The sequence below is a fragment of the Serratia sp. Z4 genome, assembly GCF_009900725.1.
In the GTDB taxonomy this organism is placed as follows: domain Bacteria; phylum Pseudomonadota; class Gammaproteobacteria; order Enterobacterales; family Enterobacteriaceae; genus Serratia; species Serratia nematodiphila.
In genome coordinates, this window is the sequence record NZ_JAAABD010000005.1 from 1 (window position 1) to 57,671 (window position 57,671).

Annotated in this window: 51 protein-coding genes and 2 pseudogenes (1 of these 53 running past the window's edge); 10 read left to right on the forward strand and 43 right to left on the reverse strand. The window is 58.3% G+C overall.

Annotated elements, in window-relative coordinates; genetic code table 11:
* Positions 1-205 precede the first annotated feature (205 nt).
* The 5 genes from hemG to GT753_RS17730 all read right to left on the reverse strand — a co-directional run bounded on the left by hemG (position 206) and on the right by GT753_RS17730 (position 5,502).
* Positions 206-739: a menaquinone-dependent protoporphyrinogen IX dehydrogenase gene (hemG, locus tag GT753_RS17710; protein ID WP_004934493.1), complete on the reverse strand. Its 534-nt coding sequence runs from the start codon at positions 737-739 to the stop codon at positions 206-208.
* A gap of 21 nt (positions 740-760) precedes the next feature.
* Positions 761-2,212, reverse strand: a complete 1,452-nt coding sequence (gene trkH, locus GT753_RS17715) for a Trk system potassium transporter TrkH (protein WP_004934492.1) — start codon at positions 2,210-2,212, stop codon at positions 761-763.
* Between the two features lie 35 nt (positions 2,213-2,247).
* Positions 2,248-2,862 carry an IMPACT family protein gene (locus GT753_RS17720; RefSeq protein WP_004934489.1) on the reverse strand — a complete coding sequence of 205 codons (615 nt, stop codon included), beginning with the start codon at positions 2,860-2,862 and terminating at the stop codon, positions 2,248-2,250.
* The gene (gene pepQ / locus GT753_RS17725; RefSeq protein WP_004934485.1) at positions 2,862-4,193 is read right to left on the reverse strand and encodes a Xaa-Pro dipeptidase; all 1,332 of its coding nucleotides are present in this window, start codon (positions 4,191-4,193) and stop codon (positions 2,862-2,864) included. The genes GT753_RS17720 and pepQ overlap by 1 nt, the downstream gene beginning before the upstream one ends.
* Positions 4,194-4,305: 112 nt before the next feature.
* Complete coding sequence (locus GT753_RS17730; protein ID WP_174242153.1) at positions 4,306-5,502, reverse strand: MFS transporter; 1,197 nt, start codon at positions 5,500-5,502, stop codon at positions 4,306-4,308.
* Positions 5,503-5,735: 233 nt separating this feature from the next.
* On the opposite strand from GT753_RS17730, the gene fadB reads away from it, so the two are divergent.
* Together fadB and fadA are read left to right on the forward strand one after the other, a co-directional pair.
* Positions 5,736-7,925, forward strand: a complete 2,190-nt coding sequence (gene fadB / locus GT753_RS17735; protein WP_160125808.1) for a fatty acid oxidation complex subunit alpha FadB — start codon at positions 5,736-5,738, stop codon at positions 7,923-7,925.
* 10 nt (positions 7,926-7,935) lie between these two features.
* Complete coding sequence (gene fadA, locus GT753_RS17740) at positions 7,936-9,099, forward strand: acetyl-CoA C-acyltransferase FadA (RefSeq protein WP_004934476.1); 1,164 nt, start codon at positions 7,936-7,938, stop codon at positions 9,097-9,099.
* Between the two features lie 172 nt (positions 9,100-9,271).
* Here fadA and fre read toward each other — a convergent pair whose 3' ends face one another.
* From fre to pepE, 3 genes are all read right to left on the reverse strand, one after another.
* Positions 9,272-9,973, reverse strand: a complete 702-nt coding sequence (gene fre, locus GT753_RS17745; RefSeq protein ID WP_004934474.1) for an NAD(P)H-flavin reductase — start codon at positions 9,971-9,973, stop codon at positions 9,272-9,274.
* Positions 9,974-10,023: 50 nt separating this feature from the next.
* Positions 10,024-11,544: a 4-hydroxy-3-polyprenylbenzoate decarboxylase gene (gene ubiD / locus GT753_RS17750; protein WP_015376309.1), complete on the reverse strand. Its 1,521-nt coding sequence runs from the start codon at positions 11,542-11,544 to the stop codon at positions 10,024-10,026.
* A 62-nt stretch (positions 11,545-11,606) separates the two neighbouring features.
* The gene (gene pepE / locus GT753_RS17755) at positions 11,607-12,332 is read right to left on the reverse strand and encodes a dipeptidase PepE (protein WP_015376308.1); all 726 of its coding nucleotides are present in this window, start codon (positions 12,330-12,332) and stop codon (positions 11,607-11,609) included.
* 244 nt (positions 12,333-12,576) lie between these two features.
* Here pepE and rfaH point away from each other — a divergent pair, with 244 nt between their 5' ends.
* A complete protein-coding gene (gene rfaH, locus GT753_RS17760; protein WP_015376307.1) occupies positions 12,577-13,065 on the forward strand; it encodes a transcription/translation regulatory transformer protein RfaH in 489 nt (162 codons plus the stop codon).
* Between the two features lie 150 nt (positions 13,066-13,215).
* Here rfaH and GT753_RS17765 read toward each other — a convergent pair whose 3' ends face one another.
* From GT753_RS17765 to GT753_RS17785, 5 genes and pseudogenes are all read right to left on the reverse strand, one after another.
* Complete coding sequence (locus GT753_RS17765) at positions 13,216-13,890, reverse strand: hypothetical protein (RefSeq protein WP_160125809.1); 675 nt, start codon at positions 13,888-13,890, stop codon at positions 13,216-13,218.
* Complete coding sequence (locus tag GT753_RS17770) at positions 13,877-14,503, reverse strand: hypothetical protein (RefSeq protein WP_160125810.1); 627 nt, start codon at positions 14,501-14,503, stop codon at positions 13,877-13,879. The genes GT753_RS17765 and GT753_RS17770 overlap by 14 nt, the downstream gene beginning before the upstream one ends.
* The gene (locus tag GT753_RS17775) at positions 14,504-16,780 is read right to left on the reverse strand and encodes an ATP-binding protein (RefSeq protein ID WP_160125811.1); all 2,277 of its coding nucleotides are present in this window, start codon (positions 16,778-16,780) and stop codon (positions 14,504-14,506) included.
* Positions 16,781-16,783: 3 nt separating this feature from the next.
* Entirely contained in the window at positions 16,784-18,049 is a 1,266-nt protein-coding gene (locus GT753_RS17780) for an N-6 DNA methylase (protein ID WP_160125812.1), read from the reverse strand.
* Between the two features lie 256 nt (positions 18,050-18,305).
* Positions 18,306-19,416, reverse strand: a pseudogene (locus GT753_RS17785) (IS3 family transposase).
* Between the two features lie 81 nt (positions 19,417-19,497).
* Between GT753_RS17785 and GT753_RS17790 the strand changes: the two are divergent.
* Positions 19,498-20,127: pseudogene (locus tag GT753_RS17790) on the forward strand (tyrosine-type recombinase/integrase); the annotation flags it as partial.
* Between the two features lie 95 nt (positions 20,128-20,222).
* On the opposite strand, the gene hemB reads toward GT753_RS17790, so the two are convergent.
* From hemB to udp, 12 genes are all read right to left on the reverse strand, one after another.
* Complete coding sequence (gene hemB / locus GT753_RS17795; protein WP_004934463.1) at positions 20,223-21,245, reverse strand: porphobilinogen synthase; 1,023 nt, start codon at positions 21,243-21,245, stop codon at positions 20,223-20,225.
* 14 nt (positions 21,246-21,259) lie between these two features.
* Positions 21,260-22,042 carry a 3'-5' ssDNA/RNA exonuclease TatD gene (tatD, locus tag GT753_RS17800; RefSeq protein WP_031300084.1) on the reverse strand — a complete coding sequence of 261 codons (783 nt, stop codon included), beginning with the start codon at positions 22,040-22,042 and terminating at the stop codon, positions 21,260-21,262.
* Positions 22,043-22,095: 53 nt separating this feature from the next.
* Positions 22,096-22,866: a Sec-independent protein translocase subunit TatC gene (gene tatC, locus GT753_RS17805; protein WP_004934456.1), complete on the reverse strand. Its 771-nt coding sequence runs from the start codon at positions 22,864-22,866 to the stop codon at positions 22,096-22,098.
* 3 nt (positions 22,867-22,869) lie between these two features.
* Complete coding sequence (gene tatB / locus GT753_RS17810; RefSeq protein WP_004934455.1) at positions 22,870-23,439, reverse strand: Sec-independent protein translocase protein TatB; 570 nt, start codon at positions 23,437-23,439, stop codon at positions 22,870-22,872.
* 3 nt (positions 23,440-23,442) lie between these two features.
* A complete protein-coding gene (gene tatA / locus GT753_RS17815) occupies positions 23,443-23,706 on the reverse strand; it encodes a Sec-independent protein translocase subunit TatA (protein ID WP_004934452.1) in 264 nt (87 codons plus the stop codon).
* An 80-nt stretch (positions 23,707-23,786) separates the two neighbouring features.
* Positions 23,787-25,418, reverse strand: coding sequence for a ubiquinone biosynthesis regulatory protein kinase UbiB (gene ubiB / locus GT753_RS17820; RefSeq protein ID WP_004934451.1), 1,632 nt, complete (start codon positions 25,416-25,418; stop codon positions 23,787-23,789).
* A complete protein-coding gene (locus GT753_RS17825) occupies positions 25,415-26,023 on the reverse strand; it encodes an SCP2 domain-containing protein (protein ID WP_015376304.1) in 609 nt (202 codons plus the stop codon). The genes ubiB and GT753_RS17825 overlap by 4 nt, the downstream gene beginning before the upstream one ends.
* Positions 26,024-26,036: 13 nt before the next feature.
* On the reverse strand, positions 26,037-26,792 hold the full coding sequence (ubiE, locus tag GT753_RS17830; protein ID WP_004934443.1) for a bifunctional demethylmenaquinone methyltransferase/2-methoxy-6-polyprenyl-1,4-benzoquinol methylase UbiE: 756 nt from the start codon (positions 26,790-26,792) through the stop codon (positions 26,037-26,039).
* Between the two features lie 78 nt (positions 26,793-26,870).
* Complete coding sequence (rmuC, locus tag GT753_RS17835; RefSeq protein ID WP_015376303.1) at positions 26,871-28,418, reverse strand: DNA recombination protein RmuC; 1,548 nt, start codon at positions 28,416-28,418, stop codon at positions 26,871-26,873.
* A gap of 140 nt (positions 28,419-28,558) precedes the next feature.
* Positions 28,559-29,089 carry a DedA family protein gene (locus GT753_RS17840; protein WP_004934438.1) on the reverse strand — a complete coding sequence of 177 codons (531 nt, stop codon included), beginning with the start codon at positions 29,087-29,089 and terminating at the stop codon, positions 28,559-28,561.
* Positions 29,090-29,168: 79 nt separating this feature from the next.
* A complete protein-coding gene (locus tag GT753_RS17845; RefSeq protein ID WP_015376302.1) occupies positions 29,169-29,951 on the reverse strand; it encodes a tyrosine-protein phosphatase in 783 nt (260 codons plus the stop codon).
* A 129-nt stretch (positions 29,952-30,080) separates the two neighbouring features.
* Positions 30,081-30,842, reverse strand: coding sequence for a uridine phosphorylase (udp, locus tag GT753_RS17850; RefSeq protein ID WP_004934432.1), 762 nt, complete (start codon positions 30,840-30,842; stop codon positions 30,081-30,083).
* Positions 30,843-31,335: 493 nt separating this feature from the next.
* Here udp and GT753_RS17855 point away from each other — a divergent pair, with 493 nt between their 5' ends.
* Positions 31,336-32,163: a dienelactone hydrolase family protein gene (locus GT753_RS17855; protein WP_015376301.1), complete on the forward strand. Its 828-nt coding sequence runs from the start codon at positions 31,336-31,338 to the stop codon at positions 32,161-32,163.
* An 86-nt stretch (positions 32,164-32,249) separates the two neighbouring features.
* Here GT753_RS17855 and metE read toward each other — a convergent pair whose 3' ends face one another.
* Positions 32,250-34,538 (reverse strand): 5-methyltetrahydropteroyltriglutamate--homocysteine S-methyltransferase, encoded by a 2,289-nt coding sequence (metE, locus tag GT753_RS17860; RefSeq protein ID WP_174242154.1) that lies wholly within the window; start codon positions 34,536-34,538, stop codon positions 32,250-32,252.
* 90 nt (positions 34,539-34,628) lie between these two features.
* On the opposite strand from metE, the gene metR reads away from it, so the two are divergent.
* Positions 34,629-35,573, forward strand: coding sequence for an HTH-type transcriptional regulator MetR (gene metR / locus GT753_RS17865; RefSeq protein WP_015376299.1), 945 nt, complete (start codon positions 34,629-34,631; stop codon positions 35,571-35,573).
* A 16-nt stretch (positions 35,574-35,589) separates the two neighbouring features.
* Here metR and GT753_RS17870 read toward each other — a convergent pair whose 3' ends face one another.
* The gene (locus GT753_RS17870; protein WP_015376298.1) at positions 35,590-36,450 is read right to left on the reverse strand and encodes a carboxylate/amino acid/amine transporter; all 861 of its coding nucleotides are present in this window, start codon (positions 36,448-36,450) and stop codon (positions 35,590-35,592) included.
* Between the two features lie 151 nt (positions 36,451-36,601).
* Here GT753_RS17870 and GT753_RS17875 point away from each other — a divergent pair, with 151 nt between their 5' ends.
* Positions 36,602-36,931, forward strand: coding sequence for a hypothetical protein (locus tag GT753_RS17875; protein WP_016929457.1), 330 nt, complete (start codon positions 36,602-36,604; stop codon positions 36,929-36,931).
* Here GT753_RS17875 and GT753_RS17880 read toward each other — a convergent pair.
* The 12 genes from GT753_RS17880 to GT753_RS17935 all read right to left on the reverse strand — a co-directional run bounded on the left by GT753_RS17880 (position 36,912) and on the right by GT753_RS17935 (position 49,198).
* Complete coding sequence (locus tag GT753_RS17880; RefSeq protein ID WP_015376296.1) at positions 36,912-37,868, reverse strand: AEC family transporter; 957 nt, start codon at positions 37,866-37,868, stop codon at positions 36,912-36,914. The two genes, GT753_RS17875 and GT753_RS17880, sit on opposite strands and share 20 nt — an antisense overlap.
* A 60-nt stretch (positions 37,869-37,928) precedes the next feature.
* Positions 37,929-38,666 carry a glycerophosphodiester phosphodiesterase gene (gene ugpQ, locus GT753_RS17885; RefSeq protein ID WP_015376295.1) on the reverse strand — a complete coding sequence of 246 codons (738 nt, stop codon included), beginning with the start codon at positions 38,664-38,666 and terminating at the stop codon, positions 37,929-37,931.
* Positions 38,666-39,736: a sn-glycerol-3-phosphate import ATP-binding protein UgpC gene (locus GT753_RS17890; RefSeq protein ID WP_015376294.1), complete on the reverse strand. Its 1,071-nt coding sequence runs from the start codon at positions 39,734-39,736 to the stop codon at positions 38,666-38,668. Before GT753_RS17890 ends, ugpQ begins: the two co-directional genes overlap by 1 nt.
* Before the next feature lie 5 nt (positions 39,737-39,741).
* Positions 39,742-40,587: a sn-glycerol-3-phosphate ABC transporter permease UgpE gene (ugpE, locus tag GT753_RS17895; RefSeq protein WP_160125814.1), complete on the reverse strand. Its 846-nt coding sequence runs from the start codon at positions 40,585-40,587 to the stop codon at positions 39,742-39,744.
* On the reverse strand, positions 40,584-41,471 hold the full coding sequence (ugpA, locus tag GT753_RS17900) for a sn-glycerol-3-phosphate ABC transporter permease UgpA (RefSeq protein WP_015376293.1): 888 nt from the start codon (positions 41,469-41,471) through the stop codon (positions 40,584-40,586). The genes ugpE and ugpA overlap by 4 nt, the downstream gene beginning before the upstream one ends.
* Before the next feature lie 78 nt (positions 41,472-41,549).
* Positions 41,550-42,869 carry a sn-glycerol-3-phosphate ABC transporter substrate-binding protein UgpB gene (gene ugpB / locus GT753_RS17905; protein WP_004934396.1) on the reverse strand — a complete coding sequence of 440 codons (1,320 nt, stop codon included), beginning with the start codon at positions 42,867-42,869 and terminating at the stop codon, positions 41,550-41,552.
* A 187-nt stretch (positions 42,870-43,056) separates the two neighbouring features.
* The gene (locus GT753_RS17910; RefSeq protein WP_004934394.1) at positions 43,057-44,244 is read right to left on the reverse strand and encodes a PLP-dependent aminotransferase family protein; all 1,188 of its coding nucleotides are present in this window, start codon (positions 44,242-44,244) and stop codon (positions 43,057-43,059) included.
* Between the two features lie 44 nt (positions 44,245-44,288).
* Entirely contained in the window at positions 44,289-44,990 is a 702-nt protein-coding gene (livF, locus tag GT753_RS17915; RefSeq protein WP_015376292.1) for a high-affinity branched-chain amino acid ABC transporter ATP-binding protein LivF, read from the reverse strand.
* A gap of 1 nt (position 44,991) precedes the next feature.
* A complete protein-coding gene (livG, locus tag GT753_RS17920) occupies positions 44,992-45,762 on the reverse strand; it encodes a high-affinity branched-chain amino acid ABC transporter ATP-binding protein LivG (protein WP_015376291.1) in 771 nt (256 codons plus the stop codon).
* On the reverse strand, positions 45,759-47,042 hold the full coding sequence (locus tag GT753_RS17925) for a high-affinity branched-chain amino acid ABC transporter permease LivM (RefSeq protein ID WP_004934385.1): 1,284 nt from the start codon (positions 47,040-47,042) through the stop codon (positions 45,759-45,761). Before GT753_RS17925 ends, livG begins: the two co-directional genes overlap by 4 nt.
* Positions 47,039-47,965, reverse strand: a complete 927-nt coding sequence (gene livH / locus GT753_RS17930; protein ID WP_015376290.1) for a high-affinity branched-chain amino acid ABC transporter permease LivH — start codon at positions 47,963-47,965, stop codon at positions 47,039-47,041. Before livH ends, GT753_RS17925 begins: the two co-directional genes overlap by 4 nt.
* 117 nt (positions 47,966-48,082) lie before the next feature.
* Positions 48,083-49,198 carry a branched-chain amino acid ABC transporter substrate-binding protein gene (locus GT753_RS17935; protein ID WP_015376289.1) on the reverse strand — a complete coding sequence of 372 codons (1,116 nt, stop codon included), beginning with the start codon at positions 49,196-49,198 and terminating at the stop codon, positions 48,083-48,085.
* Positions 49,199-49,603: 405 nt separating this feature from the next.
* Here GT753_RS17935 and panM point away from each other — a divergent pair, with 405 nt between their 5' ends.
* Genes panM through GT753_RS17950 form a run of 3 tightly spaced genes read left to right on the forward strand, consistent with a single transcriptional unit; the run spans position 49,604 to position 53,266 of the window.
* Positions 49,604-49,996 carry an aspartate 1-decarboxylase autocleavage activator PanM gene (panM, locus tag GT753_RS17940; protein ID WP_015376288.1) on the forward strand — a complete coding sequence of 131 codons (393 nt, stop codon included), beginning with the start codon at positions 49,604-49,606 and terminating at the stop codon, positions 49,994-49,996.
* The gene (locus tag GT753_RS17945) at positions 49,993-51,210 is read left to right on the forward strand and encodes a DUF3142 domain-containing protein (protein ID WP_160125815.1); all 1,218 of its coding nucleotides are present in this window, start codon (positions 49,993-49,995) and stop codon (positions 51,208-51,210) included. Before panM ends, GT753_RS17945 begins: the two co-directional genes overlap by 4 nt.
* 43 nt (positions 51,211-51,253) lie before the next feature.
* On the forward strand, positions 51,254-53,266 hold the full coding sequence (locus GT753_RS17950) for a hypothetical protein (RefSeq protein WP_371732177.1): 2,013 nt from the start codon (positions 51,254-51,256) through the stop codon (positions 53,264-53,266).
* A 64-nt stretch (positions 53,267-53,330) separates the two neighbouring features.
* Here GT753_RS17950 and rpoH read toward each other — a convergent pair whose 3' ends face one another.
* The 4 genes from rpoH to ftsY all read right to left on the reverse strand — a co-directional run.
* Positions 53,331-54,188 carry an RNA polymerase sigma factor RpoH gene (gene rpoH, locus GT753_RS17955; protein WP_004934345.1) on the reverse strand — a complete coding sequence of 286 codons (858 nt, stop codon included), beginning with the start codon at positions 54,186-54,188 and terminating at the stop codon, positions 53,331-53,333.
* A 316-nt stretch (positions 54,189-54,504) separates the two neighbouring features.
* On the reverse strand, positions 54,505-55,458 hold the full coding sequence (ftsX, locus tag GT753_RS17960) for a permease-like cell division protein FtsX (RefSeq protein WP_004934340.1): 954 nt from the start codon (positions 55,456-55,458) through the stop codon (positions 54,505-54,507).
* A complete protein-coding gene (ftsE, locus tag GT753_RS17965) occupies positions 55,448-56,119 on the reverse strand; it encodes a cell division ATP-binding protein FtsE (RefSeq protein ID WP_004934337.1) in 672 nt (223 codons plus the stop codon). Before ftsE ends, ftsX begins: the two co-directional genes overlap by 11 nt.
* A 5-nt stretch (positions 56,120-56,124) precedes the next feature.
* A protein-coding gene (ftsY, locus tag GT753_RS17970; protein WP_160125817.1) for a signal recognition particle-docking protein FtsY crosses the window boundary here: on the reverse strand, positions 56,125-57,671 show its 3' portion. Its footprint extends 121 nt past the window's final position; the window shows 1,547 of its 1,668 coding nt (coding positions 122-1,668); its start codon lies off the right edge, out of view; the stop codon is at positions 56,125-56,127.

A 57,671-nucleotide genomic window follows, 5' to 3' on the forward strand; every position in this document is an offset into this window, starting at 1 on the left:
GCGGGCTGCGTATACTACGCTTTTCGCCCGGAGAGTCAAGCGTTTATTTCGCTTTCTTCTCGCTGACCCGGCGGCTTGTCAGTCGTTGTTCCCGGTCAGTGGAGGCGCATTATAGGGAGTTCTCGGCAGGCCGCAACCCCTAATTGCAAAAAACTTTTCAAGCGCGGGTTTTTTCGGCAAAACGCTGGCCAAACCCGCGTTTTTGTCACTTTTCGTACTGAATCTGGCTAAATTCCTGGGCGAAACGATCGACCTGCTGCCAATCTGTGTACTCCACTTCCTTACTGGTATCCGTTTCACCGCCCGTCATACGCATAATAAATTGAATCATGATGCGGTCGAACCAACGATAGCGCGGATACCGCAATGCGCCGGCAAACACCGCGCACTGTTTTGGCTGCCACGGCGAGGCCAGCAGGAACTTGCGGGTATAAGCGTTGGTTTGCGGCGAACGCTTTTCCGGTTTACGCGCGGTCAGGTTCACGGCGAAGAAGGCGCTCGGCATCCTATTCAGCTGTTCGGCATGGCGCTTAACGAATTTATCCAGCACCGGGTTAAAGTGCCCGTAACGGATAGAAGCACCGATCATCACCTGCTGGTACTGACTAAGGTCGACCTGTTCCGCCTGCAGCAGATCAATCACCTCACAACGCAGCGTGTCCTGCAACTTGCTTGCTATATAAGAAGCGATAGCACGTGTTTGCCCGTCACGGCTCGAATAAAGTATCAATGCCTTCATGGCATACTCCTTATATCAGGCTCACTCACGCCAAAAAGTTGGCGTGAACAGCACCAGCAATGTAAACACTTCCAGGCGCCCGAACAGCATCGTCACCACCAGGATCCACTTGGCCGCCGCCGGCATCGTGGTGAAGTTATCCGCCACCACGCCCAGGCCGGGGCCAAGGTTATTGAGTGTTGCCGTCACTGCGGCGAACGCGGAGAAATCGTCAACGCCGGTGGCAATGATCGCCAGCATACTGACGATAAACACCAGCGCATAGGCGGAGAAGAATCCCCATACCGCTTCCAGAATGCGTTCCGGCAGCGCGCGATTGCCCAATTTGATGGTATAGACCGCGTTGGGGTGCACCAGCCTCTTCAACTCTCGCGAGCCCTGCAGGTACAGAAGCAGAATACGGATCACCTTCAGGCCGCCGCCGGTCGAGCCGGCACAACCGCCGATGAACGCCGAGCACAGCAACAACATCGGCAGAAACAGCGGCCACTTGGCGATGCTGTCGGTCGTAAAACCGGCCGTGGTCGCCATCGATACCACCTGGAAGAACGCCTGATTGAGCGTTTCCATACCGCTCTTATAGACGCCATGTCCCCAGAGCACCAACGTGCATACCACCACCAGCGTCAACTGAACGAAGATGAACATGCGGAATTCAGGATCGCGCCCGTACACCTTCAGACTACGGCCGCTTAGCAAAGCGAAGTGCAGGCCGTAGTTACAGCCGGAAATCAGCAGGAACACGGCGATGATGGTGTTGATAGTCGGACTGGCGTAATAACCGATACTGGCGTCGTGGGTAGAAAACCCGCCAATGGCGATGGTCGAGAAACTGTGGCCGATGGCGTCGAACACCGACATCCCGGCCCCCCAGAGCGCCAGCGCACAGGCGACGGTCAGCAACACATAGATTAGCCACAGGGTTTTGGCGGTTTCGGCGATGCGTGGACGCATCTTGTTATCTTTCAGCGGCCCGGGCATTTCCGCTCGATACAGCTGCATGCCGCCGACGCCAAGTATCGGCAGTATCGCCACCGCCAACACGATGATCCCCATGCCGCCCATCCATTGCAGCATTTGGCGATAGAACAGGATGGCCTTCGGCAACGAGTCCAGCCCCACCAGCGTCGTTGCGCCGGTAGTCGTCAATCCCGAGAAGGATTCAAAGAAGGCGTCGGTCAGCGACAAGTTGGGCCGTTCCGAAAACAGGAACGGCAATGCCCCCACGCTGCCCAGCACGGTCCAGAACAACACGACAATCAGGAAGCCTTCACGGGGCTTCAGCTCGTGTTTCTGTTTGCGGTTCGGCCACCACAGCATCAGACCGATGGTCAGCGCCACGAAGAAGGTTTGGCTGAACGCGCGCCCCGCCCCATCGCGGTAAATCAATGCCACCAGGCCGGGAATAAACATCGTCCCGGAGAACAGGATGACCAGCAGACCAACGATACGGGTTATGGCGCGAAAATGCATTTCAGCACGATCCTTAGCAATTCAATTGGGAGGAATTATTGCGAAATGGGGGTTAATTGCAAATTACCGCGACTGAGATCACGCAATTTATTCCCAAACAGTTCGACCTCGGTGGCCGGCAACGCCAGATGCAGCACGACGGCGGCGCCGTATTCGCCCTGCAGGATCCGACCTGCGGTTTGCTGCAGCAAGTTCTCCACCAACGCCAACTGCGCATAGTCGCACTGCAAGATATATTCGGCTTCCGGCACCTTTTGTGCCAACGCCAACTGCTTCAACGCCTGTTGAACACCGTTGCCATAGGCTTTCACCAGCCCGCCGGTGCCCAGCTTGACGCCGCCATAGTAACGAACGACCACGGCGGTCACTTCACCGATGCCGCTCCCCATCAGCTGCGCGAGGATCGGTTTGCCGGCGGTGCCCGACGGCTCTCCGTCGTCTGAGAACCCCAGTTGCTGCGAGTCATCGGGGCTGCCGGCGACGAAAGCCCAACAATGGTGTCGCGCCGCCGGATGCTCATCCCGCACCTGCTGAATAAACGCCTTTGCCGCTTCTACCCCGCTGGTCGGCGCCAGCAGGGTGATGAAACGGCTCTTCTTTATTTCTTCGGTAAAGCAGGTGGCTTCCGCCGGTATCGGGTAAGGCCGCATCAGGCCAGATTCAGATCGCGCGTCATGTTCTCGATGCGCTTTTCGTGGATCACGATGTTGTCTTCGATACGGATGCCGCCATACGGCTTCAGCGCATCGATGCGATCCCAGGCGAAGTGCTGCTTGAATTCACCGCTGCGCCACGGTGCCAACAGAGACTCGATGAAGTACAGACCTGGCTCGATGGTCAACACCATGCCCGGCTGCAACACGCGGGTGCAACGCAGGAATGGATACTTGGACGGCGCCGGCAGATGGGTGCCTTGCTCGTCCTGCATAAAGCCGGCGGCGTCGTGCACCTGAAGGCCCAGCGGATGGCCCAGCCCGTGCGGCAGGAACGGCGTGGTAATACCCGTTTCAACCATCGCCTCTTCGCTGAGGCCGTTCACCAACTTGTGATTCTTGAGCAGCTTGGCGATGCGCTGATGCATTTGCACATGGTAGTCGGTATAGCGCACGCCGGGCTTGATGGTGTCGATCAGCGCCAGCTGTTCACCATTGAGATCTTTCACCAAGTGGGCGAACTCGCTGCCGCTTTGCGCCGCGTAGGTGCGGGTCAGATCGGCGGCATAGCCGTTATATTCCGCGCCGGCGTCGATAAGGAAACTCAGGGGTTCGGCCGGCGGCTGATGATCCAGCTTGGTGTAGTGCAGTACCGAAGCGTGTTCGTTCAGCGCTACGATGTTGTCGTAAGGCACGTCGGTATCGCGGTGGCCTGTCGCCGTCAGGTAGGCCAGGTTGATGTCGAACTCGCTCATACCGGAGAGGAACGCCTCATGCGCCGCACGATGGCCGGTTACCGCCGTCTTCTGCGCTTCGCGCATGCAGGCCAGCTCGTAGCCGGTTTTGATAGAACGGTGGAAATCCAGGTAGTTCAACACCGCTTTCGGGTTGATGTTTTCAGAAGAAATGCCGAGATCGCGTGCGCGCTGTTGCGCATAACCGATATAGCCCACGCGCTCGCGCTGCGGCGGAAGCTGCTGGGCGATGGCGTCGGCGTTGGCCAACGGCATCAATTCAAGGGATTTGGTCCAGAAACTGTCCGGCAGCGGCTCTACGCTGTGCCAGTAGTCGACCGGGGAGTAGAACCACAGCTTCGGCTTATTGACACCGTCGATCCACAACCAGCAGTTCGGCACCGACGTCACCGGCACCCAGGCTTTGAAATGCGCGTTCACTTTGAACGGATAGCTATGGTCGTCCAAAAATACCTTTTGCAGCTCACCGGAGTGAATCAGCAGCGCATCCAACTTGTTGCGCTCCAGCACTTCGCGCGCGCGTTTTTGCAGCTCTGCCAGGTGGTCGTTATACAAAGAAGCCAGCGTTTCCATCACAGTACCCTTATGCCTTAGCACGAAAGAAGTCATCTTAACACAGCGCTCCGGCGCACCAACCTCATCGCGTTGGGCATGCGGAGCAGCTCGCAATTCCCTGCAAATGCCGTTACATCCGCAGCTTAACCATTAACCAGCCGCCCAAACCGAGCAGCGCTATCGCCAGCGCCCACAGGCCATGGTGTTCCAACAACACCGCGCCAGCCGCGGCGACGCCCGCCAGACACTGCTGCAGAAAGCCACACAGCGCCATCGCATAAGCGCCGTACTCTTTGGCATCGCTGACGGCCATCGCCATGCTGTTGGGAAACAGCACCGCCTGGCCAAAAATGGTCAGGCAATACAGCGCGATGAACAGCGCCATACCGGAAAGGCCGGCCAGAATGCCGCTCCACCACAACAGCAGGATCGCCGCCGTCGCCAGAGCCACGATACCGCTGCCGGTTTGCATCAGTTTTTTCCCGCCGACACGCGCCACCGTGCGGTTCACCGTCAGCGCCCCGCTGAAGTAGGCGACGCCGATCACCAGCCCCAGGGCACCGAACGCCGTGACGTTGAGACCAAAACCCTGCTGCATGACGAACGGACTCACCTCCTGCAATGTCACCGTGGTGGCGAAGCCCAATCCGCCGACGCAGGCCGGCCAGAAGAACCCCGGCCGCCGCAGGATGGCAAAGTAGGTTGCCGCCATCGCCGGGCGCACGCCCCCTGCCCGTCCCGCCTCCAGCGGCAGCGTCGCCATCAGCGCCAGAATGGCCAAACCGGTGGCGCCCATCAGGACGAAGCCCATCTGCCAGTGCGAATATTGGCTGAGCAGGCCGCCGATAAACTGCCCCCCGCCCAGCGCAGTGATGAAAGCGATGGAGAGCACCGACAGACGGCGCGCCAGCTCATCACCGCTCCAGTTATCCCGCACGATGATACGCGCAATGATCGCCGCACCGCCGGCACCGACGCCCTGCAGAGCGCGCAAGGTCAGCAGCTCGGCGCCGTTGCTGCACAGCGCCAACAGCCCGCTGCTGCCAATGAAAAGCAGCAGGGAAAGCGTCAGCGGCGCTCGGCGGCCAAAGCGATCGGCGGCCGCGCCCCAGAACAACACCGGCAAGGCAGCGCCGATGACGAAGATCGAAATGGACAGCTCGGTGGCGCGCCGGCTCATCGCCAGCTCGCGCATCACCGTCGGCAGCGAAGGCAGATACACGGTCGTCGCCATCTGCGCCATAAACACCAACAGACACGCCAGCGTCATGGTTCTGGCGGGAATGCTCCATAAGCCGCTGCGTTTGACACAAACCGCCTTAGTCATGCCTAACCTCGTCTGAATGATAAATCGCTGCAGGCAAGTGTATGAGGGCCGACAACCACCAGCAAATGCCGATAGCACATAAAATATAACTCCGTTTTAAATCAAAACACTAACTTGGTGAGATGTGATCAGACCAGCAAATATGCAATCTCTCATTTGCATATTTTTAACATAAAAACCACACTCCTCTTCATCTGGTCATACCAGATCATACGCTGATTCAGGAGATAGACATGCTCTACCAAGGCGAAACATTACAACTGCACTGGCTCGATAACGGCATTGCCGAGCTGGTGTTCAACGCATCAGGCTCGGTCAACAAGCTGGACACCCGCACCGTCGCCAGCCTGGGCGAGGCGCTCACCGTGCTGGAAAACCAGCCTGAGCTCAAGGGGCTGCTGCTGCGCTCCACCAAAGCCGCATTTATCGTCGGCGCCGATATCACCGAATTCCTTTCTCTGTTTGCCGCACCGGCTGAAAAGCTGCACGAGTGGCTGGTATTCGCCAACAACGTCTTTAACCGGCTGGAAGATTTGCCGGTACCGACCATTTCGGCCATTAACGGCTATGCGCTCGGCGGCGGTTGCGAATGCATTCTGGCGACCGATTTCCGCGTCGCCTCGCCGGACGCGCGCATCGGCCTGCCGGAAACCAAATTGGGCATCATGCCGGGCTTCGGCGGTTCCGTCCGTCTGCCACGCCTGCTGGGTAACGACAGCGCGCTGGAAATCATCGCCGCCGGCAAAGACGTCAGCGCCAAAGACGCGTTGAAAGTCGGCCTGGTCGATGCGGTAGTGGCGCCGGAAAAACTGGCCGAAGCGGCGCTCAACATGCTGCAACAGGCGATCGACGGCAAGCTGGACTGGCGCGCCGCGCGTCAACCTAAGCTGGAGCCGCTGAAACTCAGCCCGATTGAAGCGGCGATGAGCTTCACCACCGCCAAAGGCATGGTACTGCAGACCGCCGGTAAACATTACCCGGCGCCGATGACCGCGGTGAAGACCATTGAAGCCGCCGCCAAGCTGGGCCGCGATGAAGCGCTGAAACTGGAAACCGCCAGCTTCGTGCCGTTGGCCCGCTCCAACGAAGCGCGCGCGCTGGTCGGCATCTTCCTTAACGATCAGTTCGTGAAGGGCCAGGCGAAAAAGCTGGCCAAGAATGTGGATGCGCCAAAACAGGCGGCGGTGCTGGGCGCCGGCATCATGGGCGGCGGTATCGCTTACCAATCGGCGCTGAAAGGCGTACCGGTGATCATGAAGGACATCAGCGACAAGTCGCTGACGCTGGGCATGAGCGAAGCGGCCAAGCTGCTCAACAAGCAGCTGGAGCGCGGCAAGCTGGATGGCCTGAAAATGGCGCAGGTGCTGTCGACCATTCAGCCGACGCTGGACTATGCCGGCATCGAGCGCGCGCAGGTGATCGTTGAGGCGGTCGTCGAGAATCCGAAAGTCAAAGCCGCCGTGCTGTCGGAAGTGGAAGGCCTGATCGGTGAAGACACCGTTCTGGCGTCGAACACCTCGACCATTCCGATTAATCACCTGGCAAAATCGCTGAAGCGCCCGCAAAACTTCTGCGGCATGCACTTCTTTAACCCGGTGCACCGCATGCCGCTGGTTGAAATCATCCGCGGCGAACAGACCAGCGATGATACCATCGCCAAAGTGGTGGCCTACGCCAGCCGCATGGGCAAAACGCCGATCGTGGTGAACGATTGCCCGGGCTTCTTCGTCAACCGCGTGCTGTTCCCGTACTTCGCCGGCTTCAGCCTGCTGCTGCGCGACGGCGCCGACTTCCGTCAAATCGATAAAGTGATGGAAAAACAGTTCGGCTGGCCGATGGGCCCGGCCTACCTGCTCGACGTCGTGGGCATCGACACCGCGCACCACGCGCAGGCCGTGATGGCCGCCGGTTTCCCGGATCGCATGAGCAAAGACTACCGCGACGCCATTGACGTGATGTTCGACAACCAGCGCTTCGGTCAGAAAAATCAACTGGGCTTCTACCGCTACAGCCAGGACAGCAAAGGCAAACCGCGCAAGGACAACGATGAGCAGACCGATGCGCTGCTGGCCGAAGTGAGCCAACCGCGCCAGATCATCAGCGACGAAGAAATCATCGCGCGCATGATGATCCCGATGATCAACGAAGTGGTGCGTTGCCTGGAAGAAAATATCGTCGCCAGCCCGGCCGAAGCCGATATGGCGTTGGTCTACGGCATCGGTTTCCCTCCGTTCCACGGCGGCGCGTTCCGCTACCTGGATACGCTCGGCACCGCCAACTACGTTGAGCTGGCCCAGCGTTACGCACACCTCGGCGCCCTGTACCAGGTGCCGGCCGGTCTGCGCGCCAAGGCCGAACGCAATGAAAGCTACTACCCGGTGGCGACACCGCTGTCCGACGTCGCTACCCGCCAACCGGCATGAGGTCATAAAGATGGAAAACGTAGTTATTGTTGATGCCGTACGCACGCCGATGGGCCGCTCCAAGGGCGGCGCATTCCGCCAGGTACGCGCCGAAGATCTCTCCGCTCACCTGATGCGTGAAGTGCTGAGCCGCAATCCGGCGCTGGACGCCGCCGAGATTGATGACATTTACTGGGGCTGCGTGCAGCAGACGCTGGAACAAGGCTTCAACATCGCCCGCAACGCCGCGCTGCTGGCCGAGATCCCGCACCGCGTGCCGGCGGTGACCGTCAACCGCCTGTGCGGCTCTTCGATGCAGGCGCTGCACGACGCGGCACGCGCCATCATGGTGGGCGACGCGCACATCAGCCTGATCGGCGGCGTGGAACACATGGGCCATGTGCCGATGAATCACGGCGTGGATTTCCATCCGGGCCTGAGCCGCAGCGTGGCCAAGGCCGCCGGGATGATGGGGCTGACCGCCGAAATGCTGGCCAAGATGCACAACATCAGTCGCCAGATGCAGGATGAATTTGCCGCCCGCTCCCACCAGCGCGCGCATGCAGCAACGCTGGCCGGTTACTTTAAAAACGAGATCATACCGACCAACGGCCACGACGCCGACGGCGTGCTGACCCGTTACGATTTCGATGAAGTCATTCGCCCGGAGACCACCGTCGAAAGCCTGTCGGCCCTGCGCCCGGCGTTCGATCCGGTCAACGGCACCGTCACCGCCGGCAGCTCCTCCGCCCTGTCGGACGGTGCTTCCGCCATGCTGCTGATGAGCGAATCGCGCGCCAAAGCGCTCGGTTTGAAGGCCCGCGCCCGCATCCGCTCGATGGCGGTCGTCGGCTGCGATCCGTCCATCATGGGCTACGGCCCGGTGCCGGCCAGCAAGCTGGCGCTGAAACGCGCCGGTCTGAGCGTGCAGGACATCGATCTGTTCGAGCTGAACGAAGCGTTCGCCGCCCAGTCGCTGCCGTGCATCAAGGATCTGGGGCTGATGGACAGCATCGACGACAAGATTAACCTGAACGGCGGCGCCATCGCGCTCGGCCACCCGCTGGGGTGTTCCGGCTCCCGCATCTCGACCACCCTGTTGAACAACATGGAACGTCGCGACGCGCAGTTCGGCCTGGCGACCATGTGCATCGGCCTGGGCCAGGGTATCGCCACCGTGTTTGAACGCGTTTAGCTGTGTCTATCTTGGGATGACCGCGTCACCACTTCAAATCGCGGCATCCCGCCAAGTTTAGTTGCCGTTCTTCCCGCCTGTCAGGGGCGGGTTTTTTATGCCTGAAATTTGCCGACGCCCAAATAAAAACGGGGCGACCCTCGGCCACCCCGTTCACTGCGCATCGCCTGTGTCAGATAAACGAAAACGCGTCGCCAAACATATGCGCTTCCAGCGCGCCGCGCTCGGCGCAGAAACGCTCGCGGGCGATTTTCGCCATCTCGAAACGCCCGGCGATGTAAATGTCATGCTCCGCCAGCGTGCCGAAATCCTGCAGCACCGCGCTAAGCACGGTGCCGCTGCGGCCACGCCATTCAGCCTCCGGCTGCTCGACCACCGGGATCACCTTCAGATTCGGATGCTGCAACGACAGCGCTTCCAGCTCGCTCAAATCGTACAGGTGCTTCAGCTCACGCCCGCCCCAGTAGATTGAAATGTCGCGATCGGGTTGCTGCTCCAGCGCGGTCAACAGGATTGAACGCGCGTAAGAGAAACCGGTACCGCCGGCGATCAGCACCAGCGGACGGCTGCCCTCTTCCCGCAGCCAGGCGTCGCCATGCGGCACGTCAACGGTGATCGCCTGCTCTTTCAGGATGCGATCCATCACCGCCATGGCGTACAGATTCAGCTCAGAAGCGCCGATATGCAGCTCGATGTAATCTTGCTGCGTCGGGGTTGATGCCAGTGAGAACGGGCGCTTGTCGCGCTCATCCATCACCACCATCAGATATTGCCCTGCCTTGAAAGAAAACGGCTGTTCGGGCACCAGACGTACCCGATAAACCGTATCGGTAATGGCCTCTACCGAGGTCACTTTACAGCTCAATATTGTCATGCGTTCCCTCTGTCGGGTCATCAATGCAAAGCTGAGAACAGGGCCTGACGCTATAACGTCGGTTCCCTGTCACTGAAGATTGCGAGCTCATCCCAGATTTCGTCGACGCGCGCACGTACCTTTTCATCCATCTGAATCGGACGGCCCCATTCGCGATCGGTTTCACCCGGCCATTTATTGGTGGCGTCCAGCCCCATCTTCGAACCCAGGCCGGAAACCGGCGAGGCGAAGTCCAGATAGTCGATCGGCGTATTCTCCACCAGAACAGTATCCCTTGCCGGATCCATTCGTGTGGTGATCGCCCAAATCACGTCGTTCCAGTCGCGCGCATTGACGTCATCGTCACAGACGATAACAAATTTGGTGTACATAAACTGCCGCAGGAACGACCAGACGCCCATCATCACGCGTTTCGCGTGGCCGGCGTACTGTTTTTTCATGGTCACTACCGCCAGGCGGTACGAGCACCCTTCCGGCGGCAGATAGAAATCGACGATTTCCGGGAACTGCTTTTGCAGGATCGGCACGAACACTTCATTCAGCGCCACGCCCAGGATCGCCGGCTCATCCGGCGGCCGGCCGGTGTAGGTCGAGTGGTAGATCGCGTTGCGGCGCTGGGTGATGTGGGTAACGGTGAACACCGGGAACTGGTCGATTTCATTGTAGTAACCGGTGTGGTCGCCGTAGGGGCCTTCCGGCGCCATTTCACCCGGCTCGATATAGCCTTCAAGCACGATTTCGGCGCTGGCGGGCACTTCCAGATCGTTGGAAAGGCACTTGACCACTTCGGTTTTATTGCCGCGCAGCAGCCCGGCAAAGGCATATTCAGACAGGGTATCCGGCACCGGCGTGACCGCACCGAGGATGGTAGCGGGATCGGCGCCCAGCGCCACCGCGACCGGGAAACGCTCGCCCGGATGCGCCTGGCACCACTCCTGATAATCCAGCGCGCCACCGCGATGCGACAGCCAGCGCATGATCACTTTATTCTTGCCCAGCACCTGCTGGCGATAGATGCCGAGGTTTTGCCGTTCCTTATGCGGGCCGCGGGTCACCGTCAGCCCCCAGGTGATCAGCGGCGCAGCGTCTTCCGGCCAGCAGTGCATCACCGGAATACGGCTGAGATCGACATCGTCACCCTGCCATACCTGCTCCTGACAAGGCGCGGATCCCAGCACCTTGGTCGGCATGTTCAGCACCTGCTTGAACTTTGGCATTTTGTCGAACAGATCGCGGAAGCCTTTCGGCGGCTCCGGTTCTTTGAGGAACGCCAGCAGTTTGCCGACTTCGCGCAGCGCGCTGATGTCTTCCTGCCCCATGCCCATCGCCACGCGATTGGCGGTGCCGAACAGGTTACAGAGCACCGGCATGTCATACCCTTTCGGGTTTTCAAACAGCAGTGCCGGACCGCCCGCTCGCAGGGTGCGATCGGCAATCTCCGTCATTTCCAGGTAAGGATCGATCGGCTGGCTGATGCGTTTTAGTTCCCCTCTCTTCTCCAGCAACGAGAGGAAATCGCGTAAGTCACGGTATTTCATGCTGATCATTATAACGGCCAGTGGGGAGGGCATTATAAGCCCTCTTCACGGTTGTTGCTGCAATTTTGTTAACGCCGCCCGCCGCCGGGTGGCCCTCAGCCGCAGTTGAACGGCACCAGCGCAGCCAGCGCGCGCGTATCCTGATATTCACGCGTCTCCTCACCGTGGCGGAACACCTTGAAGCCCTGCCCGTTAGCGCTGAAGTAACGCAGCGCATTGCCTTCAACGTGCAGCAGGCTACCTTCACGCAGCGCTACCACCGACTCGCTTGGATTGACCGCGCAGAACTCCGCCAGGCGCTCGTCACGGGTTTCGCCCATGTGGCCGCTGATATGTGCGTCGATGTAGTGCGGGTTGATCTGCGCCGGGAACAGCCCCAGCGCCGGCAGCACCACGCTGCAGCGCACCGGCATGTCATTGGTGGTGCGAATGCTCGGCGTGGCCACGTTGCAACCGGCGCTCCAGCCGACGTAAGGCACTTCACGCTCGCGCACCGCGCGCTGGATGGGCACGATCAGGCCTTGTTCGTGCAGCATTTGGTTCAGCAACCAGGTATTGCCGCCGCTGACCAAAATGCACTCCGCCTGCGCGATCGCCGCCGCCGGCGAAGCGGCGTGGTGGATGCTGGTGACTTCGATGCCCAGCGTTTGCGCCAGTTCCTGCGCACGCTGGTCGTAGTCGTAACGGATCAGGGCGTAAGGGATAAAGACGGCGGATTTGATGCCGCGACGCGCAATCATCGCCAGCAGTTGGCTTTTGGCGTACCCCAGCAGCTCGGCTTCGCCAGACAGCTTGCCGTTGCTCAACAGAAACAGCTCCATTTCTTTCCCTCTCGGTCAAAACGATGAATAGCGTCACAGCCGGCGGCGCAGCGCCTGCCATACTGTGACGGTAACAAATTTTTAGCCCTCTGTTATACCAGCACCGTATCGATAAGTGTGTGACCCCTCGCTAATAGCCGCAGATTCATAGAGATAGGTGATGTTACACACTGAAACTTGCATCACTATGTATCCGGAATAGCTTTTGATATGCTTACCGGCTGGCAGAAAGGCATGTGAAATTATGGAATCCTGGTATCTACTTTATTGCAAACGCGGTCAGCTGTTGCGGGCGCAGGAACATCTGGAGCGGCAGCAGGTAAACTGCCTCAGCCCGATCATCACGCTGGAAAAGATCGTGCGTGGTAAACGTATCGCGGTCAGCGAACCCCTGTTTCCCAACTATCTGTTTGTGGAGTTCGATCCGGAGCGCATTCACACCACCACCATCAGCGCCACCCGTGGCGTCAGCCACTTCGTGCGTTTCGGCACGTTGCCGAGCGTCATCCCGAGCAAGGTGATCGATGAGCTGCGCACGCACGCCAGCGAAACCTATGTCGATCCGGAAACCCCACAGCCAGGGGATACCGTTCTGATCGTCGACGGCGTGTTCGAAGGGCTGCAGGCGATCTACACCGAACCGGACGGCGAGGCGCGTTCCATGTTGTTGCTGAACCTGATCAACAAGCAGGTCAGTCAAAGCATCGACAACCGACAGTTCCAGAAGATGTAATGCAAAAGGTGCCCTCAGGCGCCTTTTTGAACGCTTCAACATGATGAAATAAAATGATTTATTTCAGGTCGCGTCCACATGTTGACCACATCGAAACAAGAAGTCCCGCGCAAGCGGGCTTCACTAAATTTAAAAAAAAATATCAACATTCTAAACTTTAATTAAATCCAGCTGTTCAAATCTTTTAAAAATATTTTGTAGTTTCATGATCTCTAGCTTTAAATCTTCAGCACTGAGATCTTTTGAATTCAAAAGATCGTTTTGTTTTTGCAATAATAGCCTCAATATCAAGGCGGCCTTATTTTTCACAAGTCTACGCTTTCTGATAAAAACCCTATTAGTACGATTCAACAACATCTTACGTATCATATAATCTCCAGGGCCATTGTCATCTATTGATACAACCATTCCATTTTCATTTACAGAAATATAATTGCTAATATCAACTTTGAATCTGTCAATATAGCCTAATCTTGATACATATGTGGCGCCATCTTGAGTTTCTCTGCACCCCTTCCAGTCGTTTGTTTTCAGTACATTGCACTTCTGACACGAAAGGTGTAGATTGAAAGGATGTGTTTTAAGTATACCGTCAAATTTTTCAAGAAAAACATCCATTGGCCTAAAGTGGTCTAATGAAAAAGGCTCCCCACCGCACTCATCTATACTTGCATCACAATAGACACATCTGTATTGGCAGTCCTTACTAATGTTAGAATAATTCTTTTCGCAATTATATGTAGCGTAGAACTCCCCGGCTGATTTATAATAAGCAGAAATATCCTGCCTAGATAGATGAGGATAATAAAAGTTATTTATCATCATTCCCTTTCAACTCCAAATATATTGCATCCAATTCATTTGAGGCTTCATTTAACTTCCCGAGCGATTCCTCACTAATGATTCCTTCACTAGAAACATTTTTTATTCGAGACAAATCCAAAGCTTTAAACTCTTCAAGCTCATCTTCAGTTAAAGTTGAGAATATTGACTTTTCGAGAAGAACCTCGAATCTCTTTGCTTGTTGTGACTTTATGTCTTTATAGGTATTAATATGTCTCAGAAATCTTTGTTTTAGATTTGTATCGTCAAGATCCCAATCGTTTTTATCAATTACAAATTCTATATCGCCAAGATACTTCTCTATTTCATCTGCAAAACTAGTTAAGATATAAATAGGAATTTTTGAATCAAACACCCTAATTCTTTCAGCTAATTCGACCCCGTTATAAGTAGCAACGCCAGAGTGTTTAAGTTTCTCATCAATAAAAAATGTAATTTTTTCCGGTATATCTTTTAAAACTTGAACCATGCTATCCAATGACGGTTCAACATCTAAACATAATACCTCAAACTCGCCTGAGAACATTAAACTCATAGATAGTTGATACGTTGCTCGTACATCGCTGTCATCGTCGATGAATATAATAGTATTCATTTATTTATCCTGCAAAACTTCGATGAAAAAACCGGCCCCACCCAAATCTGAATATTGCTGGGCAGATATTGTACCTGATGGCATATGCTCTTCAACCTGACTTTTAATAATAGACAATCCCATCCCAGTACCTATCGAATTTCCTTTACGATCAACTTTACGACTGTGCATAGGCAAAAATATAGTATTTTCTTGCCCTGTTTCAAGACCGCATCCAGAATCCATAAACGCCAATCTTAATCGAGAACCACCGACTCTCTCGAAAACAATCTTTATCTTTCTCTGACGATGATTTATATCTTCAAGAGCCCAAGTAGCATTAGTTATCAAATTGATTGCAATGCTCTCCCAATCAATTTCAAATGATCGAACATTGAAATCTTCTTCCGCAATTCTAACAAATTCAATTTCATATTGAATCCCCATTTTTAAGAAAGTTGCAGACATCATTTCACATATATACTTAAAAATCTTAGGAACATTTATTTTTGAACGGGTTCGTTTATCAGGCTTAATATTATTAATGGCTAACTTTGAAAAAGTATCAACATACTGGGCTCCTGTTATCATGAGTTCAGTAACACTAATAAGTTGATCATAATTTATAGCAGCACCTGTATCTTGTGCTAATTTAATTAATGCTTTAAGATTTTTCGAGTTATTTAATGCTAATGCAGAATGAGTACGAATTTCGTGTCCAAAACTGACTGTTAACACCCCTAAAGAGGCAAGATTAGAAAGTGTGTCTTTTTCACCCTCTAACTTTTTACGTTCTTTTTCCAGATATAAATAATAATCATCAAGGGCTTTTTGATGAGAGGCTTTAGCTCTCTCAAGCTCACGTAATTTTTGATTAAGCACCTGAGCGGGAGGTGTTTTTTTACCTCTTCTTTTGGTTTTTTTGGAAAAAGCTCTTATCTCGTCAATTGCGCCCTTTAATTCAGTATCTTTCTCTTTAATTATACGCTCAAGTTCAGCGGCAAGATCAGTTTCCTCATTTGCTTGAGCATCTTTTGTAGCAAGCACTTCAAAAGAAGAAATGACTTTGAGTATAAAATTCCTGAGTTGCAGATAAGCTTCATTTTCAACTATACCCTCTCGATTAGCCTGATCGTTAAGAATGGCATTCGTCGTTTTAGAAATACTAACCGCACCAATAATTTGATTAGGGGCAATTCTCCAACCACCTTGCTTAATCCCGCCAGGGCTAGAGGCTTTTCGATAACCTAAATCTAACCAATCTCCCTTGCCCGTAGGTTCGCCATAAGGCCTGACGCGAAAATCATCACGGTAAATTCTCACCCCCCGGTTCAATTCCATAAATCTTGACCAGTTTCTCGCGGACATATCTATTTTAGAAAGAAACTCTTTTTTTCGTACCATATAATGAAATTCAAACTTCAGAGGACCAAACAATGGATTTTCACCTTGTTTTGAAATCCAATTTTTCCATGGTGTTGGTATTTGCTCTATTAACTCTCCAGTACTATTATTTTTAAAGGAAAGTTTAACTTTATTGCTGGAGTCTATTACAGCTTTTACTTCCCAACTGGCCGCCTTGAGTAATTCTTGAGTATCAACAACCTCTTTAGGGAATGAAATATTGTCAATTGTCCTATGGATTGTAATTGAAAAATCATTAGTAGATCTATATGGAGAAATTAAAAGCCTTAACTCTTGTTTTAAATCCTCAATAAATTCTGAACACCAATAATCTTTCAACCCAATCAATACCATATAGGTACCAGAATCGTCTACAGATGAGAATATTTCTCCATATTTACCTGATAATGGCAAATCATGCTCATAAATATCATGCTGGATTTCTGAGATTGAAGCATTGGTTCCCTCATATTTTCTCCAATCAACAATCAACTGAATGACCGAGCTACTTCCTTTTTTCTTAGTATATAAGACAACTTTTTTACTTAATCTGTCTAAGCCAAGACGCCCCAACCCTTTAGCACCCGTTAGAACACGTTTTTTGTTTAATGATAATTCGACTCCATTCTTAAAGTCAGTACCAATCTTTAGCCAATGATCATAGATTGTTTCCGCATCCATACCATTACCGTCATCCCTAATTACTAATGTTGAGAGAGCCGGTGATTCTCTTAAAAAAAACTCTACGTGAACACTCTCAGCATCAGCATCATATCCATTTTTTATCAGCTCAGAAACAGCAACTGTTGAACTTGAAATACTTTCACGACCGAGTTGCATAGGAACACGGGCTGAAAGATCAAATGGTTTCTTTCCTAAATATCTACGTGCCATAATTCATGCACCCTCAGCAAATGGAATATCTTTTATCACACCAACGGTTAGATGTCGTAATCGAATTCGTTCATTAAGGAAATCATTTGTTTGTTGGCTTTGAAGTACTTTCATAAGTTTTTTACACGTATTAACTTTCCCATCCTTAGGTGTGACTACGATCATATGATTTTCGATCGCAACCAGTTCATTTAAATTAATAAGCGTAGCTGATGCCCTACTCCTATCTGATGGACTAGAAGTTCTTTTGATAACAATAAAAGGTGGTTGTAAAACTTTCCCCGAAAATCTTCTTCTTTCGGATGCATATTTTACGATTTCCCATTTAGGACAGTTTTTAGGATAAAAGTATGCATACTCATTACCTTCTTCGGGATCACGATATGCAACTAATGGTCCGGTTCTAACATCAAAGTAATCAGCTACAGAAGTTTCTTTATTTATTGCCGTATGCCAATGTATTTTATTTTCGTTGCCTTTGCTAATTCCTGATAATAAGAATACATCAACATCAGTTTTCCTATTAAATCGACCACAAATTGTGACATCCCCTTCCATTGAAGCTGATACAAATTGTCTAAACTCGCTGTATCGACTTCCAGAACGAAGGACATCAGGTAATATGGCACTAATAAGGCAATTATTAGGAATCACTCTCAAGTATTTGTCAAAAATTATACCAGCTGCGTTGACATTCCCTTCTTTCCAATAATTTATTTTTGGGGAAGGCCAAATTGTAAACGGAGGGTTCATGACAATATGAGTGACCCTTTCAAGCTCCTTTGAATCTATTGTTAACGCATCTTTTACATATATATTTGAGAGAAATTTTAATGCTTCATCCAACTCACAATTTTGCTCCACACCTCTATTAATAGCCTCAATTACTATACGTATTTTGGCTGCTTCTATGAAGTGGTGATGAATATCATAACCCCAAAGCACCTTACCCCAGACTTTTAAAGTTTCAGTCAGGGTAGTTTCAATGCCTAGCTTTCTAGATGCTTCAATTAATAAATTGCCCGCGCCGCAGGTTGGATCCAAGATCACGGAACTCAGAGTTATTGGCCTTTTAAAGGACGATATCGCTTTTGATGCCAATGATTGACCAGTAAAGAAACTTCCCGCCTCACGCATTTCATCAATCGAAAGTAACTTTCTCAGGACATCATCAATGTCATCTAGATCAACTGAATTTCTCAGTCGTTCAACGTCTGAAGAGAGTAGAAACTCTCGCATAGCATCATTATGTGAAGTCAAGGGGTTCATAGTTTTTGTTCTGCAGAAAATTTTAGCCATGATAACATGAAAACAAAAACAGCTCCACCACCGATTAAAACACAAGTTATTGACTTATAAATGTTTTTTAACAAGCCCTTTAAACTATTATCTGCAGGTTATTTATAGCCATAACGGTCAAAAAACTTACATTCGAGTTTGTCTATTCAACGTAGCTGGCATCACATAAGCAATCGAGAGAAATAATTCGTAAGAAACGTCAAGCGATATTGTAAGCACACCCGTTTTAGTTCCACGCACTTTTTGAGATTTCCGGTTTTCGGCCATCAGCCGGTACTCCTCCGGTGTCAGGTTATTCAGGGATTCATGAGGTCGCTCGCTGTTGTATTCCATCAGCCAGTGCTCTGTGATTTCCCGCGCTTCATTCAGGGTTCTGAGCAGATAAAAATCCAGGATTTCTGTCCGGTACGTCCGGTTAAACCGTTCGATAAAGGCATTCTGCGTTGGTTTTCCCGGTTTGATAAATTTCAGCATCACTCCATGCTCTTCAGCCCACTGTGCCAGCGTCAGTGAGACCAGTTCTGGTCCGTTGTCCATCCGCAATTTCAGTGGATAACCCCGATTTGCCACTATTCTGTCCAGCACCCTGACCACCCGCTGTGCCGGGATATTCAGATCGATTTCTATTGCGAGGGCCTCGCGGTTAAAGTCATCAACCACATTGTAGGTCCGGAAGCGTCTGCCGCAGACCAGCGCATCATGCATAAAATCGATGGACCAGCTCTGGTTAAGCGCTTCCGGCGTTGCCAGTGGCGTCGGGTTACGCGCAGGTAAACGCTGTTTTCCCTTGCGACGAAAATTAAGTTTCAGCAGGCAGTAAATCCGGTGAACGCGTTTATGGTTCCAGCTGTTACCCTGCCTGCGCAGCAGCTGGAATAGCTTCTTAAAACCGTATCGCGGGTAGCGCTCTGCCAGCTCAGTCAGCACCTGGATCACCGGTTCATCGCGCCGGGTATCGGGCTGGTAAAAATAGACCGTCCTGCTCAGCGATAACGTCCTGCCGGCCTGGCGAATGCTCATGGTAAATTGCGCAGTCAGGTAACCGACGAGCTCACGCTTTATCGCTGGTTTTAAAGCTTTTTTTCGATAACGTCTTTCAGTGCCCGGCATTCAAGGCTGAGATCAGCAAACATCTGTTTGAGGCGATGGTTTTCATCCTCTAGGTCTTTCATCTTTTTGATATCATAGGCCTCCATACCGCCAAACTTCGCTTTCCAGTTGTAATAGCTGGCTTCAGAGATACCAGCTTCACGGCAGACATCCTTAACGGTACGTCCGGCTTCGACAGACTTCAGGACGGCAATGATCTGGTGTTCGGTAAATCGGGCTTTACGCATGGTGATCTCCTCACAGGACATAATCAGTATGTAGGAAGATCTCTAAAAGTGAATGGTTCGGTTTACCGGGATGCTTACACCCTAATTGAGTCAGAACTATATAACGGTTAGCATCCATTCAGGGGATTCAAAAAACTGAAAGAGCAGACAGCCGAAACGGGCTATCTAACTCTTGAGGAAATTGACGCCTTACTTGCTGCGCTCTCAGGTGATAATCGTAAAATTGCGGTTTTGTGTTTGAGTACCGGGGCAAGATGGGGAGAAGCTGCGCGATTGAAGGCGGAGAATGTGATTCATAACCGGGTGTCTTTCGTTAAGACGAAAACCAACACACCGCGCACGGTCCCGATCTCTGATGACGTTGCGGCTTACGTAGTCGGCAAAGCACGAGGATTTCTGTTTCCTGAAGCCAGTTATGCTGAATTCAGGCGAATCCTCAAAGAAGTTAAGCCCGACTTACCGGCGGGGCAAGCAACGCATGCGCTGAGGCACTCTTTCGCCACACACTTTATGATTAACGGAGGCAACATCATTACACTGCAGAGGATTTTAGGTCATACGAAAATTGCGCAAACGATGGTCTATGCGCACTTCGCTCCTCAGTATCTGCAGGACGCGATTTCGCTTAACCCGTTGAAAGGTGCTAATGGTGGTCAGAGTGTCCACAATGTGTCCACACCCTACCCGCTTTTTATGGCTTTTGGCTGCTAGTAGTAAAACGTGAAGCCTTGTCTGACGCGGCTTTCCAGCTACGCCAGACATTAAAAAGGCGCCCTCAGGCGCCTTTTTGTTGGCTCATTTTACGCTTAGCGACGCATCGCATCGTCGTGCAGCCACTGCGCGACACGCTTGGCGAAGTAGGTCAGCACGCCGTCGGCGCCGGCGCGTTTGAAGCACATCAACGATTCCATCACCGCAGGTTGCTCCTGCAGCCAGCCGTTCTGAATCGCCGCCATATGCATGGCGTACTCGCCGGACACCTGATAAGCGAAGGTTGGCACACCGAAGGTATCCTTCACGCGGCGCACGACGTCGAGGTACGGCATGCCCGGTTTCACCATCACCATGTCCGCACCTTCCTGCAGATCCTGCGCAATCTCCTGCAGCGCTTCGTCGCTGTTGGCCGGATCCATCTGATAGGTCTTCTTGTTGCCGCCCTTCAGGTTGCCGCTGGAGCCCAACGCATCGCGGAACGGGCCGTAGTAGCAGGAAGCATACTTGGCGGAGTAGGCCATGATTTGGGTATTCACCAGGCCCTGCAATTCCAGACGATCGCGGATCGCCCCGATGCGGCCGTCCATCATGTCGCTCGGCGCCACGATTTCCGCCCCCGCTTCGGCATGGGACAGCGCCTGACGCACCAGAATGTCTTTGGTCACGTCGTTAATCACATAACCCTGCTCATCGATCACCCCGTCCTGCCCATGCGTGGTGTAGGGATCGAGCGCCACGTCGGTCAGAATGCCCAGTTCAGGCACCGCGTCTTTCAGCGCGCGCACCGTGCGCTGTACCAACCCTTCCGGGTTATAGGCTTCTTCCGCATGCAGCGATTTCAGGCTCGGTTCGATCACCGGGAACAGGGAAATCACCGGCACGCCAAGTTTGGCGATGGTTTCCGCTTCCTTCACCAGAAGATCGATCGTCATGCGCGATACGCCCGGCATCGAGGCCACTTCTTCCTGGCGGTTGCTGCCTTCCATGACAAACACCGGATAAATCAGGTCGTTGACCGTCAGTTGATTCTCGGCCACCAGGCGGCGGCTGAAGTCGTGACGGCGCACGCGGCGCATACGGCGACCAGGGAAGGTGCCCGGAAATGCATAGCTCATAGTTTTCTCCTAGCTCAAACCAGCCGGAATAGCCGGCGGGCGTTCTCATCGGTTTTTTGCCCCAGCCATTGCGGCTCTTCCTGTCGCCAGACGGCGACCTGCTGCACGATGTGGGGCAGGAAACAGGGTTCGTTGCGGCGAGATGCGGGTTTAGGCTGTAAATCCCGGGGCAACAGATAAGGGGCGTCCGTTTCCAGCAGCAGACGCTCGGCCGGGATCTGCGGCAACAGGGCACGCAATTCCAGGCCGCGCCGCTCGTCGCAGACCCAACCGGTAATCCCGATCGACAGGCCCAACGACAGGCAGCTTGTTAATTCTTCGGCGGTGCCGGTGAAGCAGTGCACCACGGCCGCGGGCAGTTTATCCAACCACGGCGTCAGTAGCTCGGCAAAACGTGCGTGTGCGTCGCGGCAATGAAGAAACACCGGCAGCGCCAACTCCGCCGCCAGCGCCAGCTGCGCGGTGAACGCCGCTTCCTGCTGTACGGGCGTCGAGAAGTTGCGATTAAAATCCAGGCCGCATTCGCCGATCGCCGCCACTTCAGGGCGTGCGGCTAACGCATAAATCTGCTCGGCAGTGTGTTCATCCCAACCGCTGGCGTAATGCGGATGCACACCGGCGGTAGACCAACCGTAGCCCGGATGTTGTTGCGCCAGTTCGGCGGCTTCGCGGCTCTCCGGCAGATCGGTGCCGGTAATCAACATCCCGGTCACCCCTGCGGTGCGGGCGCGCTCCACCACCGCCTGGCGGTCTTTGGCGAATTGGCTGCTGGTGAGATTAACGCCGATATCAAACATGATTTTTTCCAAAGCAAAAGCCGCCCAATGGGCGGCTTCGCAATCAAGATGGATCAGGGAGCTGGCGGTTCGTCACCCTCGTCTTCTTCTTCCGCCTGCGGACGACGTTTGCCGGTATAGAAGCGGGCGAAGAACACCCCCACTTCAAACAGCAGATACATCGGTATTGCCAACAGGGTTTGCGAGAACACGTCCGGCGGCGTCAACAGCATGCCGACCACAAACGCGCCAACCAACACATACGGCCGTTTCTTCTTCAGATCTTCCGGCGAGGTGACGCCACTCCAGCACAGCAGAATGATGGCGACCGGCACTTCGAAAGCGACGCCGAACGCCATAAACAGCGCCATGACGAAATCGAGGTAGTTTTTGATGTCGGTGGCAATGGTCACCCCCATCGGCGCGGTCTTGGCAAAGAAGCCGAAGGCCAGCGGGAACACGATGAAGTAGGCGAAAGCCATGCCGAGGTAGAACAGCAGGCTGCTGGACACCAGCAGCGGCATCATCAGGCGGCGTTCATGCTTGTACAGCGCCGGCGCGATGAATGCCCACACCTGATACAAAATCATCGGTGCGGAGACGAACACCGAGACGATCATGGTCAATTTGATCGGCGTAAAGAACGGTGACGCCACGTCGGTAGCGATCATGCTCGCCCCGGCCGGCAGCTGCTTGAGCAGCGGCGCAGAGACCAACTGGTAGATGTCGTTGGCGAAAAACACCAGCACCACGAACACCGCCAGCACGCAAATAATCGAGTTCAACAGCCGCTTGCGCAGCTCTATCAGATGACTGATAAGGGGTTGGGTATCTTCAACAGCCATGTATTAACGATCGCCACTAGGTTGGTGAGACGCTGGGGTTTTATCCGCAACAGGTTCGACAGGTGCCGGCGCGGTTTCCGCCGGCGCCTTAGCCGGTTGCGCCGCCACCGGCGGTGCTGGTGACACGGGCGCGACGGCTTCAGGTTCCGCTGCCGGTTTTGGCGCGGCGGCGGGCGCACTGGCGCGGGTTGCCGCTTCCGCCGGCGTCACGCCGTCGTGCAAGGCTTCCGGATCGGTGATCTGCGGGTTATGAATGGTGTTCGCCAGCTCTTCTTTCTCGCCCTGGTAGGTGCGTTTCAATGATTCCGCCGCGTCTTTCAGCTCATCCATCGACGCCTTCAGTTCCGGCGTCAGGTTCTGCAGGCCGGCCTGTTCCGCTTTTTTCAGGCTGTCCTGCAGCTCCTGCAGCTTCAGCTCCTGAGACAGTTCGTGCTGCACCGAGGCCGCCAGCGAGCGCAGCGCGCGGATCCAGCCCGATACCGTTCTGACCGCGACCGGCAAGCGTTCCGGCCCCAGAACAACCAGGCCGATCACCAGCACCAGCAGCAGCTCACTAAACCCAATGTCAAACACGGTTTATACCTGCTCTTTGTTCTTCGACTCTTCCGGTTTCACTTCCGGCTGCTTATCGGTAATAGGCTTGGCCGAGAAGTCAGCGTCATCCAGGCTGCTTTTCTCAGCCGTGTTGGGGGTCGACGGCGTATCGTCGCCGATCGCCTTCTTGAAGCCCTTGATCGAGGCGCCGAGATCGGAGCCCAGCGTGCGCAGTTTTTTGGTACCGAACAACAGCACCACGATCACTGCGATGATCAACAATTGCGTAATACTAATACCGCCCATTTTAATTACCTCTAATTTTAAAGGGTCTTTTAAAGCCAGCCCGCATTATAGAGCCGACTTTACCAGAGTAACGAATTAAATCAGGTGGTTCGCTTCCAGCCAATCACCCAGCATACGATGCCGGCGGCCATCATCCAGGCGGGAAACACCTCGATTTGCCCCAGCAGCAACAGCGTGCCGCTTACCAACAGTGTAGCGCCAACGCCGAACAAATAACGTGACTGCCCCTGACGAACCCGCTGAGCCTGCATCTGGTTGGTCAGCTTATCAACGCTTTGTTGCAACAGTTTATGCTGCTGCAAGCTATCGTAAAACAGCTCGGGCAGTTCCGGCAGCTTCTCCGCCCAGAACGGCGCTTTCTCTTTCAGCGCACGCACCACGGCGGGAATGCCGACCTGATCGCGCAGCCAGCTCTCGAGGAACGGCTTGGCGGTGGTCCACAGATCCAGTTGCGGATAGAGCTGACGCCCCAGTCCTTCAACATACAGCAAGGTCTTCTGCAATAACACCAGCTGCGGCTGCACTTCCATATTGAAGCGTCGCGCGGTGTTGAACAGGTTCAGCAGCACGTTGCCGAAGGAAATCTCCGCCAGCGGCTTCTCGAAAATCGGCTCGCACACGGTGCGGATGGCGAATTCGAAGTCTTCCACGTTGGTGTCGCGCGGCACCCACCCGGAGTCGACGTGCAGTTCCGCCACCTTGCGGTAATCACGGTTGAAGAAGGCGATGAAATTTTCCGCCAGGTAGCGTTTATCATCCTTGTTCAGCGAACCGACGATGCCGCAGTCGATGCCGATGTAGCAAGGATCTTCCGGATGTTCGTAGCTGACGAAAATATTACCGGGATGCATGTCCGCATGGAAGAAGCTGTCGCGGAAGACCTGGGTAAAGAACACCTGGACGCCGCGTTCCGCCAACAGTTTCATGTTGGTGCCCTGCTGTTCCAGCGTGGCGATGTCCGAGACCGGAATGCCGTAAATGCGCTCCATCACCAATACGCTTTCGCGGCAGTAGTCGGAATAAACTTCCGGTACGTACAGCATTGGGCTGCCGTCGAAATTGCGGCGCAGCTGAATGGCGTTAGCCGCTTCGCGCAGCAGGTTCAATTCGTCCAGTAGAGTTTTCTCATACTCGCGTACCACTTCGCGCGGGCGCAGACGGCGGCCGTCCGGCAACAGCTTCGGCACCCAGCCTGCCAACCGGTACATCAGACGCACGTCGGCCTTGATGATCGGCCCGATATCCGGCCGGATCACCTTCAGCACCACTTCCTGGCCGGTGGTTTTCAACCGCGCGGTATGCACCTGCGCGATCGAGGCAGAGGCCAGCGGCTGCTGATCGAAGTCATCGAACCAGGTCTCCAGCGGGCCGCCCATCGCCAGCTCGATATGCTTACGCGCCAACGCGCCATCGAAAGGCGCCACCCGATCCTGCAGCAGCGTCAGCTGATCGGCAATGTGCGGCGGGAACAGATCGCGGCGGGTCGACATCATCTGGCCGAACTTGATCCAGACCGGCCCCAATTCCTGCAGCGCCAGCCGCAGACGTTCACCCAGCGGTTTGTCCTTGTGCCGATTCGGCATCCAGAACAGCAGCCGGCGGCCAAAGCGCAGCGGCAGCGTCAACCGCATTTTAGGGATCAGCTCGTCCAGCCCGTAGCTGAGAAAAACGCGGACGATAAAATACAAACGGCGCAGTTCGCCTGGGGTCATCGCTTGCCCTCCAACTTGTCCATGCGGGCAATCAGCGCTTCCGCGCTGCGGGCGAGTGCGTCAACTTCTTCGTTGAACCACACCACTTCCAGCGGCCCCGGCGCCAGGCGCCACTCTTCTGTCAACGCCTCAGCCATGTCTTGCTGCCGGCGCATAAAGCCGGCTTTCAGCAGCGAGGCGCCTTTTCCCAGCGCCTGTGTAATGCCTTGGGCGGCGATATCGCCGATGTAGGGCGCCAGCCACTCCGCCGGATCCCACTCCGCCAGATCGAGCAGGCCAACCAGCTGTTGCACCACCTGAATATCGCCTTCCACCGTCAATTCGCCGCTGCGCATCAGCACCGGCAACTGCTGGCGATCGCGCAGCTTCAGCAAGGAGGGAATGCGGCTACGCACGGTGCAATCGGCGCTGTCTTCAGACTGCCCCAGCACATCCACGCGCAGTTCGCTGAACACCAGCACCAGCGGCGAAGCCAACTCTTCCAGTTCGATGCGCAGCACCTTGCCCGCCAGGCGTTGGCGGGCGGCTTTCATGCTGCGATCGCGAAACAGCAGGTTATTCAGCGAGGTTTCCAGCGCACCGGTCAGCAGAGGGGTAAACAGCATCGGCATCTCCCTCTCAGAACTTGAAGCCGCGATGCAGGGCGACAATACCACCGGTCAGGTTGAAATAGGTGACGTTTTCAAAACCGGCGTTGCCCATCATGCCCTTCAGGGTTTCCTGATCGGGGTGCATGCGGATCGATTCCGCCAGGTAGCGGTAGCTGTCCGGATCTTTCACCACCAGCTCGCCGATCTTCGGCAGCACGTGGAAAGAGTAGGCGTCATAGGCTTTGCTCAGCGGCGCCAGCAGCGGCTTGGAGAATTCCAGCACCAGCAGACGGCCGCCCGGCTTCAGCACGCGGAACATCGAGCGCAGCGCTTTGTCTTTGTCAGTGACGTTACGCAGGCCAAAGGAGATGGTGATGCAATCGAAGTAATTGTCCGGGAACGGCAGCGCTTCGGCGTTGGCCTGCACGTAATTGATGTTGCCGACGATGCCGCGATCGCGCAGCTTCTCGCGTCCCATCTTGAGCATCGAATCGTTGATGTCCGCCAGCACCACCTGCCCCTGCTCGCCCACCATGCGGGAGAACTTGGCGGCCAGGTCGCCGGTACCGCCGGCCAGATCCAGCACGCGCTGCCCGCGGCGCACGCCGCTGCAGTCAATGGTGAAACGCTTCCAGATACGGTGAATACCGAACGACATCAGGTCGTTCATCACGTCATACTTTGCCGCTACCGAATGGAAAACGTCCGCCACCATGGCCTGTTTTTCGTCTCTAGCGACGGTGCGAAAACCGAAATCGGTGGTTTCCTGCGATTGATCTGCCATTGTCCTGCCTGCTATTCAGTCAATTTTGTGTGGATGAGTGTACCAGAAGCCCGGTGAATACCCCACCTCGCCACGGCCTCAGCCGTGCGAAACGAAGCCCGGTTCCCCGGCGGTATCGTCATCGTCGTTCGTCTGCGGCAGCGCGGCGACATCATCGTCGTTCGCCTCTTCCGCTTCATCGTGTTGCGCGCCGGCTTGCTGCGCCAGCAGCGGGTTTATCGGCCGTTTGACCTCAACCCCCAACGCGCGGAAACCTTCAATTTGGCCGATAAGATTACCACGGCCTTCGCTCAGTTTGTTCATCGCCTGACGATAACTGCCCTGCGCCTTGTCCAGGCTCTGCCCCAGCGCGGACATATCGTCCACGAACAGCCGCATCTTGTCATACAGTTTCGCCGCGCGATCGGCGATGCGCTGGGCGTTCTGGCTCTGATGCTCATAGCGCCACAGGTTGGTGATGGTACGCAGCGCCACCAGCAACGTGGTCGGGCTGACCAGCATGATGTTGTGCTTAAGCGCTTCGCTGATCAGCTCCGGCTCGCGATCGATAGCCAGCAGGAAGGCGGGCTCGACCGGAATGAACATCAGCACATAATCCAGCGAACGCAGCCCCGGCAACTGCTGATAGTCCTTGCGGCCCAGCATGCGGATGTGGCCGCGCAGCGAGGCGATATGTTCGCTCAGCGCCGCTTCGCGCTCCGCCTCATCCTCGCCGTTGAAATAGCGCTCGTAGGCGATCAGCGACATCTTGGCGTCAATCACTACATCCTTACCCTGCGGCAGGCGCACGATCACATCGGGCTGCATGCGGCTCTGATGATCCACCCGCACGTTGACCTGCGTTTCATACTCATGTCCTTCGCGCAGGCCGGAAGCCTCCAGCACCCGGCTCAGCACCACCTCGCCCCAGTTGCCCTGCGTTTTGTTGTCGCCTTTCAGCGCCTTGGTGAGGTTGATCGCCTCGCGCGCCATCTGCGCGTTCAACTGCTGCAGATTGCGTATCTCGTGCGTCAGCGTATGGCGCTCCCGCGCCTCCTGGCCAAAGCTGTCCTGCACCTGCCGGCGGAAACCGTCCAGCTGTTCGCGCAGCGGCAACAGTAAACGATCCAAACTTTGCTTATTTTGCTCGTCCACCTTGCGGCCGCTGTGTTCAAAAATGCGGTTGGCGAGATTTTCAAACTGGGTGGTGAGCCGCTGTTCGCTGTTGATAAGCAGGCGCTGCTTCTCCTCCGCTGCCATACGCGTCTCTTCCAGACGGATGGTGACTTCGCGCAGTTCGGCTTCCTGCGCGCTGTTAACCTCGCGCTGGGCGCGCAGCTCCTGATTGAGCAGTTCGCATTCGTTGCGCCAATGGTTGAGCTGTTGCAGCTTCTCATGTCCGGCCGCCAGTTGGCTGTGCAGATTGCGCAGCTCCAGCTCGCTCTGGCGCGACTGCTGTTCGTGGCGCTGCAGCGTTTCCTGCCGCGCCGCCGTTTCCTGCTGCGCCTGCTGCAACGCTTGCTCCAGCAACCGCAGCTCGGTTTCATGTTGCGCATGCGTCTGCTGCACCCGCAGACTGGCGATCAGCCACCCCAACAGCATGCCGATCGCTACGCCGCCAATCCCATAAATCAGACTGGTATCCACCCTGCCTCCTGTTGCACCTTGCCGTTGCGGCGTTTTGCACGCCCATTGCCCGTCACGTTAAGGGGAGGCTGTATGGATGTCCAGCCTGATTTTGCCGGCCGCGCACAATATTGCGCGGCGCTGCGCAATTTAGCGAGAAATCAACCCAGCCACTGGCTGAGCCACTTGATGCCGAACGCCCCCGGCGCCAGAATGCCGAACGCCCAGATCATCGCCGACGTGACGTTGGCCAGTTGGAAATAGCGCTGCGGCATGCCGCAAATGCCGCCCACCAACGGCACCACGGCGCGCAGCGGGCCGAAGAAGCGGCCGATGAAAATGCCCAGCACGCCCCAGCGTTCAAAGAAGGCGTGGCCGCGCGCCAGCAGCTGCGGATTGCGCGACAGCGGCCACATATGGGCCACGCGATCCTGATAGTGATAGCCGATCCAGTAAGAGAGCCAGTCGCCGAAAAACGCCCCGGCGGCGGCGGCGGCCCAAATCGGCCAAAAGGCGATGCCGCTTTCGCCGATCAGCGCGCCCAGCGCCAGCAGGATCACCGTGGCCGGCAGCAGCAGCGACAAAAACGCCAGCGACTCGCCGAACGCCAGGAAGAAGATGATGGGAATGGCCCAGCCTTCGTGCTGACGCACGACGTCGCTGACCCAGTTGATAACGTCATTGAGGCTCAATACGGGGCTCCTGATACGCGATGGTTCGCCGCCTAGGATAAGCCGGGGCGAGTTAAACCCCGGTTAAACACGCAGCGATTTACTCGAGGTAGAACGCCTGCAGCGCTTCGCGCTGGGCCGCGCCCAGACCGTATTCCGCTTCCAGCCAGCGGTCGGTGGAGCCGTATTGCTGACGGATGCAGCCCAGCGCCGTCATCAGGAACTCCTCGCGCGCGCTGAGCACGTAGGCGAATTGCTCCAGCGCCGCCGCATTCAGCTTGATAGAGAGCTGATCCAGCATCTGCTCGCGGAAAGTGGCCAGCGTGGTTTCAGTCAGCAGATAGTCTTCCAGCACCGTCGCTTCGTCGGCCCCCAGCGCGAACAGCACCAGTGCCGAACCGACCCCGGTGCGATCCTTGCCGACTGCGCAGTGCTGCACGATCGCGCCGCCGCCGGGGTTGCTCAGCAGCTGCGCCAACCGCTGATAGGCCACATTGCCGAACGGCAGGCGGCGATACAGTTCCAGCATGAACGCGCGGGCGTCGAAAGCGGCCAGCGTTTCGTTGGTGAGCTTCTCCAGGTTGGCGTTGACTTCGCTGCTCAGCGGGTTGGCCGGCACGTGATGATAGTCGGCGCCATTCCACAGAATATCCGGTTTGGCCTGCACTTCGTCGGCATCGCGGTAGTCCAGCACCGAACGCACCGGCACGCCGGCGAGAAAGGCGCAGTCGTTTTCCGTCAGCCGCTCGAGGGAACCGGAACGAAACAGCAGGCCGCGCTTGATGCGGCGCCCGTCGGCCACGCCGTTGCCGCCGAAGTCACGGAAATTAATGCCGCCGTCGAGCGGCGCAAGCGAAGGATGAAGCAGGATCTGGGCGGTCATAAACGTCCTCATTGTTTTTGTTATGACAACGCGCGGCGGCCATCGGCGCAGCGCTGAGGAGTATCACCGTAACAGATTAGTCGCGAATGGAAAAACGGGCCGCGGCGGCGGCCCGTTGAGGGAAGGCGATTACAGCAGACGGCGGGCGGCATCCACCACGATCTGCACCGCTTTGCTTTCGGTGTTTTTCATGGTCTCGGCGTTCGGGATCTCTTGCTGGGTGCGGTTAACGATCACCCCAGCCACCATGCCGGCACGCAGGCCCTGGCTGGCGCACATGGTCAGCAGCGTGGCGGACTCCATTTCATAGTTCATCACGCCCATCGCCTGCCACTCTTCCATCGAGCCTTTAAAACGGCTGACCACGCGGCCGGAGTAGGTGTCGTAACGTTCCTGGCCCGGGTAGAAAGTATCGGAAGAAGCGGTTACGCCAATGTGGGTGGTCGCGCCGCTGGCTTTGGCCGCTTCCACCAGCGCGGTGGTGCAGGCGAAGTCCGCAACCGCCGGGAACTCCATCGGCGCAAAGTGCAGGCTGGCGCCGTCGAGGCGTACCGCCGCCGTAGTCACCAGCACGTCACCGACGTTGATATTGGCCTGAATGGCGCCGGTGGTGCCGATGCGCAGGAAGGTGCGAATGCCCAGCTGCGCCAGCTCTTCCACCGCGATAGAGGTAGACGGGCCGCCAATACCGGTGGAGCAGACGATCACCGCCTTGCCGTCCAGCTCTGCGCGCCAGGTGGTGAATTCACGATGGGAGGCCAGATGCACCGGATTTTCCATCAGCTTGGCAATCTTCTCTACGCGCTGCGGATCGCCCGGCACGATGGCAAGCTGGGCCCCTTGTAAATCGTTCTTGGTGAGGCCGAGATGAAAAACGTCAGACTGAGACATACGAGACTCCTCATGGATCATGTTTATTGGGAGGAACAAAAAAGCACTCTACTGAAAATCGCCGCTTAATTTCGTGACGACAGTCACTATGAAAAGAGAAACAAATTACATGCTACATATTTTTTGTGATTTTTATCACAAAAAATCACTATCACTATAAGGCATCCAGAATGCACCGCTAAACCTCAGTCTAGCCGACAAACCTTGCAGCTCCCTGCCCGTTGGTTGCCGGCTGAAACTATTTAGCTCATCAATCCGAAATAACTCCATCTTATCGGTTGCTTAGGGGCAAAAAAGCCCTCTAACGCACCTTATGGCACTTACGCGGGCCAAAACGCGTAATAACATGATAAAAAGCGCTTAAAAATGCCGCAAAGCCAGATAATTAGCCGTTTTTTATCGACTTGTCCGAAAGTGCGCCACGCAGCGCCAATAATGGGTAATCTTTCCTATAGTTAATCTCAGCGCTTTTTTCTATTGCACGGAGACCGCAATGAAAACCGAACATGTGATGACATTAGAACAGGCTCAGGGGGGATTCGCCCCGGCCGCCGCGCCGTTGGCCGCCTCCGCGATTATCACCGACGAACAGGGCATTCATGCCGGGCAAACGACCATCCCTTCTCAGGGCGACGCGCTGCCGGCCTACGTCGCCAAACCCGCCGACCATAACGGCCCCTTTCCCATCGTGCTGGTGGTGCAGGAAATCTTCGGCGTCCATGAGCACATTCAGGATCTTTGCCGTCGCCTGGCCAAGCAGGGCTATCTGGCGATCGCGCCTGAGCTCTATTTTCGCCAGGGCGATGCCAACGACTACAGCGATATCGGCGAGCTGTTCCAGCAGTTGGTGACCAGGGTGCCGGATCGTCAGGTGCTGTCGGATCTGGATCACGCCGCGCACTGGGCTATCCGCCACGGCGGCGACGCCGGCAAGCTGGCGATCACCGGCTTCTGCTGGGGCGGCCGCATTACCTGGCTGTACGCGGCGCACAACCCGCAGTTGAAGGCGGCGGTCGCCTGGTACGGCAAACTGGTCGGCGAGAAAACGCTGAATTCACCGAAGCATCCGGTCGATGTCGCCACCCACCTGTCGGCGCCGGTACTGGGGCTGTATGGCGGGCAGGACAGCGGCATTCCGCTGGAGACGGTGGAAACCATGCGCCAGGCGATACGCGCCGCCAACGCCGAGGCCGAAATCGTGGTGTACCCCGAGGTTGGGCATGCGTTCAACGCCGATTATCGTCCCAGCTACAACGCCGAAGCGGCGCAAGACGGCTGGCAACGCATGCTGGCGTGGTTCGCCCAGCACGGCGTCAAGTAACCTCCCCCGCATAAAAAAGGGCGCCGAAGCGCCCAATCATCACACCAGTCAATCTGTAAGCGGCGGAGCTCATCCGCCGCACGCCATCACGCCTGCTCGCGCAGGCGCTGCGCCGCCAATACCATGTTGGCCAGCGACTGCCGGGTTTCCGGCCAACCGCGGGTTTTCAGGCCGCAGTCCGGGTTAACCCACAGGCGTTCCGCCGGGATGTTCTGCGCCGCTTTACGCAGCAGCGCTTCGATCCATTCCACGCTCGGCACGTTCGGCGAGTGGATATCGTAGACGCCCGGCCCGATTTCGTTCGGGTATTCGAACTCTTTGAAGGCTTCCAGCAGATCCATATCGGAACGCGAGGTCTCGATGGTGATCACGTCGGCGTCCAGCGCGGCGATGGAGTCCATGATGTCGTTGAACTCGCAGTAACACATGTGGGTGTGGATCTGGGTGTCATCCTGCGCCACGGCGGCGTTCAATTTGAAGGCGTCCACCGCCCAGTTCAGGTAGGCGGCCCAGTCGGATTGGCGCAGCGGCAGCCCCTCGCGCAGGGCGGGTTCGTCGATCTGAATGATGCCGATACCGGCTTTTTCCAGATCTTCCACCTCGTCGCGCAGCGCCAGCGCAATCTGCTTGGCAATCACTTCGCGGGTCACGTCTTCACGCGGGAACGACCAGCACAGGATGGTGACCGGCCCGGTCAACATGCCTTTTACCGGCTTGTCGGTCAGCGACTGGGCGAATTTGGCCCATTCGACGGTGATGGCTTCCGGGCGGCTGACGTCACCGATGATCACCGGCGGCTTCACGCAGCGGGAGCCGTAGCTCTGCACCCAGCCGTTCTGGGTAAACACGAAGCCGTCGAGGTTCTCGCCGAAATATTCCACCATGTCGTTGCGCTCGGCTTCACCGTGCACCAGCACGTCCAGCCCGAGGCGCTCCTGCTCAACGATCGCCTGTTTGATGTGCTCTCCAATGCTGGTGCGGTAGTTGTTGCCGTCCAAACGGCCCTGTTTGAAATCCAGGCGCAGGCCGCGGATCTCGGTGGTTTGCGGGAACGAACCGATGGTGGTGGTCGGCCAGGCCGGCAGGTTGAAACGTTCGCGCTGCGCCCTGGCGCGCTCGGCGTAAGCGCTGTGGCGCTCGCTGTCCTGCGCAGTGATCGCGGCCAGACGGCGCTCAACCTGCGCATTGTGTACACGGCTCGACTGACGGCGGGCGCGGATCGGTGCGCTGTAGGCGTCCAGTTCGGCTTGCTTCGCCGCGTCAGGCGCGTTCAGCGCCGCAGCCAGCAGCGCCAACTCGGCGCATTTTTGCAGCGCGAAGGCGAACCAGCTTTTCACTTCTTCATCCAGACGGCTTTCCACGCTCAGGTCGATCGGGCTGTGCAGCAGTGAACAGGAGGAGCCAATCCACAACGGGCGGGTGCCCACCAGCGGCTGAAGACGTTCGAACCAGCGGCTCAGATCGGCGCGCCAAACGTTGCGGCCGTTGATCACGCCCAGCGACAGCAGCCAGTCTTGCGGCAATGCGGCGCTCAGCGCGGCGATATCGTCGTGACCGGCGACCAGATCGACGTGCAGCCCCTGCACCGGCAGCGTGCGAACCGTATCGAGGTTGTGGCCGACGCTGTCGAAATACGTGGTCAACAACAGCTTAACCTGCCCCTGCAGCGCGTCGTAAGCTGGTTTAAAGGCGTCCAGCCAGGCCTGCGGCAGCTCCAGCACCAGCGCAGGCTCGTCAATTTGCACCCACTCGACGCCGCGTTTCGCCAGCTCGGCCAGCACCTGCTGGTAAACCGGCAGAATGTCTTTCAGCAGCGACAGGCGATCGAACGGCTCGCCCTTCACTTTACCCAGCCACAGATAGGTCACCGGGCCCAGCAGCACCGGTTTGATGCGGTGACCAAGCGCCAGCGCTTCGTCCACTTCATCCAGCAGTTGGGTCCAGCCCAGCTTGAACTGCTGGCCTTGTTGGAACTCGGGCACCATGTAGTGGTAGTTGGTGTTGAACCATTTGGTCATTTCTGCCGCGGCCGCCGGCTCGCCGGTCGGTGCGCGGCCACGGCCGATGCGGAACAGCGTGTCCAGATCGATCGAGCCATCCGCATTCTGATGGCGCGCCGGCACGTTACCCAGCAGCAGGCTGGTGGTCAACACATGATCGTACCAGGCGAAATCGCCGACCGGCACCAAATCCACCCCGGCCTGCTGTTGCTGTTGCCAATGGCGAGCGCGCAGCTCGCGGCCAACCGCCAACAGCTCTTCCTGCGTTGAGTTGCCGGCCCAGTAGCTTTCCTGAGCTTTTTTTAGCTCACGTCGTAGCCCAACGCGAGGAAAACCCAGTGTGTGATTCAAAATTGCCATCGTCTTATTCCCCATTTAGCCGTCCAGATGTTTACACATCCATAATCAGCAGGTACTGTATTAACCACAAGCGCAATTTATTCACTGTCAATGTGAAGGACTCTCATGATCGAACTGAAACATTTACGGACGCTGCAGGCCCTGCGCAGCAGCGGTTCGCTGGCGGGGGCGGCGGCCCAACTTCATCAGACGCAGTCTGCCCTGTCGCACCAGTTCAGCGATCTTGAGCAACGTCTGGGCTTCAAGCTGTTCGTGCGCAAGAGCCAGCCGCTGCGCTTCACCGCCCAGGGCGAGATCTTGCTGCAGCTGGCGGAACAGGTGCTGCCGCAAATCTCACAGGCGCTGCAGGCCTGCCACGAGCCGCACCAGACCACGCTGCGCATCGCCATCGAATGCCACAGCTGCATTCAGTGGCTGACGCCGGCACTGGACAATTTCCGCCAGCGTTTCCCGCAGGTGGTGATGGACTTCACCTCCGGCGTGACTTTCGATCCGCAGCCGGCCCTGCAACAGGGCGAGCTGGATCTGGTGATGACGTCGGATATTCTGCCGCGCAGCGGCCTGCACTATTCGCCGATGTTCGATTTCGAGGTGCGTCTGGTGCTGGCGCCGGATCATCCGCTGGCCGGCAAGCCGCACATCGAGCCGGCAGACTTGAGCGATGAAACGCTGTTGATTTACCCGGTGCAGCGCCAGCGGCTGGATATCTGGCGGCATTTCCTGCAGCCGGCGGGCGTCAACCCGGCATTGAAGAACGTCGATAACACGCTGCTGCTGATCCAGATGGTCTCGGCGCGGATGGGGATTGCGGCGCTGCCGCATTGGGTGGTGGAGAGTTTCGAACGGCAGGGGCTGGTGGTGACCAAAACCCTGGGTGACGGCCTGTGGAGCCGCCTGTACGCCGCCGTGCGCGACGGCGAACAGCGCCAGGCGGTGACCGAAGCCTTTATCCGCTCGGCCCGCCAGCACGCCTGCGATCATCTGCCGTTCGTGCGCGACGCGGCACGCCCCGGCGCGACCGGCGCCAAAGCATTGGCGGCCGGCGTATAAACTGTCGCCCTCCCGTTTAGCCGAGCTGTTTCGGCGCCACCCAGCGGCGGTGCACCCACAGCGAAGCGACGATCACCGCCCCGCCGATGATAAAGCTCGGCCAGTGCGGCTGTTGCTGCCAGATGGCAAGGTTGACCAACAAGCCGGCCGGCACATGCATGTTGTTCATGATGCCGAGCGTGCCGGCATCCACCTGCGTCGCGCCGTAGTTCCACATGAAATAGCCCAGCCCCGACGCCACCACGCCCAGCCAGATCAGCACGCCCCACTGCAGATTGGTCGTCGGCAGCTGCTGCGGATTGCCCCACAGGAACCAGGCCACCACCGCCACCACCGCCGCCCCCAGGTAGAACCAGGAAAAGGCGGTGTGCTGCGGCAAGGGGTGCACTTCCATCAGGCGCTTATAGCCGACCATGCCGATGGCGAAGCTGATGTTCGCCGCCTGCACCAACAGCAGCCCCCACCAGAAGTGTTCGCTCAGTTGGTGATAGCGAATGATCGCCGCGCCCAGCACCGCCAGCAGCGCGCTGAACACATAGCCCCAGCGTAAACGTCGGCCGCTCAGTAAGTCGTAGATCAGCGTGATGTACAGCGGCGTCAACACGGTGAACAGCAGGAATTCGGGTACCGTCAGGTAGAGATAGGCGCGGAAGCTGAACAGATACATGATGCCCAGTTGGAAGGCGCCCACCAGCATATACAGCAGGATCACCCTGGGCTTGATATTGCGCCAGCGCAGGAACGGCAGGAACACCAGCGCCGCCAGCCCGATGCGCACCAGCGCCGAAAACCCGCTGTCGACCTGACCCGCCAAATACTCGCCGATCAGGCTAAAAGAAAACGCCCACAGAATGGTGGTGATAACCAAGAGCAGCACGATGGGTTCATCCTAGCAATTCATAAACCGCGATTGTAACGGAAGATGGGCACCGCGTTGGCGAAAAGGCGGTTTACATTTGAACAAAAGACAAACTACCAGCAAAATTTCACCGCTGGGTTAGGCTTAATAAAAAAGCGAGGTAACCATCATGAAAACGTCTCACATCCTGTTCGCTCTGCTGTTGCTGCCCGGCCTGGCTGCAGCGGCCAACGGCGTAACCGATCTGCGTTCACAGCAGCAGCTTCTCAACCAAAACAGCCAACAGGCGCAGCAACAGCGCTTGTTGAACAACCGGCAGATGGATCAACGCCGCCTGCAACAGCAGCGCCAGTTCGACAATCAACGGCAACAGCTGTTGCAAACCACGCCGAACGGCGGCCAGCTGCTGCCTAACGGCAACCAGCCGCGCGATCCGTTCAACCGTACCGCGCCGGCGGTGCCGCAGGCCCCGCTGCCGGCTACGCCCGCACGCCCATAACGGTGAGGATCAGCGGCGTGGTGATCGCCGCCAGCACGGTGGACATCACCAGGCTGGTGGCGGCCGGGCCGGTGAGCGTATTGAACTGGCGCGACATCAGGTAGACATTCACCCCCACCGCCATTGAGCCCAGCAGCACCACCACGCGGGTCTCCATCGGCGGCAGATCCATCATCCAGGCCAGCAGCCAAATCACCAACGGCTGTACCAGCAACTTCAGCACGCAGATGGCGCTGCTCAGTTGCCAGCCTTCGCTGATGCGGTACTCGGCGAGCCCCATGCCAAGCACCACCAGCGACAGCGGCGCCGCCACCTGGCCGAGCATGCTGACCGGCCGATCGACGAAGTCCGGCAGCGGCAGGCCGGTCAGGCTAAACAGCGTGCCGGACAAAATGCCGACGATCAGCGGGTTGGTCAGCACGCTGCGCGCGGTTTTAGCAAAGCCCCCCAGCGTCGGCGAGCCGTTGCGCGCCCATTCGATCGACACCGTGACCAGCGTCCACAGGATCAGGCCGTTGAACACCAGCACCAGCGCCACCGACGGGATCGCCGCCTGCCCCAGCATCACGCTGGCGATCGGTAAACCGAGCATCACGTTATTGGAGAAAATACCGCCCAGCGCAAACACCGACCCGGCGACGCCATCCAGCCGGAAAAGGTACCGGGCAACCAGGCGGCCGAGCACGAACACGATCAGGCAACTGCCGAAGAACGCGATCAACAGCCGGGCATCGACCGCCGGACGCTGCGAGAAGTCGCACATCATGCGAAACAGCATGGCGGGCAAGGCGAGGGAAAACACAAAGCGCGTCAGGCCATCGGTGATGCTGGCGGGCCATTTCCCCCAGCGAATCAGCCCATAACCCAACGCGATCAGGACGAACAGCGGTAATGACAGCACCATCTGGTGCCACAGTGACAGGATAAAGCCAGGCATCGCATTCCTTCCGGTGGTGCGGCGGCAAGGCTTGTCGTCGCAGGATTCATCGGCGCCGGATTAGAACTCCGGGCCAATCAAATCTATCCGGTCGGTGCAAATGCAGTCAACGCCCCAGTCGAGCAGCAGGCGCGCGCGATCAGGCTGGTTAACGGTGTACACCAGAATGCGCAGACCGGCGTCTTTCAACGCTTTCACCCGCTCGGCGGTCAGCGCCTTGTGGTCGATATGCAACGAGACGCAGTCCAGACGTTCGGTCAGCTCGCGCCAGTTGTCGTCCCAGTCCTCCAGCAGCAAGCCGCGCGGCAAATCCGGCACGGTGCGTTGCGCCGCCGCCAGCGCTTCCACCGAGAAGGAGGAGAGCAACGGGTCGGTCTGCCCTTGCCACAGCAGCCGCGCCGCCAGCGCCACCACCCGGCCGGTTTCGTCGTCGCTGCCGGTGGTCGGTTTGATCTCGATATTGGCCATCAGGCCGTGTTCCCGGCAGCGTTCCGCCACCTCCGACAGCAGCGGCAGCCGCTCGCCCTTGAAGGCCGAGCTGTACCAGTTGCCGGCGTCCAGCTGCACCAGCTTATCCCACGGCAGCTCGCCCGCCACGCCCCAGCCGTTGCTGGTGCGATCCAGCGTATCATCATGCAGCAGGAAAATTTGTCCGTCCTGCGCCAGTTTGGCGTCGAACTCGATCATCTTGTGGCCGTGGCGCGCGCCGACGTCGATCGCCGCCAGGGTATTTTCCGGCGCCAGAGAACCGCCGCCGCGGTGGGCAACGATATGAGGGTAAGGCCAGGGTCTCGTCATCAATCCATCCGTAATCCGCTGTGGGTGTCAAAGAAGTGCAGCGCCTGAGCAGGCAGCTGCAAATATAGCGTACTGCCCGCCGTCGGCAAGGTTTCATGCGACAGCCGCGCGATCACCCCGTGACCGCCCCACTGGCCGTGCGCCAGATTGTCGGCTCCCAGCAGTTCCAGCGTCTGCAGCTGCAGCGGCACGCCCTGGCCTTGCGCCACCAATTGAATATGCTCCGGCCGAATGCCCAGCGTCAACGGCCGCCCCGCCCACTGCGGTTTGGCCGCAGGCAACGGCAGCGCCATGCCGTCCGCCAGCAGCAGCTGGCTACCGTCGGCACTCAGGGTGCCGGGCAGCAAATTCATCGCCGGCGAGCCGATAAAGCCGGCGACGAACAGCGAAGCCGGCCGTTGGTACACTTCGCTCGGCGTGCCGATCTGTTCCGCCACGCCCTTGTTCATCACGATCACCCGCTGCGCCAGCGTCATCGCCTCCACCTGATCGTGGGTCACGTACAGGCTGGTGGTTTTCAGGCGTCGGTGCAGCTGTTGCAGCTCCAGGCGCATCTGCACCCGCAGTTTGGCGTCCAGGTTGGACAAGGGTTCATCGAACAGGAACACCGCCGGTTCGCGCACGATGGCGCGCCCCATCGCCACGCGCTGACGCTGGCCGCCGGATAGCTCGCGCGGTTTACGCTTGAGCAGCGGCTCCAGCTCCAGAATGCGCGCCGCCTCCTCCACCCGCTGGCGGATATGCTCCTTGCCAAAACCGCGGATCTTGAGGCCGTAGGCCATGTTGTCGTATACGCTCATGTGCGGATAGAGCGCGTAGTTCTGAAACACCATCGCGATGCCGCGATCCTTGGGCTCCAGATCGGTCACGCGCCGGGTATCGATATAAATATCGCCGCTGGTGGTGCGTTCCAGCCCGGCCACCATCCGCAGCAGCGTGGACTTGCCGCAGCCGGACGGGCCGACCATCACGATGAACTCACCGTCCGCCACATCGAGATCGATCTGTTTGATCACCGGCGTTTTACCGTCGTAAGACTTGGTGACCGCCTGTAGTTTTAATCCTGCCATCGTCGTTATTTCTCGCTATCAACCAGACCGCGCACAAACCAGCGCTGCATCAGAAGCACCACCGCCAGCGGTGGCAATAAAGTCAGAATCATCGCCGCCATCACCTGGTTCCACTGGGTCGGCGCGCCGGAAGTGGAGATCATGCTCTTGATGCCCGCTACCGCGGTGCCCATCGAGGCGTCGCTGGTGATCAGGATCGGCCACAGGTATTGGTTCCAGCCGTAGATAAAGGTGATGACGAACAGCGCCGCCAGATTGGTTTTCGACAGCGGCAACACGATGTCCCAGAAGAAACGCATCGGCCCGGCGCCGTCGATGCGCGCCGCCTCCAGCAGCTCATCCGGCAGCGTCATGAAGAACTGGCGCAGCAGGAAAGTGGCGGTAGCCGAGGCCATCAGCGGCAGCGTCAGGCCGGTATAGCTGTCCAGCAGGTTGAGGTTGGAGATCACCTCCACCGTCGGGAAAATACGCACTTCCACCGGCAGCATCAGGGTGAGGAAAATCAGCCAGAAGAACAGGCTGCGCAGCGGAAAGCGGAAGTACACGATGGCGTAAGCCGACAGCACCGACACCGCGATTTTGCCGCAGGTGATCGCCAGCGCCATGATCACGCTGTTGAGCAACAGCAGCGAGAACGGCACCTTGAGGTTGCCCACGCCGCCCTGCCAGATATTGCGGATGTTCTCCCGCAGGTGGCCGCCGGGCACCAGCGTCATCGGCACCTGAAACACCTGTTTGTCGTCCAGCGTGGCGGCGACAAAGGCCACGTACAGCGGGAACAGCACCACCAGCACGCCGATAATCAGCATCACATGGCTGAAGATGTCCAGCCCGCGTCGATTCTCAATCATTGGTAGCGCACCTTACGTTCAACGAAGCGGAACTGGATCACCGTCAGGCCGATCACCAGCAGCATCAGGATCACCGACTGCGCGGCGGAGCTGGAGAGATCCAATCCGGCGAAGCCTTCGCGGTAGATCTTGTAGATCAACGTGGTGGTGGACTGCACCGGCCCGCCGCCGGTGGCGGCGTCGATCACCGGGAAGGTATCGAAGAAGGCGTACACCAGATTGACCACCAGCAGGAAGAAGCTCACCGGCGCGATCAGCGGCAGCACCAGATGGAAGAAGCGGCGTACCGGGCCGGCGCCGTCGATGGCCGCCGCCTCCACCAGCGAACGCGGGATCGACTGCAGCGCCGCGAGGAAAAACAGGAAGTTATAGCTTATCTGCTGCCATACCGAGGCCAGCACCACCAGGAACATCGCCTGGCCGCTGTTTTGCGCATGGTTCCAGTTATAGCCCAGCCCATTGAGGAAGTGGGTGATCAACCCCAGACCGGGATTGAACAGAAAGATCCACAGCACCGCCGCCACCGCCGGCGCCACCGCGTAGGGCAGGATCATCAGCGTGCGATAGAGGCGGCTGCCGCGCAGCACGTAGTCCACCAGCGCAGCGAAGAACAGCGAGACCGCCAGCCCGATGCCCGCCACCAGGAAGCTGAAGATCAGCGTGGTGTAGAACGAGTCGAGGTAGTAAGGATCCTGGAACAGCTGCTTAAAGTTATCCAGCCCGACAAACTGGCTGGACAGGCCGAACGGATCGAGACTCTGCACCGAATACCACAGCGCCTCGCCGGCGGGCCATAAAAAGAAGACGGCGGTAATCAGCAGCTGCGGCAGCACCAATGCATAGGGCAACCAGCTGCAGCCGAAACCGGGACGGGAAGATGACATAGACGTTAAACCATTAATCGGGTGCGGGAGGATCGGCGTGAAGACGCGAGCCCGGTCCGCCGGGCCCGCGACGCAGGGTTATTTGGTTGATGCTTCGAAGCGACGCAGCAGTACGTCACCGCGCTGCACGGCGGCGTCCAACGCCTGCTGAGGCGTTTTCTTGCCGGTCCACACGCCTTCCAGCTCCTCATCCACCACGCTGCGGATCTGCGGCATGTTGCCCAGGCGCAGGCCCTTGGTGAACGGCAACGGCGGCTTGTTCAACATCTGGCGAGTGGCGACGTCGGCACCCGGGTTCTTGTCGTAGAAGCCCTGCTGCTTGGTCAGATCGTAAGCCGCGGTGGTGATCGGCAGATAGCCGGTCTTCTGGTGCCATTCGGCGGCGATTTCCGGTTGCGCCAGGTACTGCAGGAACTCGGCCACGCCCTTGTAGGTGGCGGCGTCTTTGCCGTTCATCACCCACAGGCTGGCCCCGCCAATGATGGCGTTCTGCGGCGCGTTTTTCGCGTCGGCATCGTAAGGCATCATGCCGACGCCGTAGTTGAATTTGGCGTAGTGCTTGATGTCCGCCAGCGAACCGGAAGAGGCGGTGGTGATGGCGCAATCGCCGTTGTAGAACTTCTCGGTGGATTCGTCTTTGCGGCCGAAGTAGGTGAAATCACCCTTCTTGTTCATCGCTTCGAGCAGCGCGATATGCTTGACCTGCAGCGGTTGGTTGAACTCCAGCTTGGCACTGGTGCCGCCGAAACCGTTGTTTTCACTGGCGAACGGCACGCCGTGCCAGGCGCTGAAGTTCTCCAGTTGGATCCAACCTTGCCAGCCGCTGGCGTAACCGCACTTCATGCCGGCTTCGCGCAGCTTGGCGGTATCCGCCGCCAGTTCCTGCCAGGTTTTCGGCGGTTGATCCGGGTTCAGGCCGGCCTTTTTGAAGGCGTCTTTGTTGTAGTACAGCACCGGCGTGGAGCTGTTGAACGGCTGCGACAGCAGATGGCCGCTCTTGTTGTCGGTGTAATAGCCGGCCACCGTCGGCACGAACACCGATTCGTCGAAGTTGATGCCGGCCTCTTTAAACACTTCGTAGACCGGCTTGATGGCTTTGCTGGCCATCATGGTGGCGGTGCCCACTTCGTAAACCTGCAGGATCGCCGGCGCCTTGCCGGAGCGGTAAGCGGCGATACCCGCCGCCAGGCTCTGTTCGTAGTTGCCTTTATAAACCGGCACAATCTTGACGTCGCTGTGCGACTGGTTGAAGCGATCCGCCAGAGAGTCCACTTCTTTACCCAGTTCGCCTTCCATCGAATGCCAGAACGGGATTTCTGTCGCCGCCAGCGCCTGGGCGCTGACCGCCAGGGTCAATGCGACGCACAGCGTGGTTTTGCGAATAGCGTAGGTGAGCATGCCTAACTCCTGAAAAAGCTGGTGTAAAAGCGCGTGAGCGAAAAGAATCAGTTTTTTGTTCGGAAGCTAACATGCCATGCGCGGATGACAGAAAAATAACCGTTAGATGACAGCCACATGACGGCAAGGTGAAGTGAAGATGGCGGTTTGATGTCGGCGGCGGGCATCAGCTCCGCCGCCGCGAGGCTTATAGCGAACGGCGCAGGCGCGCCACCGCTTCTTGCATCTGCTGCTCGGTGGCGGTGGCGAACGACAGGCGGAAGGTCGAACGATCCGGGTTGTCGGAGAAGAAGTATTCCCCCGGCACGAACACCACGCCCTGCTGCAGCGTGGTGTTCAGCCATTCGGTGGCGTTGAACGGCTGGCGGAAACGCGCCCACAGGAACATGCCGCCCTTCGGTTTATCGAAGGTGATGTAGTCGCCCAGCTCCTGCTCCACCAAACCGGCCAGGATCTCGCCCTTCTGTTTGTAGGCGGCGCGGATCTTGTCGATCTGGGCCGGCAGGCGATCCAGGCCGAGATAGCATTCGACGATGCTCTGCGACAGGGCGCTGGCGTGCAGATCCGCCGCCTGTTTGATGATCGCCACTTTATGCAGCAGGAACGGCGGCAGGATCGCCCATCCCAGGCGCAGGCCCGGCGCCAGGATCTTGGAGAAGGTCGAGGTATAGATGATGTGGTCGGTATTGCCCAGCACCCGCTGCGACACCTGATGCAGCGTCGGGTGGCGCTCTTCGGTGAAACGCAGCTCGCCGTACGGATCGTCTTCGATGATCAGGAAGTTATGTTCGGCGGCCAGCTTCACCAGCAGTTCGCGGCGCGCGGCGCTGAGGGTGATGCCGCTCGGGTTGCCGAAGTTCGGCACCACGTACACGCCCTTGATACGCTGGGTTTTCAGCAGCTCGGCCAGCTCTTCCACCACCATGCCGTCGCTGTCGGACGAGACCGACATGATGTTGGCTTCCGCCAGTTCCAGCGTTTGCAGCGCCGCCAGGTAGGTCGGGCGCTCCACCACGAACACGTCGCCCGGGTTGACGATGGCGCGCATCACCAAATCCAGTGCCTGCTGAGAACCGGCGGTGACCATCACCTCTTCCGCGCGCGCGGTGACGCCGCGCTCGGCGCACAGCGCGCAGATGCGCTCACGCAGCAGCGGGCTGCCCTCGGTCAGGCCATACTGGAACGCGCTTTTCGGCTGTTCGGTGATCGCCTGCTGGGTGGCAATGCTCAATCCTTCGAAATCGAACAGCGCATCAGAGGGGATGCCGCCCGCCAGCGAAATGACGTGTTCCATCTTGCTGTGCTTAAGCAATTCACGGATGGCCGAACTTTTTACGTTAACGATGCGCTGCGCGAGTAACCCTTCTGTCTTCATTTCTTCTTCTCGTACCTGATTATTTTAATTCGTAGGGGGGCGGATTAACCGCCCAGATACGCCGACCTCACTGCTTCGTTGGCTAACAATGCAGCCCCCGTATCTTCCAACACCACGCGGCCGTTTTCCAGCACATAACCGCGGTCCGCCAATTTCAGCGCCTGATTGGCGTTTTGCTCCACCAGGAAGATAGTCATGCCCTCTTCCCGCAGCTGCTGAATGATGTCGAAGATCTGCTGGATGATGATGGGCGCCAGCCCGAGCGAAGGTTCGTCGAGCAGCAGCAGCTTCGGCTGGCTCATCAGCGCGCGGCCGATGGCCAGCATTTGCTGTTCGCCGCCGGACATGGTGCCGGCACGCTGGCTTCGGCGCTCCAGCAGGCGCGGGAACAGCGTGAACACCCGTTCGATGCGCTGTTGATACTGGTGACGATCGGCGAAGAAGCCACCCATCGCCAGGTTTTCTTCCACCGTCATGCGCGAGAAGACGCGCCGCCCTTCCGGTACGATCGCCACCGCTTCACGCATGATGCGCGAGGTTTGCCACTGGGTGATGTCCTGGCCCTGAAAGACGATGCTGCCTTCGCTGGCGCGCGGTTCGCCGCACAGGGTGCCGAGCAGCGTGGTTTTACCGGCGCCGTTGGCGCCGATTAACGTCACGATTTCGCCCTGACTTATCGTGAGACTGACCTGATGCAGCGCCTGAATTTTGCCGTAATGGGCGGATACCTGATTGAATGACAACATATTATTCTTCGCCCAAATAAGCCCGGATCACGTCCGGGTTGTTACGGATCTCCGCCGGTGTGCCCTGCGCCAGCGGCGTGCCCTGATTCACCACGTAAATGCGATCGGAAATGCCCATCACCAGCTTCATGTCGTGCTCGATCAGCAGCACCGAGACCTTATGCCGATCGCGCAGCTCGACGATCAGATGATCCAGCTCGTCGGTCTCTTTCGGGTTGAGGCCGGCGGCCGGTTCGTCCAGCATCAGCAGCTCCGGCCGGGTCACCATGCAGCGGGCGATCTCCAGCCGACGCTGCTGCCCGTAGGCCAGGTTGCCCGCCGAACGGTTGGCCATCGATAGCAGGCCAACGCGCTCCAGCCACTCCGCCGCGCGCGCCAGCGCTTCGGCTTCGGCGCGGCGGAAGGCCGGGGTTTTCAGCAACCCGGCGAACACGCCGCTTTTCAGGTGCTGATGCTGCGCCACCAGCAGGTTCTCAATCACCGTCATTTCACGGAACAGCCGCACATGCTGGAAGGTGCGTACCACGCCCATACGGGCAATGGCCTGCCCCGCCAGCCCTTCCAGATGGCGATCGCGCAATTTGATGGTGCCGCCGCTCGGGCGGTAAAAACCGGTCAGGCAGTTGAATACCGTGGTTTTACCGGCGCCGTTGGGGCCGATCAGCGACACGATTTCGCCTTCATTGAGCGTCAACGCCACATTGTTGACCGCCAGCAACCCGCCGAAACGCATCGACAGGCCTTCCACCTGAAGTAAAGGTTGAACGCTCATGCCTGTTCCCCCTTGCCCGCGTGAATGTCCGCCGCCTGCAGCTTCAGCTGCGGCCGTTTCATCGGCAACAGCCCCTGCGGCCGCCAAATCATCATCAGCACCATCAGCGCACCCAGCAGCAACATGCTGTATTCATTCAGATCGCGCATCAGCTCGCGCGACACCACCAGCAGGATCGCCGCCAGAATGACCGCGAACTGCGAGCCCATGCCCCCCAACACCACGATCGCCAATACGAAGGCCGACTCGACGAAGGTGAAGGATTCCGGGCTGACGAAACCCTGGCGCGCGGCGAACAGCGTGCCGGCAAACCCGGCGAAGGCGGCGCTGATGGTAAAGGCGGTCAGCTTGATGCGCGTCGGGCTGAGGCCCAGCGAGCGGCAGGCGATCTCGTCTTCACGCAGCGCTTCCCAGGCGCGCCCGAGCGGCATGCGCAGCAGGCGGTTGATGACGAACAGCGTCAGCACCACCAGCAGCAGCGCCACCAGGTACAGGAACACGATGCGATCGCTCGGATCGTATTTCAGGCCGAAGAAGTTATGGAAGGTATCCCAACCGCCGTCGCGCACGCTGCGGTTAAATTCCAGGCCGAAAAAGGTCGGTTTCGGGATCTGGCTGATGCCATTCGGCCCGCCGGTGATCTCGGTATTGTTCAGCAGCAGGATGCGCACGATCTCGCCGAAGCCGAGCGTCACGATCGCCAGGTAGTCGCCACGCAGCCGCAGCACCGGGAAACCGAGCAGGAAGCCGAAGGCGGCGGTGACGATACCCGCCAGCGGCAGGCTCTCCCAAAATCCGAAACCGTAATAGTGATTCAGCAGCGCGTAGGTGTAGGCGCCGATGGCGTAGAAACCGCCGTAGCCCAGCACCAGCAGACCGGACAAACCCACCACCACGTTGAGGCCGAGGCCCAGCATCACGTAGATCAGCGTCAGGGTGGCGATATCCACCGTGCCGCGCGACACCAGGAACGGCCAGGCGACCGCCGCGACGATGAGCAGAGCCGCCAGCAGCTTTTGCCGCGGCGTGGTGCCGTCGAAGCTCGGCAGCACGAACGCCGGGCCGGAGACCTTTTTCAGGCCCTGCAGCAGCAGCGGGCGCAACAGCTGGAAGAAAAAGACGATGACGCAGCCGATGCCGATCCACATCCAGCGCACTTCCGCCGCGCCGTGCACCACCAGTTTGGTGCCGTCCAGGCTGAGCTGCATGCCCATCAGGAACGAAGCCATCACGAACAGCACCGCCGTGGCGATCAGCGCATTAAGCAGATTGAGTTTCATACTTTCTCAACCTCCGGACGCCCAAGAATGCCGGTCGGCATGATCAGCAGCACCACGATCAGCAACGCGAACGACACCACGTCTTTGTATTCGGTGCTCAAATAAGCGGAGGTCAGCGCTTCCGCCACGCCCAGCACCAGGCCGCCGATCATCGCGCCGGGAATGCTGCCGATGCCGCCCAGGACCGCAGCGGTAAAGGCTTTCATACCGGCCATAAAGCCGATGTAAGGGTTGATGACGCCGTAGAACTGGCCGAGCAACACCCCGGCCACCGCCGCCATCACCGCACCGATGACGAAGGTCAGCGAGATCACCCGGTCGGTGTTGATGCCCAGCAGGCTGGCCATCTTCAGATCTTCCGCGCAGGCGCGGCAGGCGCGGCCCATGCGTGAATAGCGGATAAACAGCGTCAGCGCCAGCATCGCCAGGAAGGTCACGAGCCAGATGGTCAGCTGCATGGTGCTGATGGTGGCGGCGAAGCCGTTGCTTTCCCCCAGCACCCACTGGCCGGTCACCAGGCTGGGCAGCGCCAGATCGCGCGAACCCTGCGTCAGGCTGACGTAGTTTTGCAGGAATATCGACATGCCGATGGCCGAGATCAGCGCAATCAGGCGCTTGGAGTTGCGCACCGGCTTGTAGGCCACCCGCTCGATACTCCAGCCGTAGGCGCTGGCGATGACGATCGAGACCAGGAACGCGGCGCCGATCAGCAACCAGCCGACGTCGATGCCGAGCATCATCAGGGCGGCGATAACGATAAAGGAGACATAGCTGCCGATCATGTACACCTCGCCGTGGGCGAAGTTGATCATGCCGATGATGCCGTAAACCATGGTGTAACCGATGGCGATCAATGCATAGGTGCTGCCCAACGTTAAGCCGTTGAACATCTGCTGCAGAAAATAGAGGAGCTGCTCTGACATACTCTGAACCCTTGGCTGCGAAACCCGCCGGCGGAGAACCGGCGGGTAAAGGGAGACGGGGCCGGCAAGCCGACCCGCCGGGCGCAGCGGGCTGCGCCCCACCCTAATCATTATGGCTTATTTGATCGGTGTGGACGTGCCGTTGGCATGCCATTCGAACACGCCGAACTCGAAGCCTTTCAGATCGCCCTTGTCATCCCAGCTCAGCGGTCCCATCACGGTGTCCACCGGCTTGCCGGTTTTCAGATCCTTGACGATGTCCGCCGGCTCCTGACTGCCGCTGCGCTCCATGCCGGTGGTCAGCGACTGCAGCGCGGCATAGGTGGTCCAGACGAACGGGCCGGTCGGATCCAGCTTCTTGGCTTTCAGCGCATCGACGATCGGCTGGTTGGCGGGCACCTGATCGTAGCGTTTCGGCAGCGTCACCAGCATGCCTTCCGAGGCGGCGCCGGCGATGTTGGACAGCGAGGAGTTACCCACGCCTTCCGGCCCCATGAAGCGGGTGGTCAGCCCGGCCTGTTTGGCCTGACGCAGGATCTGGCCCATTTCCGGGTAGTAACCGCCGAAATACACGAAATCGATATTCTCTTTCTTCAGGCGCGCCACCAGGGTAGAGAAGTCTTTGTCGCCGGCGGTGATGCCTTCGAACATCGCCACTTCGGTACCCTGTTTTTTCAGGCTGTCGCGCACCGAGCGCGCCAGGCCTTCGCCGTATTGCTGCTTATCGTGCACCACGGCGATGCGCTTCGGCTTGATGTCGCTGAGGATGTATTTGGCGGCGGTCGGGCCCTGATCCGAATCCAGACCGGTGGTGCGCAGGATCATCTTGTAGCCGCGAGTAGTCAGATCGGCGTTGGTGGCCGCCGGGGTAATCATGATCACGCCTTCGTCTTCATAGATATCGGACGCCGGCTGGGTGGAAGAGGAACACAGGTGGCCAATCACGTAGCGAATGCCGTCGTTGATCACCTTGTTGGCGACCGCAACCGCCTGTTTCGGATCGCAGGCGTCGTCGTATTCCACGCCAACCAGCTTGTCGCCCTTGATGCCGCCCTTGGCGTTGATGTCGGCAATCGCCTGGCGCGCGCCGGTAAACTCCATGTCGCCATACTGCGCGACCGGGCCGGACATCGCCCCGACGATCGCCACCTTGATGTCTTTCGCCATAGCCGCCTGGCTCATGGCCATCGCAATGCAACCCGCCAGCAGTGCCTTACCTGTTGTTAATTTCATCCGCAAATCCCCATCTGTCGTTGTGAACGTACCTGTTGTGTTTGCCTGCGCCCGATCGTTATTGACCGCTTTTGTTATAAGTAATAATGATTTAGGCAATTTGTCGGCATTATTTTCTAATAAGACTTTATTTTTCATGCCATTAAACAGGAATTTTCTGCTGCAAATCAACTTCATCAGGCAGAAACAAGCGGTGTAAACAGGATAAAATTCGAATTAAATCTGCGCCGTTTACCTTGAGGCGTAGCGCGTTGTGCTGGTTAACAATCCCTTTACTAACTATTTACTCGGAAAATGCCCCGTGCAAAAAACATATTGCACAGTAATCGTACAGAAAAACTTACACAACGCTCTGCACAAGATCTATTACACTGTCGGCATCATTTAGCTGCGCGGAAATTCTGCATGAAACTGACCATCGAGCGCCTGACCGCGCTGTCCCCGCAAGACCTTATCGATCTCGGTAAAATTTGGCCGCATCAGCAGCCGGAACAGTGGCAGAGCTGGTTGAGCGGCGGCAAGGCGCTGTTCGCCGCCCGCTTCAACGAGCGTCTGCTGGGCGCGGTGAAAATTGCGCTGCAGGATGACCGCGCCGAGCTGCAGGACTTGCTGGTGCGCGAAGTGACGCGCCGCCGCGGCGTCGGTCTTTACCTGGTGCAGGATGCGCAGCGTCAGCTGCCGCAGGTCGCTCACTGGCAGCTGTCGACCGCCGGCCTGGCACCGCGCGAACGCGGGGAAGTCGAGAACTTCATGCGCGCCTGCGGCTTCGCACCGCAGGGCGATCTCTGGCAAAAATGAAACGCCGGTTGGCGGCGCTGGTCTTGATTGCGCTGGGGCTGGCGGCCTGGTTCGCCGGGCGCCAGCAGGCGCTGCGCCTGGCCTCAGACTGGGATCAGCAGGTTTATGTCTGGCAGCGGGTCTGGACGCCGCAGCACGCCGATGCGCTGGCGCACAGCCGCGATCTGTTCGCCGGGCTGCGGGTGCTGGCGCTGCAGGTGCATCCACGCGAGGGCTGGCGGGAAATCCCGGCCGACCTGCGCTTATTGCAACAGGATGGCCGCCCGCTCTGGCTGGTGGCGCGCCTCGACGGCCAGCTGCCGCAGCTGGACCAGGAAGCCATTATCCAGCGGCTGCTGGCGCTCGCCCAACGCTGGCAGACGGCTGGGCTGCCCGTCACCGGCGTCGAGATCGATCATGACGCCGCCACCGCCCGCCTGCCGGACTACCAACGCTTTCTGCAGCGGCTGCGCCAACGGCTGCCCGCCGCTTTGCAACTCGGCATCACCGCCCTGCCCGCCTGGATCGGTTCACCCGGCCTGCCCGGCGTACTGCAACAGGCCGACAGTTCCGTCCTGCAGGTGCATGCGGTGCTCTCGCCGCAGCAGGGGCTGTTTGACGGCTCCTTGGCGCTACGCTGGGTGCGGCAGTACGCCGCCGTCACACCGAAGCCGTTTCGCGTCGCGCTGCCGGCTTATGGCATGGCACTGCTGGGTTTTGATGCACAGGGCGCGCAGGTGGAGAGCGAATCCTCGCTGCGCGTGGCCGGCAACGGCCGCGAACTGACGGTCGCGCCGCAGCAGATCGCCGATTTTCTGCAAACGCTGGCGCAGCAAACGCCGCCCCGGCTGCGCGGCATTATCTGGTTCCGCTTGCCACTGGCGGACGATCGGCGTGCCTGGTCGCTCGCCACGCTGCGAGCGGTGATCGAACGGCGGCCGCTGAATGTCGACTGGCAGGTAAAATTTAGGCCTCAGCCACAGCAAAACGGGCTGTATGATCTGATAATTCATAACAACGGGCCGGTGGACGCCCCGCTGCCGCAAGAAGTCATCATCCGCGCCGACGACTGCCTGGCGGCGGACGCGGTCGGCAACTACCGGCTGGAATCCGCACCGCAACGGCAACGCTTTATTCGCATCAGCGGCGATCAGCTGCGCGCCGGGCAATCCCGGCCGCTGGGCTGGCTGCGCTGCCAACAACTGACGCCAGGAGGCACCCTTGTCACACCTTGATACGCGCGCGGCACGGAACACCCGCCGCCTTCTTCCGCTGGCCATGCTGATCGGCGCCGCACTGCCGCTGGGCGGCTATGCCTGCGGCCCGGATTTTCCTAACCGGCTGCTGATCGATCGCAACGGCACCCTGCTGTATATGCCGGAGGGCAATTTCGCCTTCGAAGCCGGCCGGCTGGTGCCGGCGGACAGTCAGTTGCCGCACTGGCAGGCCCCGCCGCCGCCGATGCCGCCGAAACCGATGCCGCAATCGCCGGAAACGATAGCGATCGGCAAAATGCGCGCCGCCAAAACGGTGGAAGAAGCTGACGCCGTCAATACGCAGGGGCTATCCAACGCCGCCCGCCTTTATCAACTGGGTGCCGTGGCTTTCGCCAGCCACGATCCGCGCGCCGCAGACTATTTCCAGCAGGTGCTGAAGCTACCGGCCGTCGAGCAGGGCGATTGGGGGCTGCGGGCGCAGTATTCGCTGGGGCGGGTACTGATGGCGGACCACGGGACGCCGGTGAACGAATCCGGTGAAGCGGCCCCCGCCGCCGAGCACCCGCCAAAAGCCGCGCTTGAACAGGCGCTGGCTGCATTCCAGCAGGTGATCGATCGGGTGAAAAACGGCGCCGCCGATCCCGATCAGCTGGCGCTGAGCAGCCTTGGGCAGCAGGCGCGCATCCACCTGTGGCTGGGTGAGGTCGCCCCCGCCGCCCACCTGTACGCACAGCAGGCGGCGCAGGGCGATCCGAGCGGCGGGCAGTCGCTGCAGTACGTCTCCAGCTTCCTGGTCAATCCCGACCATTTGGACACGCTGAAACAGATTATCGGCGATCCGTTGATCCAGCAGCTGGTGACCATTGAGCTGTTCGCTCGCAGCGGCAACCTGCAAATGGCGGATACCGACGGCAACGGCCGCTCCGCACAAATCATCAGCCAGATCCTGACGCTGCTGGACGGCTCAGTGAAAAGCGGCTTCGCCGGCAGCGATCGGCTGGCGGCATTGGCTTACCGCTCCGGGCAGTACCCGATGGCGGCAAGCCTGCTGAAAAACGCCGGCGACAGCGGCCTGGCGTGGTGGCTGCGCGCCAAAATGGCGCTGCGCGACGGCGATGTGAAAGCCGCCACCACCGCCTACGCCAAGGCGGCAAGCGCGTTCCCCGCCGACGAAAGCTGGGGTGAACAGCGCAACGCCGACTTCGTCGCGGAAACCATCGTGCCCGAATGCCGGGTGGCCGGCGAACAGGCCATCCTGGCGCTGAACCGCGGCGACTATCTGCAGGCGATGGACCTGCTGTATCGCGGCAAGGCGCTCTATTGGGCCGACGTGGCCGACGTGGCGGAGCGAGTGCTGACCGTCGATGAGTTGAAAGGCTTTGTCGATAAGCATGCCCCGGCGCCGACGACGCCGCTCAAGCCGGTTAACCCGGACGACTACGGCGGCCAGCAGATCACGCCGGAGGTGCAGCTGCGCGAACTGCTGGCGCGGCGGCTGATGCGCGTCGGAAGAGCGCCGGAGGCGCTGGCCTACTTCGATATCCCCAACTACCGGCAGGCGGCGCAGCAGTACGCCGACGAGCTGAAGGCCGCCAAGGACAAATCCGCTGCGCCGCTGGCGCGTGCGCAGGCTTACTATCGCGCCGCCAACCTGCTGCGCGCCCAGGGGCTGGAATTTACCGGCTATGAGATGACGCCGGACTACGCCATCTATGGCGCCGGCTATTCCTATCTGGGGGATGCGTTCGATACCCGCGAGCTGAAGCACAAAAGTTGGATCGACAGCGCGGAAGCGGTACGCGCCAAGGCGGCGCTACCGGCGGAAGACAACCGTTTCCTGCACTATCGCTGGCAGGCGGTTGGGCTGGCGCAGCAGGCGGCCGATCTGCTGCCACCGAAGAGCCAGGCCTATGCCGCCGTGCTGTGTAACGCCGCCAGCTGGGTTATCAAGCGCGACGCCAAAACCGGCCGAGCGCTTTATCAGCGCTACATCAACACCGGCACCCGCTACCCGTGGGCGGCGAAATTCGGCTACGACTGCCCGGCGCCAGACTTTGCCGCCGTGGCGCCATAGCGCCGAATTTCAGGCACTAAAAAGCCCGGCTTGCCGGGCTTTTTTTATCGAATCTCGCATCGACTCAGGCTTCGATCGCCATTTTCAGTTTCTTCATGGCGTTCTTTTCCAGCTGGCGCACGCGTTCGGCGGAAACGCCATACTGATCGGCCAGCTCCTGCAGCGTCGACTTGTTGTCGTCGTCCAGCCAACGGGCGCGAATGATATGCTGGCTGCGTTCGTCCAGACCTTCCAGCGCATAGGCCAGTTTGTCTGCGGCGTTGCTTTCCCAGTTATCTTCCTCGATGCCTTCGGCGAAGTCCGAGCTCTTGTCCTGCAGGTACAGCACCGGCGCCATCGACTGGCCGTCGCGGGCCTCGTCGTCCGGAGTCGGATCGAACGTCATGTCCTGCGCCGCCATGCGCGATTCCATCTCGCGCACGTCTTTGCTGGTTACGCCCAGCTCACGGGCCACCAGTTCCACTTCGTCCTGGTTGAACCAGCCCAAACGCTGTTTGGTTTTGCGCAGGTTAAAGAACAGCTTGCGCTGCGCTTTGGTGGTCGCCACTTTCACGATGCGCCAGTTGCGCAATACGTACTCGTGGATTTCCGCCTTAATCCAATGCACCGCAAAGGAAACCAGACGCACGCCGACTTCAGGGTTGAAGCGGCGAACGGCTTTCATCAGGCCGATATTGCCTTCCTGAATCAGATCCGCCTGCGGCAGACCATAGCCTGAATAGTTGCGGGCAATATGAGCGACAAAGCGCAGGTGAGACAGGATGAGCTGCTTAGCGGCATCCAGATCGCCCTGATAATGCAGCCGTTCAGCCAGCTCCCGCTCTTCCTCTGCCGTCAGCATCGGATAGGCGTTGGCTGCCCGGATATAGGCTTCCAAGCTACCTTGGGGTACTAAGGCTAAAGTTTGCATTTCTTTGGTCATTCAAACCCTCTCTATGAGAATACAAAATCATGCAGGTGATTATTACAGCGGGGAAATGATTGATTCTACGGCAGTTGCTGAAGCAAAAGCGGTTCCACACGCCGGGCACCTTAACATTTGCTGCAATTTTTGACCGTATTCCGCCCCAGAAGTTCACCCTTTTTGCAAGCATTGTTGCTGACAATACGTGACGAAGGTGCAGGCCGATAGGGAATTTGTGCGCTAAGAAGAGAGGGATGGTGCTGACTTCGCTTGAGGTCACTCTTCTCCCGCAACGCGATCAAAAGCAGCAGGAGAAGAGTATACCAAAAAAATCTTACTGTGGTGTAAATCGGCGTAAATGTTGCACCGTCGCCAGCCAGGCGGCGATCCAACCGATCATCGCGGAGATGATCAGCAGCAGCAGCGCCTCATCCCAACCCAGCCCGTGCAGGGTGAAGGTGGTGCCGAATACCTTGGCCACGCCGGCGACCACCGACTCCAGTTGCCATACCAGCGCCCCGGACAACACCAGCGACAGCAGCGCGCCGGCAAAGCCCAGCATCGCCCCGCCGTTGAGGAACGGCCGCAGGATAAAACCGTCGGTGGCGCCGATCAGTTTCATCACGTTGATGGTGTCGCGACGGCTGAAGATGCTCAGACGCACGCTGTTGCCGATCACCAGGAACACCGCCACGATCATCAGCACGCCGATGATCGCCGCAATCTGACCCGCCAGCCCGGTCAGCGCCGCCAGGCGGGCAAACCAGCTGTCATCCATACGCACTTCTTCCACGCCCTGCACCGCCGCCACGCGATCGCGCAGGGTGTTGAGGGTGTCCGAACTCTGGAAGCTCAGCTTCGGCGTGACGATCGCCACCGCCGGCAGCGGGTTCTCTTCCAGCATGTCCAGCGCGCCGCCAAAGCCCGACCAGTTGCGGAACTCGCCGCGCGCTTCTTCACGCGACAGGTAGTTCACCTTCTCCACGCCGGCTTCCGCCTTGATGGCGTCGAGCACTTTCAGCGCGGCGTCGTCATCGAGCGATTTATCCAGATAGACGGTCAGCTGCGGCGTTGGATACCACTGGCTGGCCGCGGTGCTGACGTTTTTCCACACGATGTAGCACACGCTCGGCAGCGTCAGGGAAATAGCGATCACCATCACCGTCAGCAGCGTCGCCAACGGCTGACGCAGCATGTCTTTGATGGCGTTCATCCAGGCGTAACGCCACTGTTCGCGCCAGCCGCCGCGCAGCGCCTTGCTCTTGGCGGTTTTTGCGTTATTGGCCATGGTGAGCGCCTCCTTGCATGCGGCCCTGGCTCAGCGTCAGGATGCGGTAATTGCGGCGGGCGATAAGCCCGGTGTCGTGCGTCGCCATCAGAACGGTCACGCCGACGCGGTTGAATTCTTCAAACAGGCGCAAAATGCCTTCCGACAGCGCATCGTCCAGGTTACCGGTCGGTTCATCCGCCAGCAGCACCGCCGGCTTGTTCACCACCGCGCGGGCGATGCCCACACGCTGCTGCTCACCGCCGGACAGCTGAATCGGGAAGTTCTTCGCTTTATCCAGCAGACCGACCTTGTCCAGCGCGGCGGAAACGCGGCGGCGGATATCTTCGGTGCTGGCGCCGGCGATGATCAGCGGCATCGCCACGTTGTCATACACCGTGCGATCCAGCAGCAGGTGGTGATCCTGGAAGATCATGCCGATCTGCCGGCGCAGGAACGGCACCTCGCGGTTTTTCAAACGGCTGATGTCGTGGCCGCCAAACCAGATGTGGCCGGCGCTGGGCCGTTCGATACCGCAAATCAGTTTCAGCAGGGTACTTTTCCCCGCGCCGGAATGGCCGGTCAGAAACGCCATCTCCGCCGGGCGCAGATGGAAATCAACCCCCTGCAGCGCTTGCCGTCCGCCCAGATAAGCTTTACTGACCTGTTCAAAGCGAATCATCCGTATTAATCCTCTCGGGCAAAAAGTGCCTCAATAAAATCGTCAGCCTTAAACGGCCGCAAATCTTCGATGCCTTCCCCGACGCCGATATAGCGGATCGGGATACCGAACTGATCGGCGATGGCGAAGATCACCCCGCCCTTGGCGGTACCGTCCAGTTTAGTCAGCGTGATGCCGGTTAAGCCCACGGCCTCATTAAATAATTTCGCCTGACTGACGGCATTCTGGCCGGTGCTGGCATCGAGCGTCAGCATAACCTCATGGGGGGCCTGGTCGTCCAGTTTTTTCATGACGCGGACGATCTTCTTCAGCTCTTCCATCAGGTGCGATTTGTTCTGCAGACGGCCGGCGGTATCGGCGATCAACACATCGATGCCGCGCGCCTTGGCGGCCTGCACCGCATCGAAGATCACCGAAGCGGAATCCGCGCCGGTATGCTGCGCCACCACCGGAATGCGGTTGCGTTCGCCCCACACCTGCAGCTGTTCCACCGCCGCGGCGCGGAAGGTGTCCCCCGCCGCCAGCATCACCGACTTGCCTTCCGCCTGGAATTGACGCGCCAGCTTGCCGATGGTGGTGGTTTTACCCACGCCGTTCACGCCGACCATCAGGATGACATACGGGGTTTTCCCGCTGACATCCAGCGGCTGATCGACCTTGGCCAGAATTTCGGACATTTCCTCCTTCAGCTTGCCGTACAGCGCTTCGGCGTCTTTCAGCTGCTTGCGGCTGGCGTGCTGGGTCAGGGAGGTGATGATCTTGCGCGTGGTGTCCACGCCAACGTCGGCGATCAGCAGCTGTTCTTCCAGCTCATCGAACAGGTCGTCGTCGATCTTTTTACCACGGAACAGCCCCATAAAGCCGGAGCCGAGGTTCTGCTTGGTCTTCAGCAGGCTGCGCTTCAGGCGCGCGAAGAAGCCCTCTTTGGTCGGGCGCTCCTGCTCTTGCGCAGCGGCCGGCACGACGGGTTCCAGCGGCTCTTCTTCCGCTTCCGGCTCTGGCTCAACGACCAGCTCGGGTTCGATGACCGGCTCGGGCTCGATGACCGGCTCGGGTTCGACGACCGGCTCAGGCTCAACGACCGGCTCAGGCTCAACGACCGGCTCAGGCTCAACGACCGGCTCAGGCTCAACGACCGGCTCGGGTTCGACGACCGGCTCAGGTTCGATGACTGGCTCGGGTTCGACGACCGGCTCGGGCTCAACGACCGGCTCAGGCTCAACGACCGGCTCAGGCTCAACGACCGGCTCAGGCTCAACGACCGGCTCAGGCTCAACGACCGGCTCAGGTTCGATGACTGGCTCGGGTTCGACGACCGACTCGGGTTCGGTAACAGGTTGCTGCTGCGCCGCCACCTGTTCGGTGACGCTGACGATCTCTTCGGCCAGCGCTTGCGCCGCCGGATGCTCGGCCGCTGCCGGCAGATTTTCCGCGATTTGCTCGCCGGCCTGACCGTTATCCCACTCTCCCGGGGTGTCGACGGAGGCGGCAGGTTCAGATTCCTGGGCGGGGAGCTTGTCGTCCAGCTTGGCGGTGACCGGTTCAGCCGGCG

Excerpts from the sequence above, each read along its gene's own strand:
- hemG (WP_004934493.1), bottom strand. The coding sequence starts at position 739 with ATGAAGGCATTGATACTTTATTCGAGCCGTGACGGGCAAACACGTGCT.
- trkH (WP_004934492.1), bottom strand. The coding sequence starts at position 2,212 with ATGCATTTTCGCGCCATAACCCGTATCGTTGGTCTGCTGGTCATCCTG.
- GT753_RS17720 (WP_004934489.1), bottom strand. The coding sequence starts at position 2,862 with ATGCGGCCTTACCCGATACCGGCGGAAGCCACCTGCTTTACCGAAGAA.
- pepQ (WP_004934485.1), bottom strand. The coding sequence starts at position 4,193 with ATGGAAACGCTGGCTTCTTTGTATAACGACCACCTGGCAGAGCTGCAA.
- GT753_RS17730 (WP_174242153.1), bottom strand. The coding sequence starts at position 5,502 with ATGACTAAGGCGGTTTGTGTCAAACGCAGCGGCTTATGGAGCATTCCC.
- fadB (WP_160125808.1), top strand. The coding sequence starts at position 5,736 with ATGCTCTACCAAGGCGAAACATTACAACTGCACTGGCTCGATAACGGC.
- fadA (WP_004934476.1), top strand. The coding sequence starts at position 7,936 with ATGGAAAACGTAGTTATTGTTGATGCCGTACGCACGCCGATGGGCCGC.
- fre (WP_004934474.1), bottom strand. The coding sequence starts at position 9,973 with ATGACAATATTGAGCTGTAAAGTGACCTCGGTAGAGGCCATTACCGAT.
- ubiD (WP_015376309.1), bottom strand. The coding sequence starts at position 11,544 with ATGCCCTCCCCACTGGCCGTTATAATGATCAGCATGAAATACCGTGAC.
- pepE (WP_015376308.1), bottom strand. The coding sequence starts at position 12,332 with ATGGAGCTGTTTCTGTTGAGCAACGGCAAGCTGTCTGGCGAAGCCGAG.
- rfaH (WP_015376307.1), top strand. The coding sequence starts at position 12,577 with ATGGAATCCTGGTATCTACTTTATTGCAAACGCGGTCAGCTGTTGCGG.
- GT753_RS17765 (WP_160125809.1), bottom strand. The coding sequence starts at position 13,890 with ATGATGATAAATAACTTTTATTATCCTCATCTATCTAGGCAGGATATT.
- GT753_RS17770 (WP_160125810.1), bottom strand. The coding sequence starts at position 14,503 with ATGAATACTATTATATTCATCGACGATGACAGCGATGTACGAGCAACG.
- GT753_RS17775 (WP_160125811.1), bottom strand. The coding sequence starts at position 16,780 with ATGGCACGTAGATATTTAGGAAAGAAACCATTTGATCTTTCAGCCCGT.
- GT753_RS17780 (WP_160125812.1), bottom strand. The coding sequence starts at position 18,049 with ATGAACCCCTTGACTTCACATAATGATGCTATGCGAGAGTTTCTACTC.
- hemB (WP_004934463.1), bottom strand. The coding sequence starts at position 21,245 with ATGAGCTATGCATTTCCGGGCACCTTCCCTGGTCGCCGTATGCGCCGC.
- tatD (WP_031300084.1), bottom strand. The coding sequence starts at position 22,042 with ATGTTTGATATCGGCGTTAATCTCACCAGCAGCCAATTCGCCAAAGAC.
- tatC (WP_004934456.1), bottom strand. The coding sequence starts at position 22,866 with ATGGCTGTTGAAGATACCCAACCCCTTATCAGTCATCTGATAGAGCTG.
- tatA (WP_004934452.1), bottom strand. The coding sequence starts at position 23,706 with ATGGGCGGTATTAGTATTACGCAATTGTTGATCATCGCAGTGATCGTG.
- ubiB (WP_004934451.1), bottom strand. The coding sequence starts at position 25,418 with ATGACCCCAGGCGAACTGCGCCGTTTGTATTTTATCGTCCGCGTTTTT.
- GT753_RS17825 (WP_015376304.1), bottom strand. The coding sequence starts at position 26,023 with ATGCTGTTTACCCCTCTGCTGACCGGTGCGCTGGAAACCTCGCTGAAT.
- ubiE (WP_004934443.1), bottom strand. The coding sequence starts at position 26,792 with ATGGCAGATCAATCGCAGGAAACCACCGATTTCGGTTTTCGCACCGTC.
- GT753_RS17845 (WP_015376302.1), bottom strand. The coding sequence starts at position 29,951 with ATGACCGCCCAGATCCTGCTTCATCCTTCGCTTGCGCCGCTCGACGGC.
- udp (WP_004934432.1), bottom strand. The coding sequence starts at position 30,842 with ATGTCTCAGTCTGACGTTTTTCATCTCGGCCTCACCAAGAACGATTTA.
- GT753_RS17855 (WP_015376301.1), top strand. The coding sequence starts at position 31,336 with ATGAAAACCGAACATGTGATGACATTAGAACAGGCTCAGGGGGGATTC.
- metE (WP_174242154.1), bottom strand. The coding sequence starts at position 34,538 with ATGGGGAATAAGACGATGGCAATTTTGAATCACACACTGGGTTTTCCT.
- metR (WP_015376299.1), top strand. The coding sequence starts at position 34,629 with ATGATCGAACTGAAACATTTACGGACGCTGCAGGCCCTGCGCAGCAGC.
- GT753_RS17875 (WP_016929457.1), top strand. The coding sequence starts at position 36,602 with ATGAAAACGTCTCACATCCTGTTCGCTCTGCTGTTGCTGCCCGGCCTG.
- GT753_RS17880 (WP_015376296.1), bottom strand. The coding sequence starts at position 37,868 with ATGCCTGGCTTTATCCTGTCACTGTGGCACCAGATGGTGCTGTCATTA.
- ugpQ (WP_015376295.1), bottom strand. The coding sequence starts at position 38,666 with ATGACGAGACCCTGGCCTTACCCTCATATCGTTGCCCACCGCGGCGGC.
- GT753_RS17890 (WP_015376294.1), bottom strand. The coding sequence starts at position 39,736 with ATGGCAGGATTAAAACTACAGGCGGTCACCAAGTCTTACGACGGTAAA.
- ugpE (WP_160125814.1), bottom strand. The coding sequence starts at position 40,587 with ATGATTGAGAATCGACGCGGGCTGGACATCTTCAGCCATGTGATGCTG.
- ugpA (WP_015376293.1), bottom strand. The coding sequence starts at position 41,471 with ATGTCATCTTCCCGTCCCGGTTTCGGCTGCAGCTGGTTGCCCTATGCA.
- ugpB (WP_004934396.1), bottom strand. The coding sequence starts at position 42,869 with ATGCTCACCTACGCTATTCGCAAAACCACGCTGTGCGTCGCATTGACC.
- GT753_RS17910 (WP_004934394.1), bottom strand. The coding sequence starts at position 44,244 with ATGAAGACAGAAGGGTTACTCGCGCAGCGCATCGTTAACGTAAAAAGT.
- livF (WP_015376292.1), bottom strand. The coding sequence starts at position 44,990 with ATGTTGTCATTCAATCAGGTATCCGCCCATTACGGCAAAATTCAGGCG.
- livG (WP_015376291.1), bottom strand. The coding sequence starts at position 45,762 with ATGAGCGTTCAACCTTTACTTCAGGTGGAAGGCCTGTCGATGCGTTTC.
- GT753_RS17925 (WP_004934385.1), bottom strand. The coding sequence starts at position 47,042 with ATGAAACTCAATCTGCTTAATGCGCTGATCGCCACGGCGGTGCTGTTC.
- livH (WP_015376290.1), bottom strand. The coding sequence starts at position 47,965 with ATGTCAGAGCAGCTCCTCTATTTTCTGCAGCAGATGTTCAACGGCTTA.
- GT753_RS17935 (WP_015376289.1), bottom strand. The coding sequence starts at position 49,198 with ATGAAATTAACAACAGGTAAGGCACTGCTGGCGGGTTGCATTGCGATG.
- panM (WP_015376288.1), top strand. The coding sequence starts at position 49,604 with ATGAAACTGACCATCGAGCGCCTGACCGCGCTGTCCCCGCAAGACCTT.
- GT753_RS17945 (WP_160125815.1), top strand. The coding sequence starts at position 49,993 with ATGAAACGCCGGTTGGCGGCGCTGGTCTTGATTGCGCTGGGGCTGGCG.
- GT753_RS17950 (WP_371732177.1), top strand. The coding sequence starts at position 51,254 with ATGCTGATCGGCGCCGCACTGCCGCTGGGCGGCTATGCCTGCGGCCCG.
- rpoH (WP_004934345.1), bottom strand. The coding sequence starts at position 54,188 with ATGACCAAAGAAATGCAAACTTTAGCCTTAGTACCCCAAGGTAGCTTG.
- ftsX (WP_004934340.1), bottom strand. The coding sequence starts at position 55,458 with ATGGCCAATAACGCAAAAACCGCCAAGAGCAAGGCGCTGCGCGGCGGC.
- ftsE (WP_004934337.1), bottom strand. The coding sequence starts at position 56,119 with ATGATTCGCTTTGAACAGGTCAGTAAAGCTTATCTGGGCGGACGGCAA.